Here is a 57,671-nt window from a genome sequence, read left to right as displayed (position 1 = left end):
CGGGTGATATTCACATCAATCGTACGGTCGAGTACATACACTTCATCGTGCCATACCTTCGCCAGAATGTCTTCGCGGGAGAATACGCGTCCCTGGTTCTGCAACAGGAGCAGAAGTATTTCAAATTCTTTTTTCGTTAATGAAATTTCCTCGTTGTTGATGGATACTTTTTTCTTCGGAATGTTGACAGACAATCCTTTATAAATCAGCTGTTCGGGCACCTGAGTCTGTACGCCGGCCGTGCGTCGTAACACCGCCTTTACCCTCATGATGACTTCACGCAGAGAGAAAGGCTTTGAAATATAGTCGTCCGCTCCCAGGTTGAATCCGGTCAGCGTATCATTTTCCGTATCCTTTGCGGTGATGAAAATGATAGGAATGTTCTGTGTATCCTTGTTCTTTTTCATCATGCTGGCCATTTTGAATCCGGAAATTTCTCCCATCATCACGTCCAGCAGTATCAGGTTGTAACGTGGCAATTCAAGTTTCAAGGCTTCTTCGGCGGAATTGGCAGTATCTACCATGTATCCTTCCATTTCGAGATTGAACTTTAGAATCTCGCACAAGTCTTCTTCATCGTCTACAACTAAAATCCGGTAATCGTTCATGCGTATTTTCTATTAATTAATACAAAATTCAATGTGATTTAGTTTTCGTTACAAAGATGACCCTTTCTTGTTTCGTCCTTATGAAATAGGTGTTACATTTAGGTTACAACATGGGCTTGGTAAACTCTCCGGCTATGGAACGGTTCATTTCGCTGCGTATTTCCTTGGGAGTAAGACCGTGGCCGAGCAGGAACATCAGCTTGGTGAGTACGCTTTCCACAGTGGCATCATATCCGCTGATGACACCCGCATCGAGCAGGTGCAGACCGGTTTCGTAACGTGCCATTTCTACCATACCCGTCTGGCATTGTGAAATGTTGACGATGACAATTCCCTTTGCCGTAGCTTCTGCCAGCAAGTGGATGAACCAGGGCTTCTGGGGCGCATTTCCGGAGCCGTACGTCTTGAGCACTACCGCTTTCAGACCGGGTGTGTTGAGCACCGTGCGCACGATGTTTTCCTGAATACCCGGGAAAAGTGTCAGGATAATCACATTCGTATCGAAGACATAGTGTGCATGCATGGGCAGGTTGGGATCCACCTTCCGGATACGGTCGTATTCGTACTTGATGTGGATACCGGCCGTGGCCAGTGCCGGATAATTGTAAGAACGGAACGCGTTGAAGTTTTCTGCATTAATCTTGGTCGTACGGTTTCCACGCAACAAGTGGTTCTCGAAGAAAATGCAGACTTCCGGTACTACGGCAGTTCCGTCCGGATGTTTTGCAGCGGCTATTTCGATAGAAGTAATCAGATTTTCCTTTCCGTCTGTACGTAGCACACCGATGGGCAGCTGGCTTCCGGTAAGGATGACCGGTTTGCTCAGGTTCTCCAGCATGAAGCTCAGTGCGGAAGCGGTATAGGCCATGGTGTCCGTGCCGTGCAGAATCACGAACCCGTCGAAGTTATCGTAGTTATATTGGATGATTTTGACCAGTTTGGCCCACAAGGCCGGCTCCATGTCTGAGGAGTCGATAGGAGGGTTAAACTGGTAAGAGGAAATGCGGTAGTTGAACCGTTTCAGTTCCGGTACGTTCTCCTGAAGTTGGTCAAAGTTAAATGCCTCCAAGGCACCGGTTTCCGGATTTTCAATCATACCGATTGTACCTCCAGTGTAGATGAGTAATACGGAAGGATAATCTGGTTTTATCATTTGATGCTTCGTTTAGTTTGGCACAAAGATAGCAAAAATATGCTTTGACTGAAAGAATAAGCCGCTAAAAATAGCAGAATGATTAATTATCCTTCGTTTTTTAGCATTTCCAACAGTTTGTCGATGGCCTTTCTGGCATCTTTTTCCTCCTCGAGCAAGGTCACGAATTTGCTCCCGATGATGCATCCGGAGGCGTATGCCGCTGCTGATTCGTAAGTGGATTTGTTGGAGATACCGAACCCGATCATCCGTGGATTCCGCAACTGCATTTGCTTGATACGCTGGAAGTAAGCCTGCTTCTGTGCATTGAATTCCTTTTGTGCTCCCGTCACGGCCGCAGAAGATACCATATAGATGAATCCGTCGGTATGCGCGTCGATTTGCCGGATGCGTTCTTCGCTGGTTTCCGGCGTGATGAGCATAATCACGTGGATGCCGTATTGTTGTGCAATGGGCCGATAGCTTTCCAGGTAATCCTTATAAGGAAGGTCGGGAATAATCACGCCGTCGATGCCGCATGCCTGACATTGCCGGCAGAAATTCTCAAAACCATACTGCATGATGGGGTTCAGGTAGCCCATCAGTACCAGCGGAATGCGGACATCTGTACGGATTTGTTCCAGCTGGCCGAAGAGCTTGCGGAGCGTCATGCCGTTGCGCAGGGCTTGTGTGGCTGCATGCTGAATGACAGGACCGTCGGCCATCGGGTCGCTGAACGGGATACCGATTTCAATCATCTGTACCCCTTTCCGTTCTAAGGTGCGAATGACTTCGGCAGTACCTTCCAAAGTTGGGGTACCTGCACAGAAATAAATGGAAAGCACGTGGTCTTTATGTGTCTGGAATAATTGGTCAATGCGATTCATATCAGTAAGTTTTTAGAGGTTGTACTTGTTTTGTTTGAAAGAGTAAATAAAGTCAGAGAGGGCAGCCGCATCTTTCAGGCCGGGAGCCTGTTCAAAGCCGCTGTTCAGGTCGATGCCAGCCCAGCGGGAGTGGCTGAATTTCAGTAACGCATCCAGGCTTTCTGGTTTCAGCCCTCCGCTTAACAGGAAAGGTGTCTCGCCTTGGTAGTGTGTCAGGATTTCCCAGTCGAAACTTTTGCCGGAGCCTCCGTATCCGTTGCAGGGAGTGTCGAACAGAAAATAGTCGCAGCAGGCGGCATAGCTTTCCGTCGTCAGCAGGTCGTCAGGCGTACGCAGGGCGAAGGCTTTGATGACGCGTATGCCAGTCTGTTGCATTTCCCGGCAAAACTCCGGCGATTCCTTTCCGTGGAGCTGAATGTAATCCAGTTGCCATGCTGCTACCCTTTCCCGAATTTGCGAGAGGGAAGCATTGACAAACACTCCCACTTTCTGTACCGACTCCGGCAGGTATTCCGGTACGCCCGCTACATAGCGGGGAGAACCTTCGTAGTCGATGAATCCCATCCAGTCGGCCCCTGTTTGCTCCACTTGACGGATGTTCTCCGCCTCCCTCATGCCGCACACTTTGACAATCATAAGGCTACAGCTTGAAGAAAGTCTGACAAAGCCTTTTCTGGTGAAGGCGTTTTCATGAAAGTTTCTCCCATCAGGAACCCCCTGAAACCGGCTTCACGCAGTTGTATGAATGTGTCGGGTTGCGAGATGCCGCTTTCGGATACCCACAGCAGTTCTTTCGGCAACTTCCGGGCCAGGCGGAACGAATTCTCCACATCCGTATGAAATGTGCCTAAGTTCCGGTTGTTGACTCCAATCAAGTCTACATGCTCGTGCAGGTAGTCGAGTTCCTTTTCCGTGTGTATCTCCAGCAGGACCTCCATCTCTAACTGGTGGGCCAATTTCCCCAGGGCTTTACATTCGTCCACGGTCAGGGCGGCCGCAATCAGAAGCACCACATCTGCACCGGCCAGCTTGGCTTGATATAGCTGGTAGGGACTGACGATAAAATCTTTTCGCAGCACCGGAAGGTGTGTCAGCGGGCGGACGGCCTGCAAATCTTTCAGGTTGCCGCCAAAGAATTTCGGGTCGGTCAGTACGGAGATGCCGGAAGCACCAGCACGCTCATAGCCGGGGACGATGACGGTCGGGTCTGCCTGTGGAGCAATATCTCCTTTCGACGGAGAGCGTCGTTTGAATTCCGCAATGATGCCCGAGGGCGATGCGGCCAGTGCCTGTTTCATACTTTTCGACGGACGGGGAGTGCCCAACTGCTGGATGAGGAAGTCTTGAGATACAGCTTCTTCCTGAAGGGCAATTTCTGTGCGCTTATGAGCCACAATGGTATGTAAGATATCAGTAGTCATCATTCGTTTATTGGTTAAGGGTAAGGAACTTGCGTAGAGTGGCCAAGGCTTTTCCACTTTCGAGCGATTCTTTGGCCAGTGCCACGCATTCTTCTATTTTCTTCTGAGGCTCCAGTGCCTGGATGGCAAACGAGGCATTGATCAGCACGCAGTCGGTCTGTGCCTTGCTGCCCTCATTATGCAGCACCCGGTCGAAAATGGCGGCCGCCTCTTCCGGGGTATTTCCTCCGTAAAGTTCTTCCTGGCGTGCCATGGAAAAACCTAATTCCGAGGGACGATAGATGGTTTCGTAACGGTTGGTCATCACCTTGAATTCGTCGGTCAGCGAGATTTCATCGTATCCGTCCAGGTTGTTGACTACGGCAAACTGGATGCCGAGTTGCTGGAGCGTGTTGGTGTAAAGCCGCATCTGCGGGAGGTCGGCCACTCCTAACAACTGGCAGGCCGGATGGCAGGGATTGACCAGCGGGCCTAATAAATTAAATAAGGTACGTACGCCTAATGCCTTCCGCACGGGAGCCACGGTTTTCAGGGCCGGATGGAAAAGGGGAGCGTGCAGGTAAGCCATGCCGCATTGTTCGATGGAGCGTTTCAACTTGTCCGCGTCGTTTGTGAATTTTACGCCGTAGTGTTCCATCACGTTGCTGGCCCCGCTTACTGAAGTGGCTCCATAATTTCCATGCTTGGCTACCCGGTAACCGGCTCCGGCCACAACAAAGCAGGCACATGTGGAGATGTTGAAGGTGTTTTTCCCGTCTCCTCCGGTACCCACGATGTCAATGGGATGAAATTCATGCAAGTCGATGGGCACGCAAGCCTGAAGCAGCGCATCGCGGAAGCCGACCAGTTCGTCCACCTTGACTCCGCGCATCTGGAAGGCGGCCAGCAGGGCGGCTGTCTGCGCTTCATTCATCTCGCCGCCGGTCATTCTCTGCATCAGCGTGCAGGCTTCTTCACGTGTCAGCTCTTCGTGGTGGAATATCCGTTTTAGTATTTGTTTCATATTGTGTATCTAAGTTTTATGAGTGAGAAAATAGGGTTTTCTTTATTGATGGTGTATCCAGTTGCCCAGTATCTGTTTCCCTTCGGGGGTGAGAACGGATTCCGGATGAAACTGCACGCCTCGCACATCGAGTGTGCGGTGACGGAGTGCCATGATGTATCCTTCTTCACTTACGGCGGTTACCTCCAGGCAATCCGGGAAATCTTTTTGGTCGACTACCCAGGAATGATACCTTCCTACCTGTACGGTAGAGGGAAGTCCTTCGAACAGATAGTCCGTCGCAGTCAGGCTGACGGGACTCTGTATGCCGTGGAACACCTCATCCAGGTTGGTCAGTTTTCCTCCGTACACTTCGCCGATGGCCTGTTCGCCCAGGCAGACCCCCAATATCGGTTTCTTTCCGGCATACGTACGGATGACATCCAGCAGCAGGCCGGCTTCTTCCGGAATGCCGGGACCGGGCGACAGCAGAATCTTGTCGAATTCCTCCAGTTCTTTTAACTGAAACTGGTCGTTGCGTTTCACGGTGACTTCTGCTCCTAATTCTTTTATCGCATGACTCAGGTTGTACACAAATGAGTCGTAGTTATCGATGATGACAATTTTCATGGTGTGTTATATTTTTTCGGCCAGGAGAATGGCTTTTTTCAATGCTCCCAACTTGTTGTTTACTTCTTGCAGTTCATTATTCTCGTCACTTTTGGCTACGATGCCCCCTCCGGCTTGAAACCAGAGCTCGTTGTTACGGCTTACGAAGGTACGGATGGTGATGGCCTGGTTCAAATCGCCGTTCAGTCCGATGAAGCCGATGCAACCTCCGTAAGCCCCCCGGTTGTGCGGCTCGATTTCACTGATGAGCTGCATGGCCTTTACCTTGGGAGCTCCGCTGAGAGTACCGGCCGGGAAGGTATCGATGAACGTTTTAATCGGGTCGGCTTCTTTGTCCAGTGTGCCGCTTACCCTGCTCACCAGGTGAATCACATGGCTGTAGTATTGCGGCTGTTTGTAGAATTCCACATGCGTGTCGTGGCAATTCCGGCTCAAGTCATTCCGTGCCAGGTCTACCAGCATCACGTGTTCGGCATTTTCTTTCGGGTCGGCCAGCAGGGCTTCGGTCAGTGCGGCATCCGTCTTTTTGTCTCCATTTCTGCGGGTGGTGCCGGCAATAGGGTCGATGGTGGCCTTTCCCGCTTCAATCTTGCAATGCGTTTCGGGAGAGGAACCGAAAATCCGGAAACCGCCGAAATCAAAATAGAACAGGTAAGGCGAAGGATTGATGCTTCTCAATGCCCGGTAGAGGGTGAAATCATCGCCCTCATAGCGCTGGATGAAACGGCGGGAAAGCACAATCTGAAACACGTCGCCTCTCTTGCAGTGGGCAATGCCCTTGCGGATATTGGCCTTGTGCTCCTCATCGGTCAGCGTACTGGTGGTGTCGCCCGTCGCCCGAAAGGCGTAGGTGGTGTAGTTGCGGTTCAGTACCGCTTTCTCCACTTCGTCAATGTGGCTCGGCTCGTCGTTGCCCTGCAGCTCCACCAGTACCATCTCGCTTTGGAAGTCGTTGAACACAATCAGGTACTTGTAGAGAATGTAGAGAATCTCCGGCGCATCGTTCTTCGGGTCGCTGCTGTCTTTCACCGGAATCTGTTCGAAATAGCGGACGGCATTGAACGTGGTGTAGCCGTACACTCCTCCGTAGCGGGCATATTCTCCTTCCACCTGAAATTGTCTCAGGAAATACTGGAAAGCATCTTCCACCTGGAACTCGGGAGTGAGCGGACGCTCTTCACGGCTTTTGTCCGGAAAGACCGTGGTCACGATTCCGTGGTTCACGGAGAAACTGGCAATGGGGTTCAGTCCGATGAAAGAGCGGTTGTTTTCTACTCCGTGGTAATCGGAACTTTCCAGCAGAATACTTTGCGGAAACAGGTCGCGCACCTTCAGGTACGTGCTCACGGGCGTATGCAAGTCGCCGGGCAGCGTTTTGTAGTGGGTGGTATAAGCAAATTTTTTCATGGCTTTTCTCGTTTAAAAGATTTCAGGGTTGTTTTTGTATTTCAGATAAGTGTCAATGTCTTTGTCACCTCTTCCCGACACGGTCAGCACCACGATGTCCGAGGGCTGGAACTTTACTTTCTCCAGTGCTCCTAAGGCATGGGCCGACTCCAGTGCCGGAATGATGCCTTCCAGCCGTGTCAGTTCGAAGGCAGCCCACAGGGCTTCGTCGTCATTGACTGCCAGCACGGTGGCTCTTTTCTGTGCGGCTAAGTTGGCATGCATGGGACCGATGCCGGGGTAATCCAGTCCGGCCGAAACGGAATAAGGCTCCAGAATCTGTCCGTCCTCGTCCTGCATGACCAGGGTCTTGGAACCATGAATGATGCCCAGCCGGCCCAACTGGATGGTAGCAGCCGACAATCCCGTTTCCACTCCCTTTCCTCCGGCTTCCGCTAAGATAATTTTCACCCGTTCATCGTCCAGGTAGTGATAGATGGTTCCGGCAGCATTGCTTCCTCCTCCCACACAGGCCATCAGGTAGTCCGGATAGTCACGTCCTTCGTGTTCCATCAGTTGCTTTTTGATTTCCTTACTGATGACCGACTGCAAGCGGGCTACCATGTCGGGGTAGGGATGAGGTCCCACTGTGGAACCAATCACATAGTATGTGTCCGCCGGATGGCAGCACCAGTCGCGTATGGCTTCGTTGGTAGCATCTTTCAGGGTCATGTTGCCCGAAGTCACGGCTTCCACTCTGGCTCCCAGCATCTGCATGCGCTCTACGTTTACCCGCTGCCGTTCCACATCGGTCTTTCCCATGTAGACCACGCATTCCATTCCCATCAGGGCGCATACCGTAGCTGTGGCCACTCCGTGCTGTCCGGCTCCTGTTTCGGCGATGATGCGTTTCTTGCCCATTCTCCGGGCCAGAAGCACCTGGCCGATGGCATTGTTGATTTTGTGCGCTCCCGTATGGTTCAGGTCCTCCCGTTTCAGGTAAATTTTGCATCCGTATTTTTCCGACAAGCGTTGGGCAAGATAAAGTGGTGAAGGACGTCCTACGTAGTCCTTGAGCAACGCATCGTATTCTTTCTGGAATCCTTCATCTGCCAGCACCTTGCGGTAGGCATTGCGTAATTCTTCCACACAGCGATGGAGAATTTCCGGTATGTAGGCTCCACCAAAATCTCCATAAAATCCTTCCTGGTTTACTTGATAAGTTTTCATGAGTGTATTTGTTTGCATTAGGGTGAAAAAACAAAAAGGGCCGTCGTAAAGTTACGACAGCCCTTCTGTGATATTATTACTATTGAGATATATACATGCGACTGAGTTCCCTTACGACCTTTGGAGTTGTAAGCGGCGCCACCAGAAGAATGTATTTACCGTAGAAAGATTCATAATGTTATTTTTCTTGTTTTTTTATTGTTTCACTCGCAAAGGTAACCATTAATATGAAAACGCCAAACAAATGGATGGAAATTTTTCAATTTTTCCTATCTTTGTTCCACATTTTAAATCTTGCTATATAATAAGGTATGGAAGAGTTTCGACTGGACGGTCTGACCGTCAAAGAACATCTGCTGATACTGGCGGAAGATGGGAACCGCAAGTTTACCGAGGGACTTCACCCGGGGGTGGAACATGTGTTGGGCATTCGTTTGCCGGCGTTGCGGAAACTGGCTGCAAGGATTGCCAAGGCAGACTGGGAGCGCTACTTTGACACAGCCGACGGGTTTTATATGGAAGAACGCATGTTGCAAGGCATGGTGTTGGGATGCATCCGCCCCGACGAGGATGTGGAAGTCTATCTTCACCGTGTGACACGTTTTGTGTGGATTATCAACAGCTGGTCGGTGTGCGATACGTTTAAGTTTGGAGGAGGAAAAGCTTTTATCCGCCGTAACGAGGCGCGGCTTTGGGAATACCTGAAAGAATGGATGAAAGCATCGGGTGAGTATGAGGTACGTTTCGGCGTAGTGATGGGAATGAGTTATTTCCTGGATGAAGCCCACTTGGAGGAGTATCTTTCCCTGCTCGACGGGATTCGTCATGAGGGATATTATGTGCGCATGGCTGTGGCCTGGGCACTTTCATTCTGTTTTGTCAAGTTTCCGGAACAGACCATGGCTTTTCTGCGCCATTGTCATTTGGACGATTTTACTTTCCGTAAGACCATTCAGAAAATCGGTGAGTCCTACCGTGTGAGTGAAGACATGAAAAAGGCTGTCAAGGCATTGAAGCGCTGACAGCCTTTGCCGTTATTTAGGCAGCTTGCTTATTTCATGATAAATTTCACGGCAGCCCAGTTGTGCTTTTCGCGGTGATGCACGTATTCCATGCCCAGACTCTCCGCTTTTTCGCGCAGCACCGGAATGTCTTCCGTGTAGAATCCGCTGATGTACAGTTCCGAACCTTTCTTCATGCAGGCCGCATAGGCCGGCATGTCCTGCAGCAGAATGTTGCGGTTGATATTGGCTATTACTACATCAAAAGGTTCCCGTCCGTTCAGCAGGGAAGCATCTCCCAGTTCCACGGTGATATTGGAAATGCCGTTCAGGGCAATGTTGTCGCGCGAGTTGTTCACGCACCAGTCGTCAATGTCGATGGCGGTCACCTTTCCGGCTCCTCTCATGCTGGCCAGGATGGCCAGGATAGATGTGCCGCATCCCATGTCGAGCACTGATTTGCCTTTCAGGTCAGCCTCTAACAATTCTCCTAAGATAGAGCTGGTGGTTTCGTGGTGTCCGGTACCGAAAGCCATCTGCGGATTGATGACGATGTCGTATTCGGCCTTCGGGTAATCCTTGTGGAAGGTACTGTGAATCACGCAGCGGTTGTCGATGACGATGGGCTGGAAGAAATTCTTTTCCCATTCCTCGTTCCAGTTCTTGTCTTCCGGTTCCGTAATGGAGTAACTGATGCTTGCGCCGGGTATCGGAAAATCTTCCACCACTTGCTTAAGCGCGGCCTCGTCGAACTGGCTCTGCTGGATGTAGGCCTTCATGCCGTTTTCACATTCCACGAAACTTTCAAAACCGATGTCGGCTGTCAGTCCCGATAATACATCTGTGATAGTTTCATTGCACGGCTGTGCGGTAAAGGTCACTTCAAAATATTTCATACGTATGCGAGTTTAATAGAATGTCAGACAAATGTACGTAAAATCATTGATATTATAATGCTTGTTAGCTAACTTCTTTTACTGCTAAAAAATGTGTCAATGAAGGGCTTTTTTGCAGAAATATGTTTGCCATATTGAAAAACTGTCTAACTTTATGTTTTGAATCATAAACCTATGAACAAGTAAATGCATGTGATAATGAAAACCACATTCCGTAGGCTGCAATGCGGTATTCTCGCTGTCGCGTGGCTTTTGGCCGGATGCAACAGCGATGTTTTTATTGACAGATTCCTGTCGGCAGAACCTTCCGTGTCTTTATCCGAAACAGAAAAAGAAGTAACTGTTTGCTTTGAGGCAGACAACTGGGATATTTTAGGGGTAGAAAGTCTGAGGGAAGGGGTCGCAGTGTCGGCCACAGATCTGGAAGGGAAAAACTCCAAATATCTTCCTTTTGAGGAAGGAGAAACCGGCATTGTGTATTGCAAGAATGCGTTTCTGGATTTTCGTGTGGAAAAAAGAAACGGCAGTGAATTGCATTTTATTTCCGGCGAGAATCTCTATGACCAGCCGTTTGAAACATTTGTCAGGGTGGGCAACCGTTATGAAGAGAAGGTGATTCGCGTGTCTTTTTCTCCTACCCGTAAATATCAGATAGACAGTGTGTCATACGACTGGAGTCAGTTTTCTTCCTTCGATTACATGCTGGAACCCGTAGAGCAGGTGGAAGTGAATACCCTGGATGCCAGTAGTCCCGCCACAGTGTATTTTTATCCTTATAAGAATTCAGCCCGTATCGTGGAGTTTTACATGCAGTATGGCGGCTGGGGAGGAGATGAAAACGATTTACGGAAGTTGCTGGGCGATGCTGCTTCCCAGGTGGAGATTCCGGATATAGTGAGCGGCACCCCGGGATTGTATGGCACGAAGGTCTCTTTCTGTCATCATGAACAACGGCTGGATGCGGGACTCGACAAGGAATTGAAGGTATCGAAAACCGTAGAGGCAGGCAAACACGTACGTCTGGAAGTGTATAATGGAATAGAGCAGTATCACGTACCTTATAAAGCCTATCTTTCCAACTCGCTGACCGTAAAGAAATTAGAAATCTCCGGTACGCTTTCCAGCAAGAGACCGTTCAATTATTTAATCATTCCTATTGCAATTACCGATGAAGATAAATAGACTTGCACTCAGACTGTGCATGTGTGCGCTTGTGTTGTTACGTGCACTTTCTCTCTATGCCGATGGCAAGGACAGTCTTTCCCGGAAAATGATTCACATGGCAGGCATTGACGTCAAGCCGGCTTATGTTTTTCCCACGCATGAGTTCTTTGCCGGAAACAATGCCACGTTTTCTCCCATCCGGAAAAACCTGTCGGTTCATTTGAAATACGGGTTCAAGTTTGCGCCGGATACTTATTTCGGCCGAATGTATCCTCATGCCGTACAAGGAATCGGGGTGGGGTATAACACGTTTTTCCATTCTTCCGAACTGGGAAACCCCTGGTCAGTGTATGCCTTTCAGACCTCGCGCATAGCCAGTCTGACTCCCCGGTTGTCACTGGATTATGAATGGAACTTCGGAGCCTCTTTCGGATGGAAGAAGTATGATGCGGAATCGAATCCCTACAACAGGGTGGTAGGTTCCAAAATGAATGCGTACATTCACCTGAGTTTCCTGTTGAACTGGCAACTGGATGCGCAGACAAATCTTAGGGCAGGAATCGGTGCGACGCACTTTTCAAACGGGAATACCGCTTACCCCAATGCGGGAGTGAATACCTTGGGAGCCAGTATCGGTTTGACACGCTATTTCGGAGGGACGTCGCGTGCCACGCTGGCAGATGGCTCTTCCGGCATTGTTCGGCGTCCGCCTTTCAAGCCCTATGTCAGTTACGACCTCATTGTGTACGGAGCCACCCGGAAGAAAGGCGTGTTTCCAGAAGGTGGAAATCCTGTGCTGGTGCCCGGTTCATTTGGTATTCTCGGGCTGAATTTTACGCCGATGTACAACTTCAGCCGTTATTTCAGAGCCGGTGCGTCGGTCGATGCACAGTACGATGAAAGTGCCAATATTTCCAGTTACATAGCCAATAGTGTGGGGCAACCCGATGCGGAGACCATCAAGTTCTATCGTCCTCCTTTCCGCGAACAGTTTGCCGTAGGGCTTTCCGTACGGGCAGAGGTTGTGATGCCGATATTTTCTATCAATTTAGGTATTGGGCGGAATGTCATCTGCAAAGGAGTCGATACTGATTCATTTTATCAGGTACTGGCTTTAAAGACCGATATCACCAAGAACCTCTTTCTGCATGTGGGGTATCAGTTGCACGACTTCAAAGATCCCAACAATCTGATGTTAGGGTTGGGGTTTCGATTTAATGCAAAAGGAAGGGAATGAGTATCCCTTCACTTTCTGCTTATTGTGCAGCTTTTAAAGCCGCTTCGTAGTCCGGTTCGTGGGAAATGTTTTCCACCAGCTGGGTGTAACTTACCTTCCCGCTCTCGTCCACTACAATGACGGCACGGGCCATTAAACCTTCCAAGGGTCCGTCGGCTAGCTGGAGACCGTAGTGTGCGACAAAATCACGGCTGCGGAATACGGACAGCGGAATGACATTATCCAGCCCTTCGGTAGAACAGAAACGTGACTGTGCGAAGGGAAGGTCCATGGAAATACATAACACGACTGTATTCTCCAGCCCTGCGGCCCGGACATTGAATTGCCTTACGGACAAGGCACATGTCGGAGTGTCCAGACTGGGGAAGATGTTCAGTATCACTTTCTTTCCTTTGAAATCGGATAAGCTTACTTCTTCCATCTTTGCATTGACGGCGTGAAAATCGGGTGCTACCTGTCCTACCTGAAGCATTGGACCGGATGTGTGTGCTTCTACTCCGCGGCAAATTACGGTTTCACCTTTTTCACTCTGCAGGTCACGGCCTGGTACTCCTGCGGCGGCACGAACCGGCATCAGTCCCATCATCCATATTGCCACCATCCATAAAATTGCACTGATTTTTTTCATATAAAAATAGTAAAGGGTTAGGGCGTTAAAGGTAAGGAGATTTTTTGAAAAACAAATATAAGGGTTGTTATGAATGCTCAAGCAAAAAACGACGTTAGATAAATTGTGCATATTCGGCCTTTCATTTTAATAGGTTTATTTAAGTTTATAAACTATGCTATCCGGCAGTATTTTTTTCTTATTTCTTTTATATAACCTTTTTTTCTTATAAATTTGCAGCCTAAATTTGGGAGGTTACTTCCTGAATGATTAGAAATTAGATAAAAACTACATAATTATGAGTAAGAAGTTTACTGAATATTCTCAGCTCAACTTGTCAGAAATAAACAAGGAGGTGCTGAAAAAATGGGATGAAAACGATGTGTTCTCTAAAAGTATGACAGAACGTGAGGGATATCCTTCTTTCGTGTTCTACGAAGGTCCTCCCTCGGCTAACGGTATGCCGGGTATTCACCACGTGATGGCACGTACAATTAAGGATACATTCTGTCGTTTCAAGACCATGAAAGGTTTCCAGGTGAAGCGTAAAGCTGGATGGGACACACACGGACTTCCGGTGGAACTGGGAGTGGAAAAGGCACTTGGAATTACCAAAGAGGATATCGGTAAAACGATTTCGGTGGCAGATTATAACAAGCATTGCCGCACGGATGTCATGAAGTTCACTAAAGAATGGACTGACCTTACCCATAAGATGGGTTACTGGGTAGACTTGGAAAACCCGTACATTACCTACGATAACCGTTACATTGAAACTTTGTGGTGGCTGTTGCAGCAGCTTTACAAGAAAGGTTTGCTGTACAAGGGATATACCATCCAGCCGTATTCTCCGGCAGCAGGTACAGGCTTGAGTTCGCATGAGTTGAACCAGCCGGGATGTTACCGCGATGTGAAAGACCTTACCGTGGTAGGTCAGTTCAAGATGAAGAATCCGAAGCCGGAAATGGCAGAGTGGGGTACACCTTATTTCATTGCATGGACTACTACTCCGTGGACATTGCCTTCAAATACGGCACTTTGTGTGGGCCCGAAGATTGACTACGTAGCTGTTCAGACTTATAATGCCTATAATGGAGAAAAGATGACGGTGGTACTTGCCAAACCTTTGCTCTATACGCATTTCAATAAAAAGGCAGAAGATATTGCACTGGAAGACTACAAGCCGGGTGACAAGTTGATTCCGTTCAAAGTGGTAGGCGAGTACAAGGGTACTGATCTGGTTGGTATGGAATACGAGCAGCTTATCCCATGGGTGAAACCAGTGGAAGCTGCAGAAGACGGTTCCTGGAAAGAAGCTTCGGCTAAAGCATTCCGTGTAATCCCGGGTGATTATGTTACTACAGAAGACGGTACGGGTATCGTACACATTGCACCGACATTTGGTGCGGACGATGCGAACGTGGCTCGTGCAGCAGGTATTCCTTCTTTGTTTATGATTAACAAGAAAGGCGAGACTCGTCCGATGGTTGATTTGACCGGTAAGTTCTACCTGATGGAGGAACTGGATGAGGCTTTCGTAAAGGAATGTGTCGATGTAGAAAAATATAAGGAATATGAAGGCCGTTGGGTGAAGAACGCATACGACCCTCAGTTCACTGTAGACGGAAAATACGATGAAAAGGCTGCACAGGCTGCTGAATCGCTCGACGTATATATCTGCATGATGCTGAAACAGCAGGGACTGGCATTCAAGACTGAAAAGCACGTGCACAACTATCCGCACTGCTGGCGTACCGACAAACCGGTGTTGTACTATCCGCTGGATAGCTGGTTTATCCGCTCTACTGCTTGCAAGGACCGTATGATTGAGTTGAACAAGACCATCAATTGGAAACCTGAATCAACTGGTTCCGGACGTTTCGGCAAGTGGCTGGAAAACTTGAATGACTGGAACTTGAGCCGTTCGCGCTACTGGGGTACTCCGTTGCCTATCTGGAGAAGTGAGGATGGCGAAGAAATCTGCATCGGTTCAGTAGAAGAGCTGTACAACGAGATTGAAAAATCTGTTGCTGCTGGCTTCATGACTGAAAATCCGTATAAGAAATTAGGATTCCAGCCAGGTGTTTATAACAAGGAAAATTACGATAAGATTGACTTGCACCGTCCGTATGTAGACGACATCATCCTGGTATCTGCTTCAGGCAAACCGATGAAGCGTGAATCAGATTTGATTGACGTATGGTTTGACTCAGGTGCCATGCCGTATGCACAGTTGCACTATCCGTTCGAAAACAAGGAACTGGTAGATTCACGTAGCTACTATCCGGCCGACTTCATTGCGGAAGGTGTGGACCAGACTCGTGGATGGTTCTTTACATTGCATGCCATTGCTACAATGGTGTTCGACAGTGTGGCTTACAAGAACGTGATTTCAAACGGTCTGGTACTTGATAAGAACGGAAACAAGATGTCTAAGCGTCTGGGTAATGCCGTAGATCCGTTCGGTGCAATCGAGAAGTTTGGTTCTGATCCGTTGCGTTGGTACATGATTACCAATTCTTCTCCATGGGACAACCTGAAGTTCGATACTGACGGAGTGGATGAAGTACGTCGTAAGTTCTTTGGAACATTGTATAATACTTACTCATTCTTTGCACTATATGCCAATGTAGATGGCTTTACATACGCTGAAGAAGATGTGCCGATGAACGAGCGTCCGGAAATTGACCGTTGGATTCTTTCACTGTTGAATTCATTGATTAAGAATGTGGATGCTTGCTTTGCCGATTACGAACCGACAAAGGCTGGCCGTCTGATTACAGACTTTGTAAACGATAACTTGAGTAACTGGTACGTGCGCCTGAACCGTAAACGTTTCTGGGGTAGTGCCATGTCAACTGATAAGTTGTCTGCTTACCAGACCTTGTACACTTGCTTGGAAACGGTAGCTAAGCTGATGGCACCGATTGCTCCGTTCTATGCAGACCGTCTGTACATGGATTTGATTGCAGTGACCGGACGTGACCAGGTAGTATCTGTTCACCTTGCCAAGTTCCCGGTAGCCGATGAAAACCTGATTAATGCAGAACTGGAAGCTCGTATGCAGATGGCACAGGATGTGACTTCTATGGTATTGGCTTTGCGTCGTAAGGTCAACATCAAGGTTCGTCAGCCGCTGCAGTGTATCATGATTCCGGTGGTAGATGAAGCGCAAAAGCAGCATATCGAAGCTGTGAAAGATCTGATCATGAACGAGGTGAACGTGAAAGAAATCAAGTTCGTGGATGGTGCGGCAGGCGTACTGGTGAAGAAAGTAAAATGTGACTTCAAGAAACTGGGCCCGAAATTCGGAAAACAGATGAAAGCGGTGGCTGCAGCTGTGGCAGGTATGTCGCAGGAAGCTATTGCTGAACTGGAAAAGAACGGAAGTTACACCTTCCAGCTTGACGGAACAGATGCGGTGGTAGAAGCTGCCGACGTAGAAATCTTCAGTGAAGACATTCCGGGATGGCTGGTAGCCAACGAAGGTAAGTTGACTGTAGCGCTTGAAGTGACTGTAACCGATGAACTGAAGCGTGAAGGTATTGCTCGCGAACTGGTGAACCGTATTCAGAATATCCGTAAGAGCAGCGGTTTTGAAATTACTGACAAGATTGCTATCGTGCTGTCAAAAAATTCAAATACCGATGACGCGATAAATGAATATAATACTTATATTTGCAACCAGGTGCTAGCTAACTCACTGACATTGGCTGATGAAGTGGTTGACGGTACTGAACTTAACTTTGATGACTTCTCGTTGTATGTAAATGTAACGAAGCTGTAATATGAACTCATCCACCCGGCTTTAGTCGGGTGGATACTATTATTAACTTAAAACTTAAGCACTATGGCTGAAAAAACAAGGTATTCTGACGCAGAACTTGAGGAATTCCGCGCCATTATCATGGAGAAACTTCAGCTCGCGGAACGCGACTATGAGAAACTGAAAAGTAGTATAATGAACACAGATGGTAACGATACTGACGATACATCTCCCACATATAAAGTGTTGGAAGAAGGTGCCAATACCTTATCGAAAGAAGAAACTACTCGTCTGGCTGCCCGTCAGCTGAAGTTCATTCAAAACTTGCGTGCGGCGCTTGTCCGTATTGAAAACAAAACTTACGGCATCTGTCGCGAAACAGGTAAATTGATTCCCGCTGAGCGCCTTCGTGCTGTTCCTCATGCTACATTGAGTATCGAGGCCAAGCAGCAGGGAAAGAAGTAACGAAATGAATTTTTAATTGAAGATTGGGAATTGAAAATTGAGAAACGGGACTTTTCAAAGTGATCCATTTTCAATTTTCAGTTCTCAATTTTTTTGAATCCAATTTGCAAATTGAAGAAGATGAAAAAATTTTTCACTCAGGGACGTCTGGTTACTCTTGTGGTGGCAGGAGTGCTGATTATCGACCAGCTTATCAAGATTGCGGTGAAGACGAACATGTATTTGCATGAGAATATTCATGTGACCGACTGGTTTTATATCTATTTTACGGAAAACAACGGTATGGCTTTTGGCCTGGAGATTTTTGCCAAACTGTTCCTGACGCTTTTCCGTATCGTGGCTGCCATATTGATTACGGTCTATCTGGTGAAACTGGTGAAACGGACGGACAAGGTGAAGAATGGTTACCTGGTTTGTCTTTCCTTGATTCTGGCCGGCGCAGTGGGTAACATCATCGACTGTGTGTTCTATGGAGAGATATTCAGCGAGAGTACGCATTCGCAGATCGCTTCGTGGGTTCCACTGGGGCAGGGATATTCCGACTGGTTACATGGCAAGGTGGTCGATATGTTCTACTTCCCGATTATCGATACCTACTGGCCTGACTGGATGCCTTTTGTAGGAGGTGATCACTTTATTTTCTTCAGCCCTATTTTTAACTTTGCCGATGCGGCTATCAGTTGCGGCATCATTGCCTTGCTTATTTTTTATTCGCATTACCTGAATACGGAAACACATGCGAATTCTTCCCATAAAGAAGCCAAGAAATGAAACGAATATCGCTTATAGGAGTGTCCATGCTGGCGCTGTGCGGCATGTGGAGCTGTGGCAAGAAAGTGCCGGAGGAAATTATTCAGCCGCAAGCCATGGAGAACCTGCTTTATGATTACCATCTGGCAACTACGATGAGTGCGGATTTGCCTTACGATGAGAATTACAAGAAACAGGCTTACCTGGCATACGTATTCCAGAAGCATGGAGTAACAGAGGCGGAGTTTGATTCGTCTATGGTATGGTATTCACGTCACAGCGACGAGATGAATACGATTTATCAGAATCTGCAGAAGCGCATGGAAACTACTGCCGAGCTGCTGAAAAAACAGACAGTACGCAGCAGCGGAGAGGTGGCGGTTTCATTGTCGGGTGATACGGTAGACCTCTGGCAGGACCGTACCATTTATTGGCTGACCTCTTCTACACTCACTAATAAGCTGACTTTCGATTTGAAGGCTGATACATCGTTCCACGAGAGGGACAAGATGGTACTGGAAGCAAATTTCTCTTTCCTGCCTAAAGGTAAGCATGAAGGTAAGGTAGTGATGGCCATGAACCTGGTATTTGATAACGACAGTACGCAGGGAATCAGTCGGGTGGTGGAGGCTTCGGGTATACAGCGCCTGATGCTTCGTCCGGATTCTGCATTTAAGTACAAGAGTGTGAGCGGATTCATGTATTACGCCGGAAAAGAACATTCATCGGCCTTAATCAGCGATATACGTCTGATGCGTTATCGCATGCATGAAGAGAATTTGCAGAAGCAGATTGATTCTGTAGCCGTAAAAGCTGATACACTTGCGCAGAACGATACCCTTCGTAGGGTAAAACGGCAGGAAATTACCAAACGCTGATACTTATGCAGTATTATGCATCTCATTATCTCTGGCATGCGGGGCAGGACAAACTGTTCCGCATGCAGCGTATAGGGTTGGAAGTGTCTGGTCGTACGTGGGTGTCGATGGAGCCTTTAGAAGAAGAGGTCCGGAATACCCAGTGGCTGGGCGGACTGATTGTTCTGGCAGCTTCTGATTCGGAATTAAGAAAAGGCGAAACATTTCAGGAGTTTCGTGCGCGGACAGTTTCTGCGGTGACAGGAGACCAGCCGCTTTATGCTTTCCATGTGCCGTTTTTTGATTTGCAGAAGATGGAATTTACCGAACGAAGCCGTCTGGTGCGTTTATGACGGACGGCGGCGGAATTCCGCACACACGATGGCAGTGGCCACTGCTACGTTCAATGATTCACTGGTATCCTTTCCTTGCGGGTAGTTAGGAATCAGCAGTTTTTGAGAAACGAGTGCTTCAATTTCTTTGCACACTCCGTTCCCTTCATTCCCCATTATGATAACCCCTTGTGCCGATAATTCCTGCGAATAGATGTTTTTCCCGTCCAGGAAAGTACCAAATACCGGTACGTTTCTTTCTGTCTGCACACGAATGAATTCTTTCAAATCGCAGTAATGCAGCTTGACGCGTGCCAAAGCTCCCATTGTTGCCTGTACGGTTTTCGGGTTAAAGGCGTCGGCAGTACCCTGTGAACAGAAAATATCCTCTATGCCAAACCAGTCGGCAATACGGATGATGGTGCCTAAGTTACCCGGGTCTTGCACGTCATCCAGTGCCAGACAGAGTGAATGGCCGGGTAATGAATCATCATAAGTATAAGAAGGTAGTTCGAATACAGCCAGCACTTCTTGCGGGGTTTTCAGCAGACTGGCACGTGCCAGTTCCTCCGCACTTACCTCAATGGTTTCCTGAGCGAGCAGAAGCGGATGAGCCTCCAGCCACTGGGCCGTAGCAATTAACAGTTTGCATGAAAAGTGTCCCAGCAGGTCGTTGACCAGTTTGTTACCTTCGGCCAAGAAAGCTTTTTCTGCTTTCCGGTATTTTTTCATCTCCAATGACCGGATATATTTGATTCTGTTTTTGCTCAGCATAGTGTGACGGGGATTTTTAATTATATTTTAAGAACAAAGCTAAGAAGATATTTTTAATATTGCCTATCTTTGCATATAAAATTTTGCATATAGTTTCAGTTTGTATGAAGATAATCCCCCGTATCTATATCGGCCTGCTTGTCCTGCTGCTTTTTCTGAGCGGATGTTCGGTCAGTAAATTCATTCCTGAGGGGCATTATCTTCTGGATAACGTAAAAGTAGAATCAGATAACAAGGAAATCAAGCCTTCGCAGATGAATATGTATCTTCGCCAGACACCCAATGCCAAGTGGTTCAGTCTGGTGAAACTCCCTATGTATATTTACGGAGCAGCTGGAAAGGATTCTACAAAGTGGATTAACCGTTTCTTGTACCGCATGGGAGACGCTCCCCGTATTTATGACCCGAACCTGGCGGAAGAAACCCGCTTGCAGATAGAACAGGCGGTGCGCAACATGGGATACATGAGCGGTCAGGTGAGTATGTACACTCAGGTGAAGGGGAAAAAAATCAAGGTCGGTTATCAGATTCATTCCGGTGAGCCTTACCTGATTTCGCATGTGGCATACGATATTGCCGACTACCAGATACATGATTACCTGATGGCTGATTCAGCCCGTTCTTATCTGAAGGCCGGTTCTCGTCTTGACGTAAACAAACTTGATCAAGAACGTGACCGCATTACACAGTATCTTCAGAACCGGGGCTATTATCGTTTCAACAAAGATTTTATTACGTATCAGGTCGATACCATGCGTAACTCGCGCAATGTCGACTTGATTATGCAACTCCATCCTTATCAGCGAAAGAAGGAAGACCCTCCTTCACAGCATCGTCAGTATTATATTCGCAACGTCGATTTTATGTTCGATGTGGACTTTGCAGAGCTGACTTCCGAGAGTTTGAAAGGTGTGGATTCTCTTCGCTCGGGTGGAGTGAATTTTTTCTATAAGGATAAGTTGTTCTTGCGTCCGCAGGTAATCAGTGATTATAATTATTTGCAATCCGGAAAACTGTATCGTAACCGCGATGTGCAGAATACTTATTCTGCTTTGGGACGATTGAACATCCTGAAATATTCCAACATCCGTTTCCGTGAAGAATTGGAGGCTGATTCGGCTTATCTGGATGCGTACGTCATGCTTACCCGAAACAAGAACAAGTCGCTTTCTTTTGAAATTGAAGGTACCAACTCGGCGGGCGACTTGGGTGCTGCGGCTTCCGTAGCTTATTCTCACCGGAACTTGTTCAAGGGTTCTGAAACCTTTACCATTAAGCTACGTGGGGCATACGAAGCGGTTACAGGTTTGGAAGGATATGCCAACAGCAACTACCTGGAGTATGGGGTGGAAACCAGTTTGAGCTTCCCGGAATTTATGTTCCCTTTCCTCTCGTCTGATTTCCGTCGTCGTAGCCGTGCTACTTCTGAGGTAACGGTAAAATACAACTGGCAGATTCGTCCGGAGTTTGAGCGTACTGTGGCTTCTGCGGCCTGGAGTTACCGTTGGGGAAAGCGTGGAGCGACCCATCGTTTTGATGTGTTCGACTTGAATTATATTTACATGCCCTATCGTTCGGAAACTTTTCGTGAATACCTAGACTATATGGACGAAAGGAATCCATTACTGCGTTATAGCTATGAAGACTTGTTTATTGTGCGTCTGGGCTATACTTATACTTATAATAGTTCGGGTGCTACTACATTGAAGACATCGCAACGCAATTCTTATTCTATCCGTTTCAATATTGAAGAGTCGGGCAACTTGTTGTATTTGTTTTCACGGATGATTAATGGTAGTCCGAAGAACGGGGAGGCATATCAGATGGCCAATATCAGTTTTGCGCAGTATGTAAAGACGGATTTCGATTATGCCAAGAATTTCATGATTGACGACCGTAATGCCTTGGTGTTCCATGTGGGGGTAGGGGTGGCCGTTCCGTACGGAAATTCCAAGAGCCTTCCATTTGAAAAACTCTATTTCTCCGGAGGTGCCAACAGTGTGCGCGGATGGAGTGTCCGTTCGTTGGGACCGGGGGGGTACCGTGGCGACAGCAACAGTCTGGATTATGTAAACCATACCGGTGACATCAAGCTCGACCTGAATCTGGAGTATCGTACCCATTTGTTTTGGAAACTGAACGGTGCGGCATTTGTGGATGCCGGAAATGTGTGGACCATCCGAAATCGGGAAATGCAGCCCGAAGGACTTTTCAAGTTCAACCGTTTCTATAAACAGCTGGCCGTGGCCTACGGATTAGGATTGCGTTTCGACCTGGACTTCCTGATTATCCGTTTCGACGGAGGTATGAAGGCTATCAATCCGATGTACACCAGACGCGACCGTTATCCGATTATCTCTCCTGATTTCAAGCGCGACTTCGCGTTTCATTTTGCAGTAGGTTATCCCTTTTAATATCATCTATTATATGGACAAGAATGTATATACCATTGAAGAAGTAGACGAGCTGAAAGCCTGGGCAGAGCAGGCCGAATTTCCGGCAGAGATGCAACTGGACAAGGCTGTCTATATACCCGATGTCAAAGAAACCGTGCACCGGTTAATCATGCAGGCCTACGTGTGTCATGAGAATCCGCGTCTGCAGGGATGTCTGCGCCTGCTGGAGCGTATCAAGGCAAGGGTAGAAGAAGAGAAAAGAAGCTAGATGCGGCTAAAAATGCCGGCTTTCTTTCATATTTGCAAAAAAAATACGAAATTTGCACAGCAACAATAAAGATTAATTCATACACCTTTATAAAAATAACAATTATGACAAAAAGTGCATTACAAATCGCAAGAGCTGCTTACCAGCCGAAATTGCCGAAAGCGTTGACTGGTGCTGTAGTAGCTAAGGAAGGCGAACCGACTCAGTCTGTAGCCGATCAGGAAGAAATCAAGAAGCTGTTCCCGAACACATACGGTATGCCGTTGATTCAGTTTGTGGAAGGTGAAGCTAAAGAATTTGCTCCGATGAACGTCGGCGTAATCTTGTCTGGTGGACAGGCTCCTGGTGGCCACAACGTAATCTCAGGTTTGTTCGACGGTATCAAGAAACTGAACCCGGCTAACAAATTGTACGGTTTTATCCTGGGTCCTGGCGGTTTGGTTGACCACAACTATATGGAACTGACAGCTGATATCATCGATGAATACCGTAACACTGGTGGTTTCGATATTATCGGTTCAGGACGTACCAAACTGGAAAAAGAAGAACAGTTCGAAAAAGGATATGAAATCTTGAAAGAACTGGGTATCAAGGCGCTGGTAATTATCGGTGGAGACGATTCTAACACAAACGCTTGTGTATTGGCTGAATACTATGCTGCTAAGAACTATGGCGTGCAGGTAATCGGTTGCCCGAAGACTATCGACGGTGACTTGAAGAACGACATGATTGAAACTTCATTCGGTTTCGATACTGCCTGCAAGACTTACTCAGAAGTTATCGGTAACATCGAACGCGATTGTAACTCAGCTCGTAAATACTGGCACTTCATCAAGTTGATGGGACGTTCAGCTTCTCACATCGCACTGGAATGTGCTTTGCAAACTCAGCCGAACATCTGTATCATCTCAGAAGAAGTAGAAGCTAAGAACATGTCTTTGGATGACATTGTTACTTATATCGCTCAGGTAGTTGCTGACCGTGCTGCTGCTGGTAACAACTTCGGTACCGTATTGATTCCGGAAGGTTTGATTGAATTTATCCCTGCTATGAAGCGTCTGATTGCTGAATTGAACGACTTCCTGGCTGCTAACGGTGAAGAATTCAACAGCATCAAGCGTTCTAAACAGCGTGATTATATTATCAGCAAGTTGTCTCCTGAAAATGCTGCTATCTATGCTTCTTTGCCGGAAGGCGTAGCTCGTCAGTTGTCGCTTGACCGTGACCCGCACGGAAACGTACAGGTTTCTTTGATTGAAACTGAAAAGCTGCTGTCTGAAATGGTAGCTACTAAGCTGGCTGCATGGAAAGAAGAAGGCAAGTTCGTAGGTAAGTTTGCTGCTCAGCACCACTTCTTCGGTTACGAAGGACGTTGCGCTGCTCCTTCTAACTTCGATGCTGACTACTGCTACTCATTGGGTTACACTGCATCTATGTTGATTGCTAACGGTAAGACTGGTTACATGTCTTCTGTACGTAACACTACAGCTCCTGCTGCAGAATGGATTGCAGGTGGTGTGCCTATCACTATGATGATGAACATGGAACGTCGTCACGGTGAAATGAAACCGGTTATCCAGAAAGCACTGGTGAAACTGGATGGTGCTCCGTTCAAGGCATTTGCTGCCGTACGTGACACTTGGGCTAAGGAAACTGCTTACGTTTATCCGGGTCCTATCCAGTACTTCGGTCCTACAGAAGTTTGCGACCAGCCGACTAAGACTCTGCAGTACGAACAGGCAAAATAATTTGATTCCTGAATTCCCGGAAGGGAACTTTCTATAGGAAAATTAATTTAGCGAAGAATCAGGCCGACCGAAAGAGGGCCGGATTCTTCGCTATTTGTTGAAACAAGCTCAACCGGTTCTGCCGGTACATCTGTTGAAATTCTCTATAAACTTTTAGTTAAGATGACAAAGAAATCACCCATTCTCGCGGTGAACGAGCCCGTGAAAAAAACTACCCGCAAGCGTCCTGCGACCCGAAAAGCGACAGGCAGTAAGAAGACCGCTTCCGGAAGAACGTCGGGCAGGACTTCCAAAGGGAAGAAGACCATCCGTCGGTGGCAGATGCCTTCGTGGTGTTATTACCTGCTGCTCGGTTTCATTGGAGCCTGTTTTGTCATCTGTTTTTATTATTTCTTTATTCGTCCGTACGCCTACCGCTGGAAACCCTGCTATGGCATGAAAGCATACGGGGTATGTCTGCCATACGGATTTGAAGTGCACGGTTTCGATGTGTCCCACCATCAGGGACAGATAGACTGGAGTGAACTGCAGAAAACCCAGACAGCCCCTTTTCCTGTACGTTTCGTATTTATGAAAGCTTCCGAGGGAGGTGATTTCAGCGATACAGCCTTTATCCATAATTTCGATGAGGCCCGCAAGCACGGATTTATCCGCGGAGCCTATCATTTTTACAATCCCAAGACAGACGCTTCCCGTCAGGCCGATTTCTTTATCCGCTCCGTGAAACTGGAATCGGGCGATTTGCCTCCGGTGCTCGACATCGAGGTGAGGGGAGAAGATGAGAAAAAGCTTCGCCGCGACTTGAAAGTCTGGTTGGATAAAATCGAAGATTATTATCGGGTAAAACCGATTCTCTATACCTCTTATAAATTTAAGACCCGTTACCTGAACGATTCCGTTTTCAACTCATATCCGTATTGGATAGCCCATTATTATGCCGACTCGGTGGAATACAAAGGGCAGTGGCGTTTCTGGCAGCATACCGATGTGGGACGTTTGCCGGGCATCCGTGAGGATGTAGATTTGAATGTGTTCAACGGCACGCTGGATGAGTTGAAGCGCATGACGATACCCTGATTCGAAAGAATTCATATCATATACAGACAAACAAAAACCCTCCGCAGGTATCCTTTTGAGGAAATCCCTGCGGAGGGTTTGTTTTTATATAGAAGATAGGGAAACCCCGCTGACTTAGTTGCGGAACTTCAATGCATCTCCTTCGCGTTCTACGATGATCGGTTTTTCGCGGTTCACTTCTTGTGACAGAAGCTTCTTTGACAAATCGTTCAGCAAGTAGCGCTGGATGGCACGTTTTACCGGACGTGCACCGAATTCAGGATCGTAACCTGCAGTGGCCAGGAAGTCGACAGCTGCATCTGTCATCTGCAAAGTCACTCCATTGCCTTTCAGCATCTTCCGGATACCGTTGATTTGCAAGCGGACAATCTGTTCGATTTGCGGCTTGTTCAGCGGCTGGAACATGATGGTCTCGTCAATACGGTTCAGGAATTCCGGACGGATGGTCTTCTTCAGCATGTTCATCACCTCTTTCTTGGTCTCTTCTACAATCTGGTCATGGTTCTGGTCGTTAATCTTCTCGAACTGACTCTGAATGTAGGCACTGCCCAGGTTAGAAGTCATGATAATGATGGTGTTCTTGAAGTTCACCGTACGTCCCTTGTTGTCGGTCAGACGTCCGTCGTCCAATACCTGCAACAAAATGTTGAACACATCCGGATGAGCCTTTTCGATTTCATCGAACAGCACGACAGAATACGGTTTCCGGCGTACGGCTTCAGTAAGCTGACCACCTTCATCGTAACCTACGTATCCCGGAGGCGCACCAATCAGACGTGACACGGTATGCTTTTCCTGATACTCACTCATGTCGATACGCGTCATCAGCGATTCATCATCGAACAGGTATTCTGCCAGTGCCTTGGCCAGTTCGGTCTTACCTACACCCGTCGTACCCAAGAAGATGAATGAACCAATCGGACGTTTCGGGTCTTGCAGTCCGGCACGGCTACGGCGTACGGCATCAGCCACGGCTTCGATGGCTTCGTCCTGTCCGATAACCCGCTTGTGCAGCTCATCTTCCAGGTGAAGCAGCTTCTCTCTTTCGCTTTGCAGCATCTTGCTTACCGGTATGCCCGTCCAGCGAGAAACTACATCGGCGATGTCTTCAGCCGTTACCTCTTCCTTGATTAAAGCGCTGTCACCCTGCTTCTTCTTCAGATCTTCCTGGATAGACTTGATTTCGTTCTCCAGTGCCTGAAGCTTTCCGTAGCGGATTTCAGCTACACGTCCGTAATCACCTTCACGCTCTGCCTTGTCGGCTTCAAACTTCAGTTGTTCGATTTCCTTCTTGTTCTGCTGAATCTTGTTCACCAGTTCTTTCTCACTCTGCCATTTAGCCTTGTAAGAAGTCTCCTGTTCCTTCAGTTCTGCAATCTCCTTGTTCAGTTGAGCCAGTTTAGCCTCGTCCTTTTCACGCTTGATAGCCTCACGTTCAATTTCGAGCTGCTTCAGCCGACGTTCGATTTCATCCAGTTCTTCCGGAAGCGAATCACGCTCCATACGCAGTTTGGCAGCCGCTTCATCCATCAGGTCGATGGCCTTATCCGGCAAGAAACGGTCGGAAATGTAACGGTTGCTCAGTTCCACTGCCGCGATGATGGCTTCGTCTTTGATACGCACTTGATGGTGGTTCTCGTAGCGCTCCTTCAGTCCACGCAAGATGGAGATAGAGCTGGCCGTATCCGGTTCGTCTACCATGACTGTCTGAAAACGACGTTCCAATGCCTTATCCTTTTCGAAATACTTCTGGTATTCATCGAGGGTAGTGGCACCGATGCTCCGCAGTTCGCCACGGGCCAGGGCCGGTTTCAGAATGTTGGCGGCATCCATGGCACCTTCCCCTTTTCCGGCACCCACCAGCGTGTGGATTTCATCGATAAAGAGGATGATGTTTCCGTCGGACTTCGTCACTTCGTTGATAACCGATTTCAGACGTTCCTCAAATTCACCTTTGTATTTGGCACCTGCTACTAGCGCACCCATATCCAGTGAGAACAGCTGCTTGTTCTTCAAGTTTTCCGGCACATCTCCACGCAGGATTCGTTGTGCCAGTCCCTCTACGATAGCCGTCTTACCCGTACCCGGTTCACCAATCAGAATCGGATTGTTCTTCGTACGTCGGCTCAAAATCTGCAATACCCGTCGGATTTCCTCGTCACGGCCGATAACCGGGTCAAGTTTTCCGCTTCGTGCAGCTTCAATCAGGTTGATGGCATATTTGTTTAATGACTGATAGGTATCTTCACTCGACTGTGAGGTGACTTTCTGTCCCTGACGCAGTTCCTGAATGGCAGCCCGCAGTTCCTTGTCGGTAAGGCCTGCATCTTTCAGGATGGTGGCCACCGTACTTTTCACGTTCAGCAGTGCCAGCAACAAGGCTTCCAGTGACACATATTCATCACCCAGTTCCTTAGATACTTCCAAGGCTTTCTGCAACACCTCGTTGGCGCTTCGGCTCAGGTAAGCTTCCCCACCTGAAACTTTCGGCAGTGAGGCAATTTGTCTGTCGAGTACGGTTTCTATCTGCTGGCCGTTTATGCCGAGTTTCTGGAAAATGAAGTTCGTTACATTTTCGCCCACCTTCAGCAAACCTGCCATCAAATGTTCCGGCTCGATGGCCTGCTGTCCACGGCTCTGTACCAAATTTACCGCTTCCTGCACTGCCTCTTGCGATTTGATTGTAAAGTTGTTAAAGTTCATAAATGGTCTCCTTTCTCGTTATTAGTTGTGGTTTCTTATTATTTTCATTTCGTTTGTCGCAGCCCGTCCTGTATGCTTGCAGGCCTGCTTGCGACGCTTAGTTTAATTCAAATTCTTTGCCACAGCTTGTAAAGAATAAAAACCTGACGAATTGTCATTTTGTGATGCTTTTACACTGAAAAATCTGTCAGTTATGTGTCGCTTTTTGTCAGCCAGAAAAACGCAAGTGCGTTTTGGTTCAAACGCAAGTACATTTGACATGAAACGCAAGTGCGTTTTACCTTAAACGTACTTGCGTTTTCTTTTAAACGCAAAGGCGTTTTTTTGAGAGAAAAGAGGAAATTTGTAACTTATTAGAAATCAGCTTCTTTTACGATGTGTAGTTTTTCTCCAGTCACCGGATGTACGAACTCCAGCGCGGCGGCGTGCAGATACAGACGGTCAGACGGCTGGCCGTAGAGGTCGTCGCCTACCATCGGATGGTTCAGTCCCTCCGGATGGGCGGCATGTACACGGAGCTGATGGGTACGTCCCGTATGCGGATAGAATGTAACTCGTGTTCTTCCGTCTTTGCGTTCCAGTACCCGATAGGAAGTGACCGTCCGTTTACCATATTCCCGGCTTACCATCTGGCGCGGACGATCCATCGGGTTCGGACAGATGGGCAGGTCGATGATGCCCTCGTCAGTTTCCAGTTCTCCTTCCAACAGGGCTGTGTAACGCTTTTGGATAAGACGCGTTTCGAAAAGTGCCTGAAGTTCCTTGTGCACTTCCTTCGTTTTGGCCGCAAGCAGCAGGCCGGAAGTAGCCATGTCCAAGCGGTGCACGATAAGTGGACCGGTGGCCTTGGGATAAAGATTGTGCAATCGCTGTAGAATAGAGTCGAGGTCGTTCTTGCCCGGTACGGAGAGCATGCCTGCCGGTTTGTGTACCACCACCAGCCATTCGTCCTCGTAGAGAATCTCCAGTGCCGTCTGGCGGTGTACATCCTCCTCCAGCGGGTTCGGTTCCACGTCCAGTCCCACGAGCATGTGTTTCAGAATCGGTTCACATTTCCCTTTGCACGACGGATAGAAATGTCCTTCGCGGCGAATCTCGTCCTTGGGTGACATGCCCCACCAAAACTCGCCCATAGCCAATGGCTGGAGCTGATGCAGGTAAGCATACTGAAGTAATTTAGGGAGTGCGCATTCGCCTGCACCGGCCGGCGGTGTCTTTTGCGGAGTAGAGCGGAAAATCTCGCATAAATCTTTCACTTCCCCCCGTGCGTTGAGCATGCGGAACTGGGCGAACAGACGCATCTGGAGAGCCGCCGAACGGGTTTTCCGTTCGTGGCGCAAGGCCTGAATCTCCTGCTCGAATGCCTGAAAAGCCTCTCCGGCCGCCTGTACTTTCTCTTTCAGTTTCCGTTCCAACCGTTTGAACTCTGCTTTCTGAAACTGGCTTTCGCGTGACATTGCTTCTGCTTCTTCGGGTGAAACGCCTTCCTTCCGGCGTTGTTCACGGAGGGTTTTCGCTTCTTTCAGCTTCTGTTTTTCAGAAGCTAACGTGGTTTGTGCCTCTTCTTCCGCCTTCTTCCATTCCTCCCGTGCCGAGCGGTATGCTTCGTTAGTTTCCATGGCGGCAATCCGGTGGTTGATGCCGGAAATCTCCGCTTCCTCAATGCGGAAAAATCCGTCGGGTTGCAGGAGGTCATACACCGGAGGTACGAAAAACGCGTGGTGGTTGCTTCCAGCCAGGTTGCCCGAAAAAGCGGCCAGGTAGCCTAGCTTTCCTTCAGTGTCCTTTATCACCAGTACCCCGAACATTTTTCCCTGACGAAGTTCCTCCTGCCAGTCGTCCCGTGTGAGCAGGTACTGACGTACCTCGTCGGCCGCCAGTCGGGTGAGCGGGTGAGGAGTGTAGTGGAAAGGAAAGGTGAAGGCTTTCGGTAAGGCGATGCCATCAGTCGGGGTATGGAAGGAATGTATCATGGTGAAATATTGAGTTCGTTTTTATTGTGGGGGCAAAGGTACGAATAAAATGGCTTCTATAGAAATGAAGGTATATATATCCTATATGATGTATCTTATTACGGTTTTTGTACAATGGATAGAAGAAAAATGTATTTTTGTAAATGCTACAGTGTACATGAACTTTCACAGAGTTATTAATCTGAGTCACAATTTCCATATTTCCTGTGATGAAACGACCTAAAATCCTATGAAAACAAAAAAGAAAACCATTCTTCGCCTGCTCATCGCTCTGGTAGTGGTGATAGGTGTGGTGTATGCTTCGTTGCCCTACTACGCCCGTCAGGCACTCATTCACTGGATGCCTGTCATCGACGACCTGGAAACCTTTCACCGGCACACGGTACACCATAATCCCGATGACGTGTGGCACTGGCCCCTTTCTACTGATTATAACCGCTTCCAACTGACAGAAAAAGATGCGCACTATTTGGACAGCCTGCGCACCGTGTCCTTTCTCGTCATCCGTCGTGACAGCATCGTCTTCGAAAGTTACCGTGACGGGTGGAATGATACACTGACCTCAAATATCTATTCTGCTACAAAGACCATTGTGGGACTGCTGGCAGGTATTGCCCTTGACGAAGGAAAGATTCATAGTCTGGACGACCCCGTATCACGCTACATACCTGCCTATACAAAAGGAATGCAGGCTGACGTCACCCTGCGCCATTTGCTGACCATGAGTGGCGGCATGGCGTGGGATGAGGCGTATGCTTCACTCTTTTCTGTCACAACGCACGGTTATTATGGTAATGATCTTTACGACTTGGTGACGGGTCTGGAGGTAGTTGACCATCCCGGCGTGCAATATTCCTACCGTAGTGGTGAAACGCAATTGTTAGCTTTCGTTATTGAATCAGCCACTGGGCAAACACTAAGTGACTATGCCGAAGAGAAATTCTGGCGTCCGATGCAGGCCGAACGGGATGCCTATTGGTTGCTGGACAAAAAAGACGGTGACGAAAAAGCCTTCTGTTGCTTCCATACTACGGCCCGCGATGTAGCCCGTTTCGGAAGCCTCCTGTTGCATCGTGGCAATTGGCACGGCCGCCAGCTGGTATCCGAAGCCTATATGGACGAACTGATGCGTCCCGCTTCGTACCTGAAAGACCAGTGGGGCAAGGACTCACTCAGCTATTATGGTTTCCAAACGTGGGTGATGGATTATCACGGTATGCGTTGCCCTTACATGCGCGGTATGCTGGGGCAATACATCATCGCTATTCCCGATTTGGATGCCATTGTCGTGCGGCTGGGCCGTAAGCGTTGCGATGTATATAATCGTGAGATTACGACTGACATTACACGGTATATGGATATAGCTATGAAGATACTGGACGGAAAATGATGTGTGCTGTCGGTTATTGGTAACCGGTGCGTATGGCACTATGTGCGAATGTTTTTTCTATAGGGTTGTTATTAATCCATTCTTTGTTTTGCAGGGCTATTCTAGAGATTTTTCGTAAATCTGTATAAGGAATATAATTACTTGAAATTAAATGAGTTATAAGTGTTACCTTGATTTGGGGTAATGATTTGGCAACTGTTCATATTGCTGGGGTCTGCGTCACTTTACGTTTCGATAACTCTGTTTTACAAGAATAATACAATTTTCAATACTAAGCCAATATTACCAAATAAAATTTTGTACCTTTGTCGTATTCAGACAAAAATGGCATATATGAACCGAATAAAAGAGGTATTAGATGCTAAGGGTATTAGTCAAACAGAATTGGCAAACAGGCTTGGAAAGACTTTCAATATGGTCAATCTATATGCTACGAACAAAGTACAACCTCCCATTCCTGTTTTATATCAAATAGCAGACATTCTGAATATTGATGTTAGAGAATTATTAATACCCAACAAGATTAATAAATAGCTTAGTAAACAACAAAAAGAAGAAACGATGGCAAATAGTAATTTGAAGGAAGCGAAGGCAGCTAAAAACGATGAATTCTATACTCAATTCCACGACATTGAAGTGGAAATGAATGCATATCTTGAATATGACCTAAACGTGTTTAGGGGAAAGACTGTTTTATTACCTTGCGATGACCCCGAATGGAGTAACTTTACCCGTTATTTCGCCGCTAAGTTCGATGAACTTGGATTGAAAAAGTTGATTTCTACAAGCTATGCACCAGATGCAAAGAAAATGAGACTATTGTCTGAACCCACTTTGTTTGAAACAGATGCTCCACAATTTGACCCTTCAAAGGCTCAAACAAAGGGCAAGATATTCATTCTTGATAAAGACTTATCTGGTGATGGAAGAATAAACATTGATGATTTGCATTGGGAATATCTTAATGGAGATGGTGATTTCAGAAGCAAAGAAGTTTCCGAATTACGTGATGAAGCAGATATTATTATTACTAATCCTCCATTTTCTCTCTTTCGAGAATTTTTAGCTTGGATTGTTTCAGCTAATAAAAAGTTCATTATCATCGGAAATATGAATGCTGTAACATACAAAGAAACTTTCCCTTTAATTAAAGAAAATAAAATGTGGATGGGATATTCTATTCATAGTGGAGATAGGGAATTTGAAGTCCCCGATGAGTATCCTTTGAATGCGGCAGGATGGAGAATTGATGAGAATGGGAGAAAGTTTATTAGGGTAAAAGGCGTACGATGGTTTACTAACATAGACCATGGGCGGCGTCATGAACCGCTTCCTTTGATGACCATGGCGGACAATCTTCGTTTTTCAAAGCACAAAGAGATAAAAGGGAAAGTTTCTTATGATCATTATGATAATTACGATGCCATAGAAGTTCCTTTTACAGATGCCATTCCCTCAGATTATGATGGCGTTATGGGGGTTCCCATTTCCTTTTTGGACAAATATTGTCCGGAGCAATTTGAAATCTTAGGGATAACAAAGACATGGTTTGGAAGTGCTTCTAAAATTTATCCCGAACAAATCCAAGTTGACCGTCAAGGGAAAAAATGCAAAGTAACAAAGCTCAATGACGGGGCTGTATTGCATCATCCACAAATTCCTCAGAATGAGACTTATTATATAGTTGATGGGAAGTATTACACTCAAGTATATGCAAGAGTTCTTATCAGGCATATCGGATTATAATTTGCGAATGAGTAATCGAGCATATGTTGAGGTTAAGGAGCCATTATACCAGATAGCACCTCTCCGATTCAAATCTGCCCAATTAGGAGTGTCAGAGATGATATATTCTTTGGTTTTTAACCCCCATTCATTTCCTCTATCAGTTATCCCTAAGATTTCAAAGAACTTCATAGCTTAGTAATTCTCCTAATTAGCACACGTGCGTATGGTTTTTGAGGTATTCCATTTTCCATATAATAGAGCTGACCATCCCGCAGACTGGGATTTAGTTTCTTCAATTCACGAGGATACGGACGTAATCCAAGCTCTTTACCTGAATCACCTTGTGTCTGACCTAAGATTTCAACTTAAAAATAAAAAAACATATGAAGACAACATTACATACAGAATGGACAGTTGCAGATGTCTGCAAAGGTTTTACATACAATGAATTGGAAGGTAAGGGACTATTCGGGCTTGATGGGCGACTTACCATCCAGCCGGAATACCAGCGACATTACATCTACAATGACGGCAAGCGTGACGTAGCCGTCATTGAATCGCTGTTGAAAGGCTATCCCATTGGGTTGATATACTTCAACCGTACAAGTGACGGACGGTATGAGGTACTTGACGGACAGCAGCGCATCACTTCTTTCGGCAGGTTCATCACGGGAAAATTTGCCATAAAGGATGCCGATGGAAATGTGCAGTATTTTTTGAGTCTGCCCAAAGAATTACAGCAAAAGATAATGCAGTCCTCATTGCTTATTTATGAGTGTGAGGGCGAAGAAAAGGAAATAAAGGAATGGTTCAAGACCATCAACATTGTGGGCATACCACTTAACGAACAGGAATTGCGTAATGCTATTTATTCGGGCGAGTTCGTTACGGCGGCGAAGCGTGTGTTCAGTAATTCACAAAATGCAGAAGTTCAAAAATGGAGCCATTATGTAAAAGGGGATGTCAAACGTCAGGAATATTTAGCAGAGGCTCTAAAATGGGTATGTGTTAGCAAGGGAATAACTATAGATACCTATATGAGTCAGCATCGCCGCGATACATCCATAGGCGAATTGGAAAACTATTTCCGTTCCGTGATAGATTGGGTTTCCACTACATTCACTATGGTGGAACGGGATATGTGTGGTCTGGAATGGGGGCGGCTTTACGAAACTTACCATAAGACCCCTTACAGCATAAATCATGTAACGGAACGTGTGTTGGCCTTACAAGCAGATGAGAGCATCAAATGCCCACGCAATATCTATGAGTATATATTAGGAGGCGAACAAGATAAAAGTTTGCTTCAAATCCGTCTGTTTGAAGAATCAACGAAACGTGCGGCATATACTCGCCAAACTGAGGCAGCGAAAGAAAAAGGCATATCCAACTGTCCGCTATGTGCCATCGGTGACAATGCTAACAAGACACGGATTTACAAGCTTAACGAAATGGATGCCGACCATGTGACTGCATGGAGCAGAGGCGGTGCTACGTCTATTGAGAATTGCGAAATGTTGTGTAAGACGCATAACCGTTCAAAAGGTAACAAATAATGTGATATATTACAGAATATACGTATTTTGAGTGAGTTATGACATTATTAATTTTCTCAAGATTGTATATGCAGAAAACATTTCAAGAAATTTCAAAAAGCTGGTGTGAAACAAAACGCCCAATTGTAAAGCACTCTACCATGTGCGCTTATTTGCTGACACTTCAAACCCATTTGCTGCCTTATTTTGGTACAAAGACAATCATTACGGAAGATGATGTTCAACAATTTGTCATTCACAAACTTTCTTGCGGACTTGCACGCAAAACCATAAGGGATATGGTAGCCGTATTAAAATCAGTAGCCAAATACGGGAGAAAACATAAAATTTTTCCATTTGAAGACTGGGAAATAGAATATCCTACAAATACGGAATTGCCCCGATTGCCTACCTTGACAATAAAGCATCAACGTATATTAATGCGGCATCTGATTGAAAAACCGACAGCACAGAATATAGGAGTGCTATTGGCTCTCTGTACAGGCATGAGAATAGGAGAAGTATGTGCACTACAATGGCAAGATGTGGATTTTAGACAACGAATTATCACAGTAAGGCACACTGTAGGGAGAGTTTACAATTGCGAATTGAAGTCCACAGAGAAGATACACTCATCGCCAAAGACAAGGAACTCATATCGGGATATACCAATTTCAAAACACTTGTTTCAATGTTTGAAAACGGTCAAGAAAGTTTCTGCTTCTCCGTATGTGGTCGGTTCATCTGAACATTCTAAAGAGCCTCGTTCATATCGTGATTATTTTTCCCGATTATTAAAACGTCTTGACATACCTCAAATCGTATTTCACGGACTTCGGCACACTTTTGCAACTCGGTGCATAGAAAGTCAATGCGATTATAAAACTGTGAGTGTAATACTCGGTCATTCTAATGTGTCGACAACACTTAATCTTTATGTGCATCCTAATCTCACTCAGAAAAAGAAGTGTGTTGAACGTATGAGTAAGTTTCTTGGAATAGCGGAACTGTAATTTAGAGTGAGACTTTTATTTATGGGAGAATGGTAAGTTTGTATTTGGATATGTCCAAAACAGATTTACTATTCTCTCATTGATATTGTTTATGATCTTATAGCCTTACCCTTTTTTGAGTGGCGCAAGTGTTCTGCGTACGAAAGAAAACAATTTATTAGATTGTTCATTGAACCACTCTCCAATAGGTTTTCCTTTGATGCAAAATACAAGTTTTGACTTGTCTTTCGGGGCTTTTACAACTTGGAAACCTGCTTTTTCAGCCTTGAACTTTTGTTTATGTTCTTCCGAATATAATTTTCCCTTATAGAAAATCGGTTTGTCGCTTGACTTTCTTGTAATAGGAGTGTTTACCTTCTGTCTGTTTCTTCTGATCTTTCTTACGCTCTTCCGGTAGTATCAGTTCGATCGTGGTATGAATGTGCAGGACTACTGAAGTGGTATTATCGGGTAATGATAGGAAAACCGTACTTTTGTTTTAATCTGCTGCAATTCGACGGATATTCCAGAGATTTTGCGTAAGTTTGCAGAAACAGTAAATTTCATTTCAAATGAGGAGCATGATTTATCCGGTAGGCATACAGAGTTTTGAAGAGATACGGAAAGGAGACTATTGCTATGTCGATAAGACTGCACAGATTTATCAGTTGGTAAAGACGGGTAAATACTACTTTCTGAGTCGTCCGAGACGCTTTGGGAAAAGTCTGCTTATATCTACGTTGGAGGCTTATTTCCAAGGGAAAAAAGAACTTTTCCATGGCTTGGCTATGGAAGCTTTGGAAAAGGAATGGACTACGTATCCTGTATTGCATCTGGATTTGAATGCACAAAAATACGATACACCGGAAGCGTTGATTCATGTGCTGGAGGAAAATCTACAGTACTGGGAAAGTCTTTATGGGGCTTCGGAGAGTGAAATAGGAGTAGCCCGCCGTTTCAACGGGGTGATTCGCCGTGCGGCCGAAAAGACGGGGAAGAATGTGGTGGTGCTGGTGGATGAGTACGATAAGCCCATGCTCCAGGCTATTGGCAATGAAGCGTTGTTGACCGAGTACCGTAATACGTTGAAAGCTTTTTATGGAGCTTTGAAGTCGATGGATGCATACCTCCGCTTTGCTTTGTTGACTGGTGTGACAAAGTTCAGTAAAATAAGTGTGTTCAGCGATTTGAATAATCTGGAAGACATTTCCTTGCAGCAGGCTTACAATAATTTGTGCGGTATTACTGAGCAAGAATTACTGGAAAACTTTGAAGAAGGAATCCGTGTGTTGGGGCAACATAATGAGATGGCGTATGAAGAGACTTGTAAAAGCCTGCGACAATGGTATGACGGTTATCATTTTTCCGGTCATGCAGACGGCCTTTACAATCCGTTCAGTCTGCTCAATGCCTTGAAAAGTAGGGAATTTGGAAGTTATTGGTTTGAGACGGGCACACCGACTTTCTTAGTGGAACTACTTTTACGTAGTCACTATGATTTGCATCGTCTGACGGAAGAACTTGCTACCGCTGACTCTTTAAGCGGTATTGATACGATGGAGACGAATCCTGTGCCTATTCTATATCAGAGTGGCTATCTCACCATAAAGGGATACGACAAGCGTTTTCGTACATATACCTTGGGCTTCCCTAATCGGGAAGTGGAGGAAGGATTTGTCAAGTTTCTCTTGCCTTTTTATTCGGCTACATCAAAAGCTGATTCGGCATTTGAAATTGTCAGTTAAGAAAAAGAACCGGACTCCAATCAGTCCAGTTCTCTCTGACGGCAGAAGCATCCGCCGAATTTCTCGTCCACGTGTTCTACCGGCTGGCGGAAGATGCCGTAAACCGATGAGCCGGATCCGCTCATGCTGGCATACACTGCGCCCAGATCATACAACTCGTCCTTGATGGCCGCAATCTCCGGATATTTCAGGAACACGCTGTCCTCAAAATCATTCTTCATATTGTCTTTCCACGTCTCTACCGGTTGGCAGATGATGTCTTTTAACGAAACTTCCGGACGGCGGGGAGTGATGTGTGCGAAAGCGTCGCGCGTGGATACGAAGATGTCCGGCTTCACCAGCACCAGGTAATAACCCGAAAGCGAAAGACGGACAGGTTCGAATATGTTACCGATGCCCGTGGCAAATACCGGCTGGTTGCGGATGAAGAAAGCACAATCGGCTCCTAAACGGGCGGCGTAGTCTTCCATCTCCTCCAGACTCAGTGCCAGACGGAATTTCTCGTTCAGCAACTTAATCATGAACGCGCAATCGGACGAACCGCCTCCCAGTCCGGCACCCGTGGGGATGTGCTTGAACAGGTGGATGTCAACGGACGGTATGTCATGATCTTTTTTCAGCAATTCGTAGGCTCTGACCACTAAGTTGTCTTCCGGCTTACCCTCGATAGCCGTACCTTTCACGTGAAGCGTATAAGGAGCATCGTTATTTTCTCTTCGTGTTACTTCCAGTGCGTCTTGCAGGTGGATGGGGTAGAAAATGGTTTCCAGGTTATGGTAACCGTCGGGACGTTTTTCAATAATATTCAGGCCAAGGTTTATTTTGGCATTTGGAAATGTAATCATAAGGTCGTTTGTTTTTTCGTTTCTCAAATATAGCAGAAAGTTTCGAGAAAATCGGGATTCACGGAAAAAATCGTATCTTTGCCCCACTTAAACAAAAACAAAATGGCAGAACCGAGAAGAAATACACGTGTGGCAAAGACGGCTAAGACCAAGCCGATGGATGAGTACGGCCACCTCCAGCCTCAGGCTCCCGAACTGGAAGAAGCTGTGCTGGGTGCGCTGATGATTGAGAAGGATGCGTATTCGCTGGTGAGCGAGATTCTTCGTCCGGAGTCGTTCTACGAACACCGGCACCAGCTGATTTATGCGGCCATTACTGACTTGGCTATTCAACAGAAACCGATTGATATCTTGACCGTGGCCGAGCAGTTGCGCTCGCGCGGTAACCTGGAAGAGGCGGGCGGACCGTTCTATATCACTCAGCTGAGTGGTAAGGTGGCCTCGTCGGCTCACATTGAGTACCATGCCCGTATCATTGCCCAGAAGTTTCTGGCACGTGAGCTGATTTCTTTTACGAGCAACATACAGACTAAGGCGTTCGACGAGACGCAGGACGTGGACGACCTGATGCAGGAGGCCGAAGGAAAGCTCTTCGAAATCTCTCAGCAGAACATGAAGAAGGATTATACGCAGATTAATCCGGTCATTCAGGAGGCCTACGAGATGTTGCAGAAGGCGGCGGCACGTACCGACGGTTTGAGTGGGCTTTCGAGCGGATTCCATCAGCTGGACAAGATGACCTCCGGTTGGCAGAACTCCGACCTGATTATCATTGCGGCTCGTCCGGCCATGGGTAAGACGGCCTTCGTGCTTTCCATGGCCAAGAATATGGCGGTGAACAGCAAAGTGCCCGTAGCCTTGTTTTCGCTTGAAATGAGCAACGTACAGCTGGTAAACCGTCTGATTGTGAACGTCTGCGAAATCCCGGGTGAGAAAATCAAGAGCGGTCAGCTGGCACCTTACGAGTGGGGACAGCTCGACTACAAGATAAAAGAACTCTACGACGCCCCGCTTTACGTGGACGACACGCCTTCTTTGTCCGTGTTCGAATTGCGAACCAAGGCACGTCGTCTGGTACGTGAGCATGGGGTGAAAATCATTATCATCGACTACCTTCAGTTGATGAATGCCAGCGGTATGTCGTTCGGAAGCCGTCAGGAAGAGGTCAGCACCATTTCGCGTTCGTTGAAGGGATTGGCCAAGGAACTGAACATCCCGATTATTGCGCTGAGCCAGTTGAACCGTGGAGTAGAGAACCGTGAAGGTATCGACGGAAAACGTCCGCAATTGAGCGACCTTCGTGAATCGGGAGCCATCGAGCAGGATGCCGATATGGTGTGCTTCATCCACCGTCCGGAATATTATAAGATTTACACCGATGAGAAAGGTAACGACCTGCACGGCATGGCCGAAATCATTATCGCCAAGCACCGTAACGGTGCCGTAGGTGATGTGCTGCTTCGTTTCCGTGGCGAATATGCCCGTTTCCAGAACCCCGACGACGACATGATTGTGCCGATGCCGGGCGAAGAAAAGAAGGCTCCGGTGCTCCGTTCGAAGATGAATAACGGCGGCGGACAGGACTTCGTACCGCCTCCACCCACGGAGATGCCGCCTATGCCCGACAATCCGTTTGGCGCGCCTGTGCCCGATGTACCATTCTGACGGTTTTTGGCTAAAAATATTTTTTGTCTTACCTCTTATATCCCAAATATGTATTAACTTTGCACATCATTGTTTGGGAAATTATAAAATACTATTACGATATGAATATTTCTTATAACTGGCTGAAAGAATACGTCGACTTCGACCTTACTCCGGACGAAGTGGCAGCCGCACTGACTTCCATCGGTTTGGAGACTGGGGGAGTGGAAGAAGTTCAAACTATCAAGGGAGGATTGGAAGGTTTGGTAGTAGGCGAAGTGCTGACCTGCGAGCCGCATCCCAATTCTGACCACATGCATATTACGACCGTCAATTTAGGACAGGGAGAACCTGTGCAGATTGTCTGTGGTGCTGCCAACGTGGCTGCCGGACAGAAGGTTATCGTAGCTACGCTGGGTACAAAATTGTATGATGGTGACGAATGCTTCACCATCAAGAAGTCGAAGCTCCGTGGCGTAGAATCAAACGGTATGATTTGTGCCGAAGATGAAATCGGCGTGGGCACAAGCCATGAAGGTATCATCGTGTTGCCTGCCGACGTAGTTCCGGGTACACTGGCCAAGGATTACTATAATGTGAAGAGCGAATACGTACTCGAAGTGGACATCACTCCGAACCGTGCCGATGCCTGCTCACACTATGGTGTGGCACGCGACCTCTACGCATGGCTCATTCAGAACGGTCATAAAGCTACGCTGAAGCGTCCTTCGGTAGATGCATTCAAGGTAGACAATCATGACATGAATATCGACATTGTGGTGGAAAATACTGAAGCCTGCCCGCGTTATGCCGGAGTAGCCATCAAGGGAGTAACGGTGAAGGAAAGCCCTGAATGGTTGCAGAACAAGCTCCGCCTTATTGGTGTGCGTCCTATTAATAACATCGTTGATATTACCAACTACATCCTGCACGCCTATGGCCAGCCGATGCACTGCTTCGATGCCGACAAGATTAAGGGCGGCAAGATTGTGGTGAAGACTTGTGCCGAAGGAACTCCGTTTGTTACATTGGACGAAGTGGAACGTAAATTGTCCGACAAGGACCTGATGATTTGCAACGCGGAAGAACCGATGTGTATTGCCGGTGTGTTCGGAGGTCTGGATTCAGGTACTACCGAAACTACTACCGACGTGTTCCTGGAAAGTGCTTACTTCCATCCTACATGGGTGCGTAAGACTGCCCGCCGTCACGGATTGAGCACCGATTCTTCTTTCCGTTTCGAACGTGGTATCGACCCGAACATCACTATCTATGCCTTGAAGGAGGCCGCTCTGCTGGTGAAAGAACTGGCCGGAGGTGAAATTGCTTCTGACATCAAAGATAACTATCCGAATCCGATTGCCGATTTCGCGGTAGAACTTTCATATAATTATGTAAACTCACTGATTGGAAAGGAAATTCCGGCAGAAACGGTGAAGAGCATCGTAACCAGCCTGGAAATGAAAATTGTGGAAGAAACGGCCGAAGGTCTTTCTTTGCAGATTCCTCCTTATCGTGTAGACGTGCAGCGTCCGTGCGACGTGGTTGAAGATATTCTTCGTATCTACGGATATAACAACGTGGAAATTCCTACTACCCTGAAATCAAGCCTGAGCGTGAAGGGAGAAGTGGACAAATCGGTGAAACTCCAGAACCTGGTAGGTGAACAGCTGGTGGGTTGCGGATTTAATGAAATCCTGAACAACTCTTTGACAGCAGCCGCTTATTACGACGGACTGGAAACTTACAAGCCGGAAAATCTGGTTCGCCTGATGAACCCGTTGAGTAACGATCTGAACGTGATGCGTGCTACCTTACTTTTCGGTGGTCTGGAAAGCATCCAGCACAATGCCAACCGCAAGAATGCCGACTTGAAGTTCTTTGAATTCGGTAACTGCTATCACTTCCATGCTGAGAAAAAGAATCCGGAAAAAGTGTTGTCAGGCTATTCAGAAGAGTTGCACATGGGGTTGTGGATTACCGGAAAGCGTGTAAGCAACTCATGGGCTCATGCCGACGAAAACGCTTCGGTTTACGAACTGAAGGCTTACGTGCTGAACATATTCCGTCGTCTGGGCGTGAACTTCGGCTCGCTGGTATTCGGTAACCTTTCAGACGATATCTACTCAGTAGCTATCTCCGTACACACCCGTGGTGGTAAATTGCTGGCTACCTTTGGTGTAGTTTGCAAGAAGATTCAGAAAGCGTTCGATATCGACAATGAAGTGTACTATGCCGACCTGAACTGGAAAGAACTGATGAAGGCCATCAAGGGCAATACGGTAAGCTACAAGGAAATCTCCAAGTTCCCGGCTGTAAAACGTGACTTGGCATTGCTGATTGACAAGAAGGTGCAATTTGCTGAAATCGAAAAGATTGCTTGCGAAACCGATAAGAAATTACTCAAGTCTGTAGAATTGTTCGACGTGTACGAAGGAAAGAACCTGGAAGCTGGCAAGAAGAGCTATGCTGTAAGCTTTATGCTTCAGGATGAAAACGCTACACTGAACGACAAGCAGATTGACAAGTTCATGCAGAAGTTGATTGGTAACTTGCAGAACAAACTGGGAGCTGTGCTTCGATAATAAGTAAATTCATTAAAAAATAAATTTAAAATATCATCCAATGGGAAGAGCATTTGAATATAGAAAAGCTACGAAGCTTAAAAGATGGGGTCACATGGCAAAGACCTTTACACGTCTGGGTAAACAAATTGCAATTGCGGTAAAGGCTGGCGGTCCGGAACCGGAAAACAACCCGACTCTGCGTTCGGTAATCGCTACTTGTAAGCGTGAAAACATGCCGAAGGATAACATCGAACGTGCCATCAAGAACGCAATGGGTAAAGACCAGAGCGATTACAAAGGTATGACTTACGAAGGATATGGTCCTCACGGAATCGCCGTATTCGTAGATACATTGACTGATAATACTACTCGTACCGTAGCCGATGTACGTTCTGTATTCAACAAGTTTGGCGGTAACTTGGGTACTACAGGTTCACTGGCCTTCTTGTTCGATCACAAGTGTGTGTTCACTTTCAAGAAGAAAGAAGGTATCGATATGGAAGAACTGATTCTGGACTTGATTGACTACAACGTAGAGGACGAATTCGATGAAGATCCGGAAGAAGGAACTATCACTATCTACGGTGATCCGAAGAGCTATGCGGCTATTCAGAAGCATTTGGAAGAATGTGGTTTTGAAGATGTCGGTGGTGATTTCACTTACATCCCGAACGACCTGAAAGATGTGACTCCGGAACAGCGTGAAACTATCGATAAGATGGTAGAACGTCTGGAAGAGTTTGACGACGTACAGACCGTATATACTAACATGAAACCGGAAGAAGACGCTGAATAAGCTTTTCTTGAAAGATAATGACGGAACGGAGTATCCGGCCGGAATAATCCGGCAAGTGGTGCTCCGTTCTCTTTTTATGTTAACTCGACTAGCATATTGATGACAATGAAATATACTTATCGTACGATGGGAACATGCAGTTCTCTGATTGATTTTGAGGTAGAGGATGGCATACTGAAGGGTGTGCATTTTACCGGTGGTTGCAATGGAAACTTGAAAGGGATTTCAGCCCTGGTGGAAGGTATGAAAATAGATGAAGTGATTGCTCGTCTGGAAGGTATCCGTTGTGGCGGGAAGCCGACTTCTTGTCCCGACCAGCTCTGCAAGGCTTTGCGGGAAATCTAAGTGACTAAGTGAGGGATATTGAAGCAAAGAGCACTCCTGAGAGATGAATGTTATGTCTCGGGAGTGCTCTTTTTATGTGAATGTTTGATATTAAAGCTGCTCAGAAAGAGTGGAAAGCAGGAATACCAATAGCGCAGCCGCAATGGCTAGTGAAATGAAGGTAAAGACAGCCAGGAAAACGGTTGTCTTGACAAATGTACGTATCCATCCTCGGCGGTATACTGTATGCAGGGAAATGTAGGTGTACACAAACATGCCTGCTACGAAGATAAGGAGAGTATACATTGGCATGTTTCCCTTAAATGATTCCATAAAAGTGTCACTTGTCAGCACGGGTACCAGTGGAATAGGAATCAGTATCAGAAACACGGTATTCAGGTGAATCGCGTGTACGAAATGCCACATGTAAGGAAGTTTGGATTTCCGGAACATTCCCTGCAAAAGCCAGGCAAATAGTGGCAGAAGGAACATCATGTAGAGCGGAGTCCATTTGGACAAATCTCCAAAAAACTGGTTGAGAAAGGATTCCTGACGAAGTTGTTGTGCTTCATCGTTGTGGTCTTCTCTCCATTCGTATACGGGAGTAAGAGCAGTACCGGTGGAATCTACCTGGAAATGACGCGCGGCTTGCAGGGATTCAGAGGTAATCTCTTCTTCCTCAATCAGATTATTCAAGTATTCACCTTTTACTTTTTTCAGATTCAGAATGGTATTCAGGTCTTTTTGCCGGAGAGTTGTTTCATGCAGGCAGGAGTCGGCCACGATTCGGGGCATTCGCATGTAGGAAAGAGAGAACCGGTCGTCCAGACGTTGCACTTTGAACAGCTCCTCGGCCTTTTCTACTCCTCTTTCTTGAAAGGCCTTCACTAACTCAGGGCCTTGGTATACATACACACATGTATCGGGCAGGGTAGCAGATGATTTGAGCTGTGCTACAATTCCGTCGTTGATGTTTAGGGAGCTTACAGCCTGCAATGCCTGATTGGCTTTGTCGGAGGCTATCATGAAGAAAAGGGTAAAGAAAACGACGGAGATGCACATATAGAGCCGGAAAGGATGTACGTAGGAATTGATTTTTCCGGCATTGAATTCGTTGGTCAGGAATCCGGGGCGGGTGAACATCAGCCACAAAGTTTGCCAGATTTTGCTGTCAAACTGGTAGACATTTTCAATGTATTGTCTCAGGTATTTCCAGAAAGGCTGGTAGATATCGAGGGCGTATTGTCCGCAACAATGGCAATACATGCCCTCCAGCTTGGTACCGCAATTCTTGCAGTAGGTGTACCCGGGTACGGTCTTTTTACGTATTCTCCGGAGGCGTTTCAATTCGATGAGGCGCATCACCCGGTGCTTTCGTTCTTTCAGTCTTTGCCGCATCCGGGCGAAAGGAGTCTTGTGGGTTTCTTCTTTGTGTGTGGTATTTTCCATGTCAGTAGAAATGTAATATAAATGATATTTTGACACAAAAGTACGTCTGTAAAATGAATTTAGCAAGTTTTTCTGCGGGGAATTGAATATGGTGGTATTAGGATTTAAGGAAATAAAAAAGTGATATTGTTTCTCTTGAAGCATGTCTCACAGAAACAATATCACTCGGTGAATGAACAAACAAGAGGTATTTTACCCGCAAGTTTATCCAATCTTGCTTATCTTCTTTAATTTTTCTTCGTCAATGAGCTTGATTTTTCGTCCGTCGATAATAATCAGTTTTTCGGCGGCGAAATTAGACAGGGTTCGGATGGCATTGGATGTGGTCATGTTGGAGAGGTTGGCCAGGTCTTCTCTGGAGAGATAGATGCTCAGAGTACACTGGTCTTCTTCCACGCCGTAGGTATCTTTCAGGAAGAGCAATGATTCTGCCAAACGTCCCCGAATATGTTTCTGAGTCAGGTTGACTGTTCTTTCGTCGGAGATACCCAGATCTTTCGACAACTGTTTGATGAAAAACATGGCAAGCTCCGTATTTTCCATAATTAGCTGTACGATGACGGGCATGGGAATCAGGCACATGGTACATGGCTCAAAGGCAGCAGCAGCGGTCACGAAATTTTCTTCGGCAAAATAGGCACGATAGGCAAAGTATTCTTTGTCCTTTATTACTCGGATAATCTGGCTGCGTCCCCCTACGCCGTCCTTGTAAATCTTTACCTTTCCGTTCAGCAGGCACATCAAATTCTCCGGTGTTTCACCTTCACAATAAATCGTTTCGTTCTTTTTGTATTTCTGAATCGTAAAATTCTGTGCCAGCAATTCGCGTTGTTGCTGTGTTAATGGTTGCCATAAATCTGGTATACTTTCGGCAATCTCAGCTTCTGTTAATTCCTTTTTTACCATAAAATGTTCCAAAACCATGTTATTAAGCACAAAGGTACGAAGAAAAATTGAAAATATTCTTTTTTTTCATCATAAAAATGGCCTCAGATAAGGGCTTTATTATATATTTGCTGTGAATATGCGAAAACTGAAAGGCTTATATGAGGCTTTGTGGGGCTTGCTGGCATTGTGCTTGCTGTGCTGTTTCCCACTGCGAGGGGTGGCGCGCGACAATGCTCCGTACCTTCCGAAAAAGCCTGTCGTGGCCGATTCTATTTTGGATTACATGTTTCATTCTGCATCTATTTATTTGCGTGAGGTGAAAGGATACAAGGGCGATTTGTATTTGAAAGGTCATCTGAAAGTACATAAGCAGAACCGGATTATCAAGTATGTGCCTTCCATGTTTCGTCTGGAAAAGGGTATAAATGATTATTTTCATGAGTCTATCAGTGAGCTGCAATATACGGCTCCTGCCATTTACGACCGGAAGGTCAGGGCAATATCTACGACTTTCCCCAGCACCAGAGGGCAGATATTCGACATTATGGACTACATGAAGTTCAATATTTATGCTCCTTCGCTGATGGGTAACAGGATACTTTCACCGCTGAACAGAAAGGCTCAGGTACATTATCATTATTTGCTTGAAAGGGTGGAGCACCGGTTGGGAGGAGAATTGTATTGCATTCGTGTCGTACCCCGTTACCGGAGCACGCAGTTGGTGGAAGGTTTTCTGTGGCTTTCATCAGCCGACTGGACTATCCGAAGAATGAATCTCAAGGGACGTTATGACCTGGTAAGGTTCCAACTGAGCATGCAGATGGGCGAGGAGGAAGATACGAAATATCTTCCTGTTTTACTGAATCTTGATTTGAACTTCAAGTTCCTGAAGAATCATCTGGAGATGAAGTATACGGGGTGGATGAAGTATTCATCGGTTGTTTATCGTAAGCCGGGGGAGGAATGGATTGTCAAGAAAACGAACGACCATAATCTTTCGAATTCTTATACTTTGTCGTGTGATACCAGTCGGCTCGTGGTGGAACGTGACTCGTTCAACCGCATCCGTCCGATTCCTTTGTCTGCTTATGAGGATTCGCTTTACCGTTCGGCGGATGAGCGGCGATTGAAACGGGAGGCCGATACGATAAAGGCAGAGCCTACAAAACTGAAGAAGAACATGGTGTTCTTGGGGCAGCTGGGGGATGCCTTGATTAGCAGCTATGACATTGACATCTCTAAAGTGGGAAGCATCAACTGCTCTCCGATTATCAATCCCTTATTAGTGAGTTATAGCCACCGGAACGGAATATCCTATCGGCAGGTATTTAAGTACAACAAGCTTTTCCATGATGGGCGTTTGCTACGTATTGTTCCTCAGATTGGTTATAACTTTACAAAGAAAGAGTTTTATGCCAAGGCGGATATGGAATATATCTACAATCCTCGGAAATTGGGCTCCATTGAAGTACATGGAGGAAATGGTAACCGAATTTACAGTAGTGTGGTACTCGACCAGCTGGAGCAGATTCCGGACAGTGCGTTTACCTTCGATGGACTTGAATTGGATTATTTTAAAGATGTATACGTAGATATATCGCATAACATTGAGTTGTGCAACGGACTAAAGTTAGGCACAGGTTTGGCTATGCATTGGCGTTATACTAAGAGTACGCCGGAAGTGGAAGCACGTGTACGTTCTAATTATAACAGTTTCGCTCCCCGTATTCGTCTGGAATGGACACCGGGCATGTATTATTATATGAACGGCAACCGAAAGATAAATGTCGGCTCTTTCTTTCCTACCTTTATGCTGGATTACGAACGGGGTATCAAAGTTTTAAAGAATTCCGGTACCTATGAACGAATCGAAGGTTCTGTGGAACAAATCATTCGTTTGAAGAATGTGCGTTCACTGGCTTATCATGTGGGAGCCGGTATGTTTACCAATCAATCGGATATGTACTTTGTGGATTATGCGCATTTTGCCAACTTGAATCTTCCCCAGGGTTGGAATGACGATATTGGAGGTACGTTCCAGATGCTGGACGGACGCTGGTACAATGCTTCCAGTCATTACATACGAGGTAATCTGACCTTTGAGGCACCTTTCATCCTCTTATATCCGGTCACCCGTTTGTTGTCGTTCGTACAGAAGGAACGTATTTATGCCGGCGTTCTTTTCATGCCCCACCTGAATCCTTATCTGGAATTCGGTTACGGCTTTGCTACCCACTTGTTTGATGTGGGTGTCTTTATCGGAAATGAAAAAGGTAAATTTACCTCCTTGGGATGTAAATTTACCTTCGAATTATTCAACAAATAAAAATAGTTGCATTATACTAACTCGTCCGAAGTATATCCTTGCGGAAGTGGACGACAGTTATATCCAGAAGCCATGATTTCACCGTAGGCTCCGGCAGAACGAAGTGCAATCAGGTCGCCACGGTGTACCTTGTTCAGGTCGATGGCTTTTCCGAATACATCCGATGATTCACAGATAGGACCTACTACATCGTATGCTTCTGCAGGTTCTTCCGAAGTGAGGTTCTCAATCTTGTGATAAGCCTGATACAAAGCCGGACGAATCAGGTCGGTCATTCCTCCGTCTACGATGGCAAACTGCTTGTTGGTACCTTGTTTCACGTAAATAACTTTAGTGATGAGGTTACCGCACTGACCTACCACTGAGCGTCCCAATTCAAAGTGAAGCGTTTGCTGCGGACGCAGGCGCAGGTGCTTGTGATAAGTAGCGAAATACTCTGCGAAGTCAGGAATCGGCTGGCGGTTGGGGTGTGCATAGTCAATACCTAAGCCACCTCCCACGTTGATATGTTCCACGATAATCTGACGGGCAAAAAGTTTCTCCTGTAATTCGTTTACACGGTTACAGAGTGCCACGAAGTCGCCCATATCCAGAATCTGTGAGCCGATGTGGAAGTGTAATCCTACGAACTTCACGTTTTTCATCTCCAGTGCCAGGTCAATCACACGATCCATGTCTTGTATACTGATACCGAATTTATTTTCTGCCAGTCCGGTAGTGATATTGGCATGCGTATGAGCACCTACATCCGGATTGATACGGAAAGCCACGCGGGCAATCTTGTTCTTTGCTGCAGCCAGTTCGTTGATGACTTCCAGTTCTGGAATAGACTCAACGTTAAAACAAAAAATGTCATAATCCAGTCCCAGATTGATTTCCTTGTCTGTTTTTCCTACTCCAGCATATACAATCTTGCTAGCAGGGAATCCGGCCTTGATGGCAGCTTTGATTTCGCCGCCGCTTACGCAGTCAGCTCCCAGTCCGCTTTCACGAATGATGCCTAATATTTTAGGGTTGGCATTAGCTTTCACCGCATAGTGCACACAGAATTTATTGTATTTTCCTGCTTCCTCCTTGATTTTATTTAAGGTTTCACGAAGCAGATTTGTGTCATAATAATAAAATGGCGTTTCCAGTTTTCGGAACTGCTCTATTGGAAAATTAGCTTTCATAAAATGGGTTTAGTTGTGATTGTTGTTATATTAGAAGAATAAAAAAGGCGGTGATGCGGTTTTTACTGACCGTATCCTCCGCCTTTAGCTTTTATAAAAGGTTGCTTTTATTTCTCTTTACCGTTGAAAAGCACGTTGCTCAATGACTGCAACGCCTGCTTCTTATCTGATTCACGAATCAGGAAAGAGATGTTGTAGTTACTTCCACCGAATGAAATCATACGTACCGGAATTTCACGCATTGCATCCAGTGCCTTTGCTTCGAAACCTACGTTTTCCCATTCCAGGTCGCCCACTACACAGACGATACACATGTCATGGTCTACCGTTACTGTACCGTACTTCTTCAGGTCGTTTACGATTTCGTTCAGGTGTTTTGTGTTGTCAATCGACATAGATACACCCACTTCTGAAGTACATACCATATCAATCGGAGTCTGGTAGCTTTCAAAGATTTCAAATACCTTGCGGAGGAAACCGTGAGCCAGCAGCATACGGCTTGACTTAATCTTGATAGCGGTGATGTTGTCTTTGGCAGCTACCGCCTTGATTTTGCCTTTTTCCGTATCGTTAGAAATCAGTGTGCCCGGAGCAGTCGGTTCCATGGTGTTCAGCAAACGTACCGGAATGTTGGCATATTTAGCCGGCTGGATACAAGTCGGGTGCAGAATCTTTGCACCGAAGTAGGCCAGTTCAGCTGCTTCTTCAAAGTGAAGCTGACGTACCGGAGAAGTCTTGTCTACTACGCGCGGGTCATTGTCGTGCATACCGTCGATGTCTGTCCAGATCTGGATTTCAGAAGCATTGATGGCAGCTCCAATCAGAGAAGCCGTATAGTCACTTCCTCCACGCTGCAGGTTGTCGATTTCACCGTATGCGTTGCGGCAGATGAATCCCTGAGTGATATAGATTTCATAACCCGGGTTTGCTTCCAGTTGTGCCGACAGTTTTTCGCGGATATAAGTCAGGTCCGGTTCACTGTTCTTGTCAGTGCGCATGTATTCCAGTGCCGGAATCAATGTCGCGTTTACGCCCTGCTCGCACAAGTAGTTAGTCACCATGTTGGTAGAGATGATTTCTCCCTGAGCTAGGATGACTTTTTCTTCAAATAAAGTAAATATGTCTTTCGTATAAGAACGAATGTAATCGAATACAGATTTTACGAAATCCAGTGTTTTCTGTTTATATTCTTCGGTAGAATACAACTCATCAATGTGCTGTTTATATTTCGCTTCCAGTCTATTGATGATTTCATTTGCACCTTCTGGATTTTTCTTGTACAGATAATCCGAAATTTCAACTAATGTGTTAGTCGTACCTGACATGGCAGACAGGACTACAATTTTCTGTTCGCCGTCAGTGATTAATTTGGCCACATCCTTCATTCTTTGTGCAGAACCCACAGATGTACCTCCAAACTTTAAAACTTTCATTTTACGTTTCGAATTTTAAATGTTCTATAATTAATTAATTTCGGGAGCAAATGTAATAATAAAAACCCTATTTTGGGGTCATTTGGGCAAAAATCCTTTTACTCCTTTGTCTTTTTTATGAATTTGTCGTTTCCGTGAGACGGTGATGTTCGCATTTGTACACTTTTCCGGAATATTCCGAAAGCAAGTTGAGGTTGTGCGTGGTCATCAGAATGGCTGAGCCCTGACGGCAGATGTCCTGCAATAATTCCACGATGCGCCGTCCGGTTTCCACGTCCAGATTGCCGGTCGGTTCATCGGCCAGGATAATTTCCGGTTTGTTCAGTATGGCCCGGGCGATGACGATACGCTGCTGTTCTCCACCGGAAAGTTCGTTAGGCATTTTGTACCCCTTGTTTTCCATGCCAACCTGCTGGAGCACTTCTTCAATTCGCCGTTCTATTTCGGTACGGTTTTTCCAGCCGGTAGCTTTAAGCACGAATTTCAGGTTTTCGTGCACGGTACGGTCGGTCAGTAGCTGGAAATCCTGAAACACGATGCCGAGTTTCCGGCGCAGGGTAGGGAAGTCCTTCCGTTTCAGGGTGCGCATGGCATTTCCCAGCACCCATGCTTCTCCGGCATCAATCTCCACCTCACCGTAGATGGTTTTCAGGAGAGTAGACTTTCCGCTGCCCACCTTCCCGATGAGATAGACAAATTCGCCTTTCCGGAGTTCCAGGTTTACGTCAGAAAGAATCTCCTGTCCTTGCAAGCTCACGTTTACGTGCTGGTAAGAAATGAGTGGTTGTTCTTCCATATATAGTGATTAGTGTTTTTTCCAGGTGGCGCTGTGACGCTCTTTCAATTCACGGGCTAAGTCTTCAATGCGGTAGCCTTTGTACGTAAGCAGCACAATCAAGTGGTAAAGCAGGTCGGCTCCTTCGTAAATCAGGCGTTCGTCGGTTCCATTGCAGGCTTCGAGGATGGTTTCTACAGCTTCTTCACCTACCTTTTGTGCCATCTTGTTGACTCCTGAATTGAACAGGCTGGTGGTGTACGATTTCTCCGGCATTTCCTGACGGCGACGGTCGATGAAATCCTGTAACTCTTTCAGGAACATGATGTCCTGCTCGTTTTTGTCTCCCCAGCAAGTATCTGTGCCCTTGTGGCAGACAGGGCCTTCCGGATGTACCATGATGAGCAGTGTGTCGTTGTCACAGTCAGCCTTTACCGAAACCACGTGCAGAAAGTTTCCGCTTTCTTCTCCTTTGGTCCACAGACGGTTTTTGGTACGGCTGAAGAAAGTCACCTTACCCGTTTCCATGGTTTTCTCGTAGGCTTCCTTGTTCATGAATCCCAGCATCAATACTTTTTGCGTATAGTTATCTTGGATAATGGCCGGAATCAAGCCATTCATTTTTTCAAAATCCAGTTCCATAATCTTACTTTATATAATATAGTTAGTTTAAACAGTTATCTGCGCACGGCGATACCTTCTTTGCAAAGGTAATCTTTTAATTCGGGAATTGGAATTTCACCGAAGTGAAAAACACTGGCTGCCAGGGCGGCATTAGCTTTTCCTAACGTAAATGCGTCACGGAAATCCTCTTTCTTGCCAGCTCCTCCGGAAGCAATGACCGGAATGGTAAGCCGGTCGGCCAGTTCGGCCAGTGCTTCGTTGGCATATCCTTCCTTTACCCCGTCGTGGTCCATGCTGGTAAACAAGATTTCCCCGGCTCCGCGGCTGTTGGCTTCTTCCGCCCATTCCATAAGGAAACGGTCGGTCTCCAGCCTTCCTCCGTTGAGGTAACATTTCCAGCCTTGCGGGGTTTGTCGGGCATCAATGGCCACCACACATACCTGCGAACCGAAATGGCGGGCGATGTCATCGATGAGCTGCGGGTTCCGGATGGCCGAAGAGTTGATAGACACCTTGTCGGCTCCGGCATTTAGCAGACGTTCCACATCGCTCAGTTCATGAATACCTCCTCCCACGGTGAAAGGAATGTTGATTTCCGCAGAAATGCGTTTCACCAGCTCTGTAAACGTTTTCCGTCCTTCGTGGCTGGCTGTGATATCAAGGTACACCAACTCGTCGGCTCCTTGTTCGCTGTAAGCCTTTCCGAGCTCCACCGGGTCGCCTGCTTGTCGCAGATTGACGAAGTTGGTACCTTTCACCGTTTGTCCGTCTTTGATGTCAAGACAGGGTATGATTCTTTTTGCTAACATAATCAGTTTCTTGAGTTAAGAGTTAAGGGAGAAAAGCTTTCAAGTCCTGCAGGGTGATACGCCCTTCATAGAAAGCCTTGCCGAATACCACTGCCGGAATACCTGCTTCGTTCAGTGCTTCAATGTCCTTCATGCAGCTGATGCCTCCGCTGGCTATCAGATGCAGGTCGGGGTGCGCCTCCATGATTTGCTTGTATAGCTCCAAAGACGGCCCGTTGAGCATCCCATCGCGAGAGATGTCCGTGCAGAGTACCTTTGCGACACCTTTCTTTATATAGTCATCCAAGAACGGCATCAGCTCCAGACGGCTGCACTCCAGCCATCCGTTGACGGCTATTTTCCCGTCTTTGGCATCCGCTCCTAAAATAATCCGTTCACTGCCATATACCTCCATCCATCGGTTGAACGTATCCGGCTCCTTTACGGCGATGCTGCCCAGCGTTACCATCTGCGCTCCGCTTTCGAAGGCAATGTGCAAGTCTTCATCGCTTTTGATGCCTCCGCCAAAGTCAATGACCAGCGAAGTCTGTCCGGCCAGTGCTTCCAGTACCTTATAGTTTACCACATGCTTGGAAGCCGCTCCGTCCAGGTCGACCACATGCAGGCGATGGATGCCATGCGCTTCAAACATCTTGGCCACTTCCACTGGATTCTCGTTGTAAACCTTTTTCGACTGATAGTCGCCCTGAGAAAGTCGTACACACTTCCCGTCGATGACATCGATGGCTGGTATAAGTTCTATCATATTTTATATAATGTTTCGTGATTAGAGATTCAAAAAGTTGCGCAGGATACATTCTCCCACCTTTCCGCTTTTTTCCGGATGAAACTGGGTGGCATAGAAGTTATCCTTGTGCAAGGCCGCACTGAAAGGAGTGATATAGTCGGTTGTGGCCGCTGTAAATTCGTTGACCGGCACATAGAAACTATGCACGAAATACACGAACTCTTCTTCTTTCATACCTTGAAAGAGCGGGCTGCGGAGATGTGACAATGTATTCCATCCCATATGAGGAACTTTCTCTTCAGGATTGGTCGACTGGAATCGCTTGACTTCCGCATCGAAGATTCCCAGACAGTCCGCATCACCTTCTTCCGAATGTCGGCAGAGCAACTGCATCCCCAGGCAAATACCTAATACTGGTTGTTTGAGCTCTTTGATGAGAAGGTCCATGTGGCAAGCTTTCAGGTAATCCATGGTGGTACGTGCTTCGCCCACTCCCGGGAAAATCACCTTGTCGGCACTGAGCAGTGTCTCCTTGTCGTTAGTGATGACAGGTTCCACACCCAGTCGCTTCAGTGCACAATCCACCGAAAAGAGGTTGCCTGCATTGTATTTTATGATTGCAATTTTCATTCAGTGCTGTTTTTTTTGTAGAAAAAAATAGTTTTTGCAAAAGTAACGAATTATAAACAATCTCCTAATAAAAGCGACAAAAAGTTTGTCTGTGATGGTGGTTTTCTGACAAGGTTTTTGTAAGAACCTCCTATGTGTGGCTTTCTAAAAAATGAGGCGTAAAACTTTTTTGAATATTTTTTCGGAAAGCTATTGCAGATTCAAAAAAAAGCACTACCTTTGCATCGCAATCGAGAGAGATGGCAACGAAAAAACTTAATGGTGCGTTAGTTCAGTTGGTTAGAATACATGCCTGTCACGCATGGGGTCACGGGTTCGAGTCCCGTACGCACCGCTTAAAAGTCCTTGATTCTGAATGAATCAAGGACTTTTTTTATGCTTTTCCTGTTTCAGGTACTCCCTGGCAGCAGCTATAAGAGTATATTCTGCATCGAAACAAGGAAACCTATATACGGTTTTCTGCGGTTTCTTCTGCTTGTTCTACGTTTCCTGCACCGGAACCTTACGTTTTTCATGTGGGAAACGTAGGTTTCCGCATAGAGAGCCGTACGTTTCACGGTCGGGAAACGTAAAAAGCGCTTTTCCATGTTTCTTTTATTTCATAGTCCTTTTTAGGTTATCTATTTTGATGTTAGAAATCCTCTTGTGGTAAGTTCTTCTTTTCCCATCCTGCACTGAATACCCCATCTTGCGAACGTAAACGGGATACAAGCAGGTCCAATAAAACCTTGTGTTCTCCTTGCATTTCCATATCGCAATAAACAATTGCTTTTTTGCCACTTGTTTTGTGGAATAAAGCATTTAATTTTACGTTGCGGTCAAAAGACAAGACATTCATGATTATTTGTTGTATTTTATTGGACAGATTTTGCTCGCACTCCACATGGACTGTATATTGAAAAAGTCCTGATTCTTTTTTCTCAATCCATGTGCATAAAGGCCGGAATAGGCAATGTGTGATTAATACACAGGCCACTAAAACTGCTGCTTCTGCATATAGACCGACTCCAGATAATGTGCCGCATGCAGCAGAGCACCAGATAGTAGCTGCTGTGTTCAGCCCTCTGACATTAAACCCGTCTTTCAGGATGAGGCCTCCTCCTATAAAGCCTATCCCTGAAACAATTTGTGCTGCCACTCTTGACGGATCTCCATTACCTATCGTCATGTCACATGAGAGTACGGTAAAGGCTGCAGCTCCTACTGAAACAAGGATGTTAGTCCGCAACCCGGCATTACGTTGCCTGTACTGCCGTTCAATACCAATTAATGTGCCCATTACGAAAGCACACCCCATTCTTGCCAAGTAATCGTAAAATAACATCATATTTTTTTCTGGCAAAGGTATTGCGGGAATGGGGGAAGGTGGTATTAGAATATTGTTAGAGTTGTATTAAAAATGCGTTAGAATGGCTTTTAATGCAGTCCATATAAAAATATTTCCGATTTGGAGATCGTATTTATAAACTTATCTCCCATGTGTACTTTTCTTCTTTCAGTAGGTTGGAAGAGCAGAAATAATCATCTGTTATTTTACAAACCTGTTCAAGTGAGATTTCTGTATTTTTATGAGGTCCGATAAGATGGAATACTTGTCTGTTCTTGTCAAATAAGAATATTTGGAAGATTCTGATATTCGTTCTAATGATTTGTAAAGTATGTTTGTTAGCCTTATTGGTTATAAACATACATATTTTTGCCGGATAATATTCGGATGAAAGAATTTCCTTTGCTTGTTCTGTTGTGGCATTGCTGATTACTACATTTTTTGTTTCTCCCATTGAAATGGAAAAACCTTTTGGCCTGTTTTGCCATAACCAGCAGAGTGTACATAACAGCATGCCGCAGGCAATTAATAAAACTCCATAACCATTAAGTGTACCTTCCAGTTTATTACCATAACGGCCGCCCCATACTATTCCATGACTACTACCTTGAGTCATTAGCAGATAGATTGCGATGCCGAACATGATGATTGTAAAGATTATTAATAAATAGGAATAGGTTCTTTTTGATTCGTTACTTTGAAACATATAATGAAATTTGTTTATATCTGATAATTATTATTGTAGATATATTTCTATTTTTATCTGTAATAGGAAATCGTTATCTTTTTACTGATTATAATATGTATAGGTACATTATTCTTTTTTTCTTCCAGAGGGCAGTCAAGATGTCTTGTTTTTGATTTTTAGATGCTCAATATTTGGCAGAACCGTCAAAGGTTCTATTTTCTGAGAATAGGAATCGGATATAAATATTCATATTGTTGGTACAGATGAATTAATGTGGAGTAACTTTGATGAACTATACTAATAACCAAAGATACTGAAATTTATTTGTAGGGCCATGATATTATATTGGGGAATTATATGCTTATGCTAAATAACATCTTTGTAAGAGTTCTATATTCTTATACAATGTTATGTGAGGTGTTGGAATAATGACACCTGTCAATGATGGTAAAAATGTATCTGATAACACAATATGCAAGTTTTGGTTTTTCCTTACTTTTTTATAAATTGCATATTATCTGGATTTTGTGATGAACAGATGTTTTTTTAAGTATGGCTTGCTTGTAGTAATTTAGATTTTAGGTGAAAAATGAATGCCAGAAGATTTTCTTGCTTCATTGTAACTCATTCATTATGAAATAAACGGATAAACTGTGAGATTCTGAATAAATTAAGTCAAGAGATTATGGGTGCAGAAATAAAGATTTATCAAAGTTTGTGGAAAAACTTGCTGTTGGTTATATGTTGTGTGATTTTTGCTATAGGAGCAATTTTTATTATTGCAGACGATAGTTGTAAAACCATGACCAAAGTTTGTGGAGGCTGGTTAGGTGTTATATTTTTTGGAGGTGGAGGGCTGTTTATATGCGTCACTACTTTTTATAATTCTATAAGACATATCCCATATTTAATCCTGAAGTGATTTAAACTTTTCTTTTCCTTGCACATTTTCTCAATAGCATAACGG

Annotated in this window: 49 protein-coding genes, 1 tRNA gene and 1 pseudogene (1 of these 51 running past the window's edge); 25 read left to right on the top strand and 26 right to left on the bottom strand. The window is 46.1% G+C overall.

What is annotated here, in order from left to right; translation table 11 throughout:
- The 9 genes from DXD04_RS12460 to trpB form a co-directional block, all read right to left on the bottom strand.
- On the bottom strand, positions 1 to 608 hold the 5' portion of the coding sequence (locus DXD04_RS12460) for a response regulator transcription factor (RefSeq protein ID WP_117673595.1). 79 nt of this gene lie to the left of the window's left edge; 608 of the gene's 687 nt are visible here — the first part of the coding sequence; the start codon lies at positions 606 to 608; its stop codon lies off the left edge, out of view.
- Positions 609 to 711: 103 nt separating this feature from the next.
- Positions 712 to 1,761 (bottom strand): asparaginase, encoded by a 1,050-nt coding sequence (locus DXD04_RS12455; RefSeq protein WP_117673594.1) that lies wholly within the window; start codon positions 1,759 to 1,761, stop codon positions 712 to 714.
- Positions 1,762 to 1,847: 86 nt separating this feature from the next.
- The gene (gene trpA / locus DXD04_RS12450; protein WP_117673593.1) at positions 1,848 to 2,627 is read right to left on the bottom strand and encodes a tryptophan synthase subunit alpha; all 780 of its coding nucleotides are present in this window, start codon (positions 2,625 to 2,627) and stop codon (positions 1,848 to 1,850) included.
- 12 nt (positions 2,628 to 2,639) lie between these two features.
- Positions 2,640 to 3,263 carry a phosphoribosylanthranilate isomerase gene (locus DXD04_RS12445; protein WP_117673592.1) on the bottom strand — a complete coding sequence of 208 codons (624 nt, stop codon included), beginning with the start codon at positions 3,261 to 3,263 and terminating at the stop codon, positions 2,640 to 2,642.
- The gene (gene trpC, locus DXD04_RS12440; RefSeq protein WP_117673609.1) at positions 3,260 to 4,048 is read right to left on the bottom strand and encodes an indole-3-glycerol phosphate synthase TrpC; all 789 of its coding nucleotides are present in this window, start codon (positions 4,046 to 4,048) and stop codon (positions 3,260 to 3,262) included. The genes DXD04_RS12445 and trpC overlap by 4 nt, the downstream gene beginning before the upstream one ends.
- A 7-nt stretch (positions 4,049 to 4,055) precedes the next feature.
- A complete protein-coding gene (gene trpD, locus DXD04_RS12435) occupies positions 4,056 to 5,051 on the bottom strand; it encodes an anthranilate phosphoribosyltransferase (RefSeq protein ID WP_117673591.1) in 996 nt (331 codons plus the stop codon).
- A gap of 42 nt (positions 5,052 to 5,093) precedes the next feature.
- On the bottom strand, positions 5,094 to 5,660 hold the full coding sequence (locus DXD04_RS12430; RefSeq protein ID WP_117673590.1) for an anthranilate synthase component II: 567 nt from the start codon (positions 5,658 to 5,660) through the stop codon (positions 5,094 to 5,096).
- Positions 5,661 to 5,666: 6 nt separating this feature from the next.
- Positions 5,667 to 7,067 carry an anthranilate synthase component I family protein gene (locus DXD04_RS12425; RefSeq protein WP_117673589.1) on the bottom strand — a complete coding sequence of 467 codons (1,401 nt, stop codon included), beginning with the start codon at positions 7,065 to 7,067 and terminating at the stop codon, positions 5,667 to 5,669.
- Between the two features lie 12 nt (positions 7,068 to 7,079).
- Positions 7,080 to 8,276, bottom strand: coding sequence for a tryptophan synthase subunit beta (trpB, locus tag DXD04_RS12420; protein WP_117673588.1), 1,197 nt, complete (start codon positions 8,274 to 8,276; stop codon positions 7,080 to 7,082).
- A 311-nt stretch (positions 8,277 to 8,587) separates the two neighbouring features.
- Between trpB and DXD04_RS12415 the strand changes: the two genes are divergently transcribed.
- The gene (locus tag DXD04_RS12415; RefSeq protein WP_117673587.1) at positions 8,588 to 9,298 is read left to right on the top strand and encodes a DNA alkylation repair protein; all 711 of its coding nucleotides are present in this window, start codon (positions 8,588 to 8,590) and stop codon (positions 9,296 to 9,298) included.
- 29 nt (positions 9,299 to 9,327) lie between these two features.
- On the opposite strand, the gene prmA is transcribed toward DXD04_RS12415, so the two are convergent.
- Positions 9,328 to 10,173, bottom strand: coding sequence for a 50S ribosomal protein L11 methyltransferase (prmA, locus tag DXD04_RS12410; RefSeq protein ID WP_117673586.1), 846 nt, complete (start codon positions 10,171 to 10,173; stop codon positions 9,328 to 9,330).
- Positions 10,174 to 10,371: 198 nt separating this feature from the next.
- On the opposite strand from prmA, the gene DXD04_RS12405 reads away from it, so the two are divergent.
- Positions 10,372 to 11,355, top strand: a complete 984-nt coding sequence (locus tag DXD04_RS12405; RefSeq protein ID WP_147330765.1) for a hypothetical protein — start codon at positions 10,372 to 10,374, stop codon at positions 11,353 to 11,355.
- On the top strand, positions 11,342 to 12,574 hold the full coding sequence (locus tag DXD04_RS12400; RefSeq protein ID WP_117673584.1) for an acyloxyacyl hydrolase: 1,233 nt from the start codon (positions 11,342 to 11,344) through the stop codon (positions 12,572 to 12,574). Before DXD04_RS12405 ends, DXD04_RS12400 begins: the two co-directional genes overlap by 14 nt.
- A 19-nt stretch (positions 12,575 to 12,593) precedes the next feature.
- Here DXD04_RS12400 and tpx read toward each other — a convergent pair whose 3' ends face one another.
- On the bottom strand, positions 12,594 to 13,148 hold the full coding sequence (gene tpx, locus DXD04_RS12395; RefSeq protein ID WP_117673608.1) for a thiol peroxidase: 555 nt from the start codon (positions 13,146 to 13,148) through the stop codon (positions 12,594 to 12,596).
- Between the two features lie 331 nt (positions 13,149 to 13,479).
- Here tpx and ileS point away from each other — a divergent pair, with 331 nt between their 5' ends.
- The 5 genes from ileS (at position 13,480) to DXD04_RS12370 (ending at position 19,372) form a co-directional block, all read left to right on the top strand.
- Positions 13,480 to 16,968 carry an isoleucine--tRNA ligase gene (ileS, locus tag DXD04_RS12390; RefSeq protein ID WP_117673583.1) on the top strand — a complete coding sequence of 1,163 codons (3,489 nt, stop codon included), beginning with the start codon at positions 13,480 to 13,482 and terminating at the stop codon, positions 16,966 to 16,968.
- 63 nt (positions 16,969 to 17,031) lie between these two features.
- Positions 17,032 to 17,412 (top strand): TraR/DksA family transcriptional regulator, encoded by a 381-nt coding sequence (locus tag DXD04_RS12385; RefSeq protein WP_007561736.1) that lies wholly within the window; start codon positions 17,032 to 17,034, stop codon positions 17,410 to 17,412.
- A 120-nt stretch (positions 17,413 to 17,532) separates the two neighbouring features.
- A complete protein-coding gene (locus DXD04_RS12380) occupies positions 17,533 to 18,183 on the top strand; it encodes a lipoprotein signal peptidase (RefSeq protein ID WP_022053741.1) in 651 nt (216 codons plus the stop codon).
- Positions 18,180 to 19,040 carry a DUF4296 domain-containing protein gene (locus DXD04_RS12375; RefSeq protein ID WP_117673582.1) on the top strand — a complete coding sequence of 287 codons (861 nt, stop codon included), beginning with the start codon at positions 18,180 to 18,182 and terminating at the stop codon, positions 19,038 to 19,040. Before DXD04_RS12380 ends, DXD04_RS12375 begins: the two co-directional genes overlap by 4 nt.
- Positions 19,041 to 19,045: 5 nt before the next feature.
- Complete coding sequence (locus DXD04_RS12370) at positions 19,046 to 19,372, top strand: hypothetical protein (RefSeq protein WP_117673581.1); 327 nt, start codon at positions 19,046 to 19,048, stop codon at positions 19,370 to 19,372.
- Here the strand turns inward: DXD04_RS12370 and DXD04_RS12365 are convergent.
- On the bottom strand, positions 19,367 to 20,125 hold the full coding sequence (locus DXD04_RS12365) for a TrmH family RNA methyltransferase (protein WP_117673580.1): 759 nt from the start codon (positions 20,123 to 20,125) through the stop codon (positions 19,367 to 19,369). The two genes, DXD04_RS12370 and DXD04_RS12365, sit on opposite strands and share 6 nt — an antisense overlap.
- A gap of 104 nt (positions 20,126 to 20,229) precedes the next feature.
- Here DXD04_RS12365 and tamL point away from each other — a divergent pair, with 104 nt between their 5' ends.
- The 4 genes from tamL (at position 20,230) to DXD04_RS12345 (ending at position 25,614) form a co-directional block, all read left to right on the top strand.
- Positions 20,230 to 22,539, top strand: a complete 2,310-nt coding sequence (gene tamL, locus DXD04_RS12360) for a translocation and assembly module lipoprotein TamL (RefSeq protein WP_117673579.1) — start codon at positions 20,230 to 20,232, stop codon at positions 22,537 to 22,539.
- A 13-nt stretch (positions 22,540 to 22,552) separates the two neighbouring features.
- Positions 22,553 to 22,789 (top strand): DUF6965 family protein, encoded by a 237-nt coding sequence (locus DXD04_RS12355; RefSeq protein ID WP_022053736.1) that lies wholly within the window; start codon positions 22,553 to 22,555, stop codon positions 22,787 to 22,789.
- Between the two features lie 104 nt (positions 22,790 to 22,893).
- Positions 22,894 to 24,537: a diphosphate--fructose-6-phosphate 1-phosphotransferase gene (locus DXD04_RS12350; RefSeq protein ID WP_117673578.1), complete on the top strand. Its 1,644-nt coding sequence runs from the start codon at positions 22,894 to 22,896 to the stop codon at positions 24,535 to 24,537.
- A gap of 162 nt (positions 24,538 to 24,699) precedes the next feature.
- Positions 24,700 to 25,614, top strand: a complete 915-nt coding sequence (locus DXD04_RS12345; protein ID WP_117673577.1) for a glycoside hydrolase family 25 protein — start codon at positions 24,700 to 24,702, stop codon at positions 25,612 to 25,614.
- Positions 25,615 to 25,728: 114 nt separating this feature from the next.
- On the opposite strand, the gene clpB is transcribed toward DXD04_RS12345, so the two are convergent.
- The gene (gene clpB / locus DXD04_RS12340; protein ID WP_117673576.1) at positions 25,729 to 28,317 is read right to left on the bottom strand and encodes an ATP-dependent chaperone ClpB; all 2,589 of its coding nucleotides are present in this window, start codon (positions 28,315 to 28,317) and stop codon (positions 25,729 to 25,731) included.
- A 353-nt stretch (positions 28,318 to 28,670) separates the two neighbouring features.
- Positions 28,671 to 30,290: an RluA family pseudouridine synthase gene (locus DXD04_RS12335; RefSeq protein WP_117673575.1), complete on the bottom strand. Its 1,620-nt coding sequence runs from the start codon at positions 30,288 to 30,290 to the stop codon at positions 28,671 to 28,673.
- A 229-nt stretch (positions 30,291 to 30,519) separates the two neighbouring features.
- On the opposite strand from DXD04_RS12335, the gene DXD04_RS12330 reads away from it, so the two are divergent.
- The 6 genes and pseudogenes from DXD04_RS12330 to DXD04_RS12295 all read left to right on the top strand — a co-directional run.
- Positions 30,520 to 31,680, top strand: a complete 1,161-nt coding sequence (locus DXD04_RS12330; protein WP_117673574.1) for a serine hydrolase domain-containing protein — start codon at positions 30,520 to 30,522, stop codon at positions 31,678 to 31,680.
- Positions 31,681 to 32,013: 333 nt separating this feature from the next.
- Complete coding sequence (locus DXD04_RS12325) at positions 32,014 to 32,214, top strand: helix-turn-helix domain-containing protein (protein ID WP_117673607.1); 201 nt, start codon at positions 32,014 to 32,016, stop codon at positions 32,212 to 32,214.
- A gap of 27 nt (positions 32,215 to 32,241) precedes the next feature.
- On the top strand, positions 32,242 to 33,426 hold the full coding sequence (locus DXD04_RS12320; RefSeq protein WP_117673573.1) for an adenine-specific methyltransferase EcoRI family protein: 1,185 nt from the start codon (positions 32,242 to 32,244) through the stop codon (positions 33,424 to 33,426).
- Positions 33,427 to 33,791: 365 nt separating this feature from the next.
- Complete coding sequence (locus DXD04_RS12310; RefSeq protein WP_117673571.1) at positions 33,792 to 34,964, top strand: HNH endonuclease family protein; 1,173 nt, start codon at positions 33,792 to 33,794, stop codon at positions 34,962 to 34,964.
- Between the two features lie 38 nt (positions 34,965 to 35,002).
- Positions 35,003 to 35,956: a tyrosine-type recombinase/integrase gene (locus DXD04_RS12305; protein WP_259299554.1), complete on the top strand. Its 954-nt coding sequence runs from the start codon at positions 35,003 to 35,005 to the stop codon at positions 35,954 to 35,956.
- A 551-nt stretch (positions 35,957 to 36,507) separates the two neighbouring features.
- Positions 36,508 to 37,671 (top strand): annotated as a pseudogene (locus tag DXD04_RS12295) (ATP-binding protein); the annotation flags it as partial.
- 29 nt (positions 37,672 to 37,700) lie between these two features.
- Here DXD04_RS12295 and ispE read toward each other — a convergent pair.
- The gene (gene ispE / locus DXD04_RS12290; protein ID WP_117673569.1) at positions 37,701 to 38,525 is read right to left on the bottom strand and encodes a 4-(cytidine 5'-diphospho)-2-C-methyl-D-erythritol kinase; all 825 of its coding nucleotides are present in this window, start codon (positions 38,523 to 38,525) and stop codon (positions 37,701 to 37,703) included.
- Positions 38,526 to 38,627: 102 nt separating this feature from the next.
- Between ispE and dnaB the strand changes: the two genes are divergently transcribed.
- The 4 genes from dnaB (at position 38,628) to DXD04_RS12270 (ending at position 43,877) form a co-directional block, all read left to right on the top strand.
- Complete coding sequence (gene dnaB, locus DXD04_RS12285; protein WP_117673568.1) at positions 38,628 to 40,190, top strand: replicative DNA helicase; 1,563 nt, start codon at positions 38,628 to 38,630, stop codon at positions 40,188 to 40,190.
- Between the two features lie 101 nt (positions 40,191 to 40,291).
- Positions 40,292 to 42,754, top strand: coding sequence for a phenylalanine--tRNA ligase subunit beta (gene pheT, locus DXD04_RS12280; protein WP_117673605.1), 2,463 nt, complete (start codon positions 40,292 to 40,294; stop codon positions 42,752 to 42,754).
- 40 nt (positions 42,755 to 42,794) lie between these two features.
- Complete coding sequence (locus DXD04_RS12275) at positions 42,795 to 43,532, top strand: YebC/PmpR family DNA-binding transcriptional regulator (protein ID WP_007561794.1); 738 nt, start codon at positions 42,795 to 42,797, stop codon at positions 43,530 to 43,532.
- 105 nt (positions 43,533 to 43,637) lie between these two features.
- Positions 43,638 to 43,877: a TIGR03905 family TSCPD domain-containing protein gene (locus tag DXD04_RS12270; protein ID WP_117673604.1), complete on the top strand. Its 240-nt coding sequence runs from the start codon at positions 43,638 to 43,640 to the stop codon at positions 43,875 to 43,877.
- A gap of 90 nt (positions 43,878 to 43,967) precedes the next feature.
- Here DXD04_RS12270 and DXD04_RS12265 read toward each other — a convergent pair whose 3' ends face one another.
- Both DXD04_RS12265 and DXD04_RS12260 read right to left on the bottom strand, forming a co-directional pair.
- Positions 43,968 to 45,305 carry a DUF3667 domain-containing protein gene (locus DXD04_RS12265; protein WP_181977483.1) on the bottom strand — a complete coding sequence of 446 codons (1,338 nt, stop codon included), beginning with the start codon at positions 45,303 to 45,305 and terminating at the stop codon, positions 43,968 to 43,970.
- 204 nt (positions 45,306 to 45,509) lie between these two features.
- A complete protein-coding gene (locus DXD04_RS12260) occupies positions 45,510 to 46,211 on the bottom strand; it encodes a Crp/Fnr family transcriptional regulator (RefSeq protein ID WP_117673603.1) in 702 nt (233 codons plus the stop codon).
- A 118-nt stretch (positions 46,212 to 46,329) separates the two neighbouring features.
- On the opposite strand from DXD04_RS12260, the gene DXD04_RS12255 reads away from it, so the two are divergent.
- Positions 46,330 to 48,519, top strand: a complete 2,190-nt coding sequence (locus DXD04_RS12255) for a DUF5686 family protein (protein WP_259296004.1) — start codon at positions 46,330 to 46,332, stop codon at positions 48,517 to 48,519.
- Positions 48,520 to 48,530: 11 nt separating this feature from the next.
- Here the strand turns inward: DXD04_RS12255 and lysA are convergent, their stop codons facing one another.
- The 7 genes from lysA to hisH form a co-directional block, all read right to left on the bottom strand.
- Positions 48,531 to 49,691 carry a diaminopimelate decarboxylase gene (gene lysA / locus DXD04_RS12250; RefSeq protein WP_117673565.1) on the bottom strand — a complete coding sequence of 387 codons (1,161 nt, stop codon included), beginning with the start codon at positions 49,689 to 49,691 and terminating at the stop codon, positions 48,531 to 48,533.
- 107 nt (positions 49,692 to 49,798) lie between these two features.
- Positions 49,799 to 51,124 (bottom strand): aspartate kinase, encoded by a 1,326-nt coding sequence (locus DXD04_RS12245; protein WP_117673564.1) that lies wholly within the window; start codon positions 51,122 to 51,124, stop codon positions 49,799 to 49,801.
- Between the two features lie 115 nt (positions 51,125 to 51,239).
- Positions 51,240 to 51,920 (bottom strand): cell division ATP-binding protein FtsE, encoded by a 681-nt coding sequence (locus DXD04_RS12240; protein WP_117673563.1) that lies wholly within the window; start codon positions 51,918 to 51,920, stop codon positions 51,240 to 51,242.
- Between the two features lie 9 nt (positions 51,921 to 51,929).
- A complete protein-coding gene (gene hisIE, locus DXD04_RS12235; RefSeq protein WP_007561805.1) occupies positions 51,930 to 52,541 on the bottom strand; it encodes a bifunctional phosphoribosyl-AMP cyclohydrolase/phosphoribosyl-ATP diphosphatase HisIE in 612 nt (203 codons plus the stop codon).
- 35 nt (positions 52,542 to 52,576) lie between these two features.
- Positions 52,577 to 53,332, bottom strand: a complete 756-nt coding sequence (gene hisF / locus DXD04_RS12230; RefSeq protein WP_007561807.1) for an imidazole glycerol phosphate synthase subunit HisF — start codon at positions 53,330 to 53,332, stop codon at positions 52,577 to 52,579.
- 22 nt (positions 53,333 to 53,354) lie between these two features.
- Positions 53,355 to 54,077 (bottom strand): 1-(5-phosphoribosyl)-5-[(5-phosphoribosylamino)methylideneamino]imidazole-4-carboxamide isomerase, encoded by a 723-nt coding sequence (gene hisA / locus DXD04_RS12225; protein WP_117673562.1) that lies wholly within the window; start codon positions 54,075 to 54,077, stop codon positions 53,355 to 53,357.
- A 21-nt stretch (positions 54,078 to 54,098) separates the two neighbouring features.
- Positions 54,099 to 54,689, bottom strand: coding sequence for an imidazole glycerol phosphate synthase subunit HisH (gene hisH, locus DXD04_RS12220; RefSeq protein WP_022054378.1), 591 nt, complete (start codon positions 54,687 to 54,689; stop codon positions 54,099 to 54,101).
- 260 nt (positions 54,690 to 54,949) lie between these two features.
- Here hisH and DXD04_RS12215 point away from each other — a divergent pair.
- Positions 54,950 to 55,023, top strand: a tRNA-Asp gene (locus DXD04_RS12215).
- Positions 55,024 to 55,320: 297 nt separating this feature from the next.
- On the opposite strand, the gene DXD04_RS12210 is transcribed toward DXD04_RS12215, so the two are convergent.
- Positions 55,321 to 56,016 (bottom strand): MgtC/SapB family protein, encoded by a 696-nt coding sequence (locus DXD04_RS12210; RefSeq protein ID WP_204507043.1) that lies wholly within the window; start codon positions 56,014 to 56,016, stop codon positions 55,321 to 55,323.
- Between the two features lie 133 nt (positions 56,017 to 56,149).
- Positions 56,150 to 56,722, bottom strand: a complete 573-nt coding sequence (locus DXD04_RS12205; RefSeq protein ID WP_147330764.1) for a hypothetical protein — start codon at positions 56,720 to 56,722, stop codon at positions 56,150 to 56,152.
- A gap of 667 nt (positions 56,723 to 57,389) precedes the next feature.
- Here DXD04_RS12205 and DXD04_RS16620 point away from each other — a divergent pair.
- Entirely contained in the window at positions 57,390 to 57,626 is a 237-nt protein-coding gene (locus DXD04_RS16620; RefSeq protein ID WP_147330763.1) for an STM3941 family protein, read from the top strand.
- Positions 57,627 to 57,671: the final 45 nt, after the last annotated feature.

It is taken from the genome of Phocaeicola plebeius, assembly GCF_003437535.1.
Classification (GTDB): Bacteria; Bacteroidota; Bacteroidia; order Bacteroidales; family Bacteroidaceae; genus Phocaeicola; species Phocaeicola plebeius_A.
The sequence above is the reverse complement of the archived record's forward strand: the minus strand, read 5'-3'. Positions and strand labels throughout refer to the sequence as shown.

Excerpts from the sequence above, each read along its gene's own strand:
- trpC (WP_117673609.1), bottom strand. The coding sequence starts at position 4,048 with ATGACTACTGATATCTTACATACCATTGTGGCTCATAAGCGCACAGAA.
- DXD04_RS12255 (WP_259296004.1), top strand. The coding sequence starts at position 46,330 with ATGCGAAAACTGAAAGGCTTATATGAGGCTTTGTGGGGCTTGCTGGCA.
- hisA (WP_117673562.1), bottom strand. The coding sequence starts at position 54,077 with ATGATAGAACTTATACCAGCCATCGATGTCATCGACGGGAAGTGTGTA.
- DXD04_RS12260 (WP_117673603.1), bottom strand. The coding sequence starts at position 46,211 with ATGGTAAAAAAGGAATTAACAGAAGCTGAGATTGCCGAAAGTATACCA.
- DXD04_RS12310 (WP_117673571.1), top strand. The coding sequence starts at position 33,792 with ATGAAGACAACATTACATACAGAATGGACAGTTGCAGATGTCTGCAAA.
- pheT (WP_117673605.1), top strand. The coding sequence starts at position 40,292 with ATGAATATTTCTTATAACTGGCTGAAAGAATACGTCGACTTCGACCTT.
- DXD04_RS16620 (WP_147330763.1), top strand. The coding sequence starts at position 57,390 with ATGGGTGCAGAAATAAAGATTTATCAAAGTTTGTGGAAAAACTTGCTG.
- tamL (WP_117673579.1), top strand. The coding sequence starts at position 20,230 with ATGAAGATAATCCCCCGTATCTATATCGGCCTGCTTGTCCTGCTGCTT.
- DXD04_RS12375 (WP_117673582.1), top strand. The coding sequence starts at position 18,180 with ATGAAACGAATATCGCTTATAGGAGTGTCCATGCTGGCGCTGTGCGGC.
- DXD04_RS12345 (WP_117673577.1), top strand. The coding sequence starts at position 24,700 with ATGACAAAGAAATCACCCATTCTCGCGGTGAACGAGCCCGTGAAAAAA.
- DXD04_RS12335 (WP_117673575.1), bottom strand. The coding sequence starts at position 30,290 with ATGATACATTCCTTCCATACCCCGACTGATGGCATCGCCTTACCGAAA.
- hisIE (WP_007561805.1), bottom strand. The coding sequence starts at position 52,541 with ATGGAACTGGATTTTGAAAAAATGAATGGCTTGATTCCGGCCATTATC.
- prmA (WP_117673586.1), bottom strand. The coding sequence starts at position 10,173 with ATGAAATATTTTGAAGTGACCTTTACCGCACAGCCGTGCAATGAAACT.
- DXD04_RS12210 (WP_204507043.1), bottom strand. The coding sequence starts at position 56,016 with ATGATGTTATTTTACGATTACTTGGCAAGAATGGGGTGTGCTTTCGTA.
- ispE (WP_117673569.1), bottom strand. The coding sequence starts at position 38,525 with ATGATTACATTTCCAAATGCCAAAATAAACCTTGGCCTGAATATTATT.
- DXD04_RS12355 (WP_022053736.1), top strand. The coding sequence starts at position 22,553 with ATGGACAAGAATGTATATACCATTGAAGAAGTAGACGAGCTGAAAGCC.
- DXD04_RS12430 (WP_117673590.1), bottom strand. The coding sequence starts at position 5,660 with ATGAAAATTGTCATCATCGATAACTACGACTCATTTGTGTACAACCTG.
- DXD04_RS12455 (WP_117673594.1), bottom strand. The coding sequence starts at position 1,761 with ATGATAAAACCAGATTATCCTTCCGTATTACTCATCTACACTGGAGGT.
- DXD04_RS12330 (WP_117673574.1), top strand. The coding sequence starts at position 30,520 with ATGAAAACAAAAAAGAAAACCATTCTTCGCCTGCTCATCGCTCTGGTA.
- DXD04_RS12370 (WP_117673581.1), top strand. The coding sequence starts at position 19,046 with ATGCAGTATTATGCATCTCATTATCTCTGGCATGCGGGGCAGGACAAA.
- DXD04_RS12415 (WP_117673587.1), top strand. The coding sequence starts at position 8,588 with ATGGAAGAGTTTCGACTGGACGGTCTGACCGTCAAAGAACATCTGCTG.
- trpB (WP_117673588.1), bottom strand. The coding sequence starts at position 8,276 with ATGAAAACTTATCAAGTAAACCAGGAAGGATTTTATGGAGATTTTGGT.
- tpx (WP_117673608.1), bottom strand. The coding sequence starts at position 13,148 with ATGCCGGTTCGTGCCGCCGCAGGAGTACCAGGCCGTGACCTGCAGAGT.
- DXD04_RS12445 (WP_117673592.1), bottom strand. The coding sequence starts at position 3,263 with ATGATTGTCAAAGTGTGCGGCATGAGGGAGGCGGAGAACATCCGTCAA.
- clpB (WP_117673576.1), bottom strand. The coding sequence starts at position 28,317 with ATGAACTTTAACAACTTTACAATCAAATCGCAAGAGGCAGTGCAGGAA.
- DXD04_RS12365 (WP_117673580.1), bottom strand. The coding sequence starts at position 20,125 with ATGCTGAGCAAAAACAGAATCAAATATATCCGGTCATTGGAGATGAAA.
- DXD04_RS12385 (WP_007561736.1), top strand. The coding sequence starts at position 17,032 with ATGGCTGAAAAAACAAGGTATTCTGACGCAGAACTTGAGGAATTCCGC.
- DXD04_RS12350 (WP_117673578.1), top strand. The coding sequence starts at position 22,894 with ATGACAAAAAGTGCATTACAAATCGCAAGAGCTGCTTACCAGCCGAAA.
- DXD04_RS12205 (WP_147330764.1), bottom strand. The coding sequence starts at position 56,722 with ATGTTTCAAAGTAACGAATCAAAAAGAACCTATTCCTATTTATTAATA.
- DXD04_RS12275 (WP_007561794.1), top strand. The coding sequence starts at position 42,795 with ATGGGAAGAGCATTTGAATATAGAAAAGCTACGAAGCTTAAAAGATGG.
- DXD04_RS12245 (WP_117673564.1), bottom strand. The coding sequence starts at position 51,124 with ATGAAAGTTTTAAAGTTTGGAGGTACATCTGTGGGTTCTGCACAAAGA.
- DXD04_RS12405 (WP_147330765.1), top strand. The coding sequence starts at position 10,372 with ATGAAAACCACATTCCGTAGGCTGCAATGCGGTATTCTCGCTGTCGCG.
- DXD04_RS12380 (WP_022053741.1), top strand. The coding sequence starts at position 17,533 with ATGAAAAAATTTTTCACTCAGGGACGTCTGGTTACTCTTGTGGTGGCA.
- trpA (WP_117673593.1), bottom strand. The coding sequence starts at position 2,627 with ATGAATCGCATTGACCAATTATTCCAGACACATAAAGACCACGTGCTT.
- hisH (WP_022054378.1), bottom strand. The coding sequence starts at position 54,689 with ATGAAAATTGCAATCATAAAATACAATGCAGGCAACCTCTTTTCGGTG.
- DXD04_RS12320 (WP_117673573.1), top strand. The coding sequence starts at position 32,242 with ATGGCAAATAGTAATTTGAAGGAAGCGAAGGCAGCTAAAAACGATGAA.
- ileS (WP_117673583.1), top strand. The coding sequence starts at position 13,480 with ATGAGTAAGAAGTTTACTGAATATTCTCAGCTCAACTTGTCAGAAATA.
- lysA (WP_117673565.1), bottom strand. The coding sequence starts at position 49,691 with ATGAAAGCTAATTTTCCAATAGAGCAGTTCCGAAAACTGGAAACGCCA.
- DXD04_RS12240 (WP_117673563.1), bottom strand. The coding sequence starts at position 51,920 with ATGGAAGAACAACCACTCATTTCTTACCAGCACGTAAACGTGAGCTTG.
- DXD04_RS12400 (WP_117673584.1), top strand. The coding sequence starts at position 11,342 with ATGAAGATAAATAGACTTGCACTCAGACTGTGCATGTGTGCGCTTGTG.
- DXD04_RS12265 (WP_181977483.1), bottom strand. The coding sequence starts at position 45,305 with ATGGAAAATACCACACACAAAGAAGAAACCCACAAGACTCCTTTCGCC.
- hisF (WP_007561807.1), bottom strand. The coding sequence starts at position 53,332 with ATGTTAGCAAAAAGAATCATACCCTGTCTTGACATCAAAGACGGACAA.
- DXD04_RS12425 (WP_117673589.1), bottom strand. The coding sequence starts at position 7,067 with ATGAAAAAATTTGCTTATACCACCCACTACAAAACGCTGCCCGGCGAC.
- trpD (WP_117673591.1), bottom strand. The coding sequence starts at position 5,051 with ATGAAACAAATACTAAAACGGATATTCCACCACGAAGAGCTGACACGT.
- DXD04_RS12325 (WP_117673607.1), top strand. The coding sequence starts at position 32,014 with ATGAACCGAATAAAAGAGGTATTAGATGCTAAGGGTATTAGTCAAACA.
- dnaB (WP_117673568.1), top strand. The coding sequence starts at position 38,628 with ATGGCAGAACCGAGAAGAAATACACGTGTGGCAAAGACGGCTAAGACC.
- DXD04_RS12270 (WP_117673604.1), top strand. The coding sequence starts at position 43,638 with ATGAAATATACTTATCGTACGATGGGAACATGCAGTTCTCTGATTGAT.
- DXD04_RS12305 (WP_259299554.1), top strand. The coding sequence starts at position 35,003 with ATGACATTATTAATTTTCTCAAGATTGTATATGCAGAAAACATTTCAA.